Origin of the sequence: Flavobacterium sp. (assembly GCF_030146175.1) — a bacterium.
Classification (GTDB): Bacteria; Bacteroidota; Bacteroidia; order Flavobacteriales; family Flavobacteriaceae; genus Flavobacterium.
The window spans coordinates 1-57,671 of the sequence record NZ_JASLCE010000140.1 but is presented as its reverse complement, the minus strand read 5'-3'; the positions used below and the strand labels follow the sequence as shown (position 1 = coordinate 57,671).

Below are 57,671 nucleotides of genomic sequence, written 5' to 3'. Positions count from 1 at the left end.
GCTCAATACGGCTCCGTTAACGTTGTTTGGTTTTGTATTGGCATTGTTTCTGGGTTTTCGGAATAGTGCCAGTTATGATCGTTTCTGGGAAGGACGAAAACTTTGGGGCGCTTTATTGAATGTGACGCGCGCGCTGACACGTCAGGCGTTAACACTCGGAACGCAAGCCGATAAAAATTCGGTTTATGCGTTTGTACAATTGTTAAGTGCGTTTACACACGCTTTAAAACACCAGTTACGCCATACGGATCCGTATGCGGACCTCGAAAAACGATTAAATACGACACAACTGGAAGTAGTAGGGAAGGCAAATTATAAACCGGCCATCATTTTGAATCTTTTGGGAGAATGGGTACAAACGGCCAAAAATTCCAACCGGATCGATTCCATTCAACAAAGCCGCTTTGATGAAAACCTGGATAAATTGGCCGATATTTTGGGTGGATGCGAACGAATTCAGTCAACGCCGATTCCGTATAGTTATCGGGTACTATTACACCGTACGGTATATTTATATTGTTTTTTACTGCCTTTTGCTTTGGTCGATAGTTTAGGCTGGTTTACACCGTTTATTGTTGTATTTATAGCCTATACTTTTGTCGCTTTTGAAGCTATTGCCGATGAAATCGAAGAACCTTTTGGAATGGAAGCCAACGATTTGGCACTTAGTGCGATGTGTCAGATGATCGATACTACCATTTTCGAGCAGATTGGCGTGACGATCGAGACGCTACCCGAAACAGCAAAAAATATAATTGATTAGCACGGCGCATTCAGATCATTTGTCATCCGTATTCGATGATTGTATAGCATGGGTAATCGGATAAATAAAAAAGGGAGTACTATTGGTACTCCCTTTTGCTTTTACGGTTTTTAATTATTCCGAAAATTCATATTCACCTACACTGGCGATAAAACTTCTTTCAAGCGCATCCGAAAGTTTCGAAATGTCCGACCATTGTTGCAGAAGTGCTTTAACAATGTTTTCCGCTTCTTTAAAATTGGAAGCGCGTAAGGTGTATTTAGCGATATTCAAACTATCGATCTCGTCAATGATTAGTTCGCGTATCTTATTGATTGTGGTTATTATAGCAATAGTGTTTTCGTCGAGTATTGCGGTATCATTTGTAAGAACCTTTAAGACTGCGATATCTGCTTTTAATTTGGAAATGGATTCCAGATTTTTGGCTCTGTCACTAATCGTAACTTCAACCTTGTCGCCTTTGCTCTGGATCTTTTTAATTTCCTGTTGTATTTTTGAAGCTCCGGATTTACTGGCCTGTTTAATGGCAATATTGGCTCCTTTTTTTATCAGGTACATCAGCGTTGGTCCTTGTACCGCGGCAAACTGAATCTGCCCAGCAGCAACGGTAAGCGCCATAATAACACCATAGGCTAAATATTCGGTTACCATTCGGGTTGAGTTGTTCACAATCTCTTCCATTTGCTGATTAATAGCAAGGGTGTAACTCTCTTCGCGAAGTTCCATTTGAAGTAGTTCGCCATCGTCGCCTTTCAGATCATTTTTGATCACACTTTCGACGAATGTAAAGGCAGCCTGATCATTTTTGATATTGTTATGAAACAACTGAAGCGCAATTTTATCTCTAAATAGACGTCCTTCTTTATTAGCACTACCAATATACGGTACAAACGAATCTTTTAGCGCTTCTATTCCTGCTTCTGCGTTTTTAGCATCACCTTTTTGGATAAACGTGAGTACATCATCGCCTAAAATTTCAATGCTGTTCCCAATGGCCCGTAGTGCGGATAACTGACTTAATACGTTGTTCGACACACTCATGGTCCATTCCATTGTATGGCTTCGTAAAATGGCCTGATCCTGTTTTAAAAGGTTTTCTACATAAACCAGTTTTGGTTGTTTGTTGATCAGCTGTGCGGAGTTCTGAATTAAAATCGACTTAGAAAACAGGTTTTGCAAACAAAGGCTAATACTGTGTTCTTCGGTTACGGTTTCATTAATTCGGGCAAAAAGCAATTGCGAGCTTTTTTGCAGACGTACTGTAGATACGCCTTCAAGCTGACTGGCAAGGGCATTGATATGCGCGCGAACAATAAACGGTGTGGTACTGGACGTATTCTGAATGGATTCGATTGTGGACAGGATAACCTGAATGGCTTTTAATCCACCGTCGATACTTTTTCCTAAAGCCGCAGCATTTAAGGTAAGTGCAGTCGTCTTGTTGATGCTATTCATTAACTGTCGGAGTTGAGCATCATCGGCGGCAATCTTATTGGTAAAAGCATCGATTTCCGACTGAGCATTACTTACCCGGATAGCAACTTCGATGGCCACTACGGCACAAACAGCAACGCCCAACAAACAAAACCAAAAGTCATTTTTAATCGCGTCTTTATCGGACTGAGCCTTATTTCGTAATCGGATGGCATCCTGTAATTTCTGACTATCGGCGGTATGCGAGGCCTTCATACTTAGAAGCCATTTGTTCAAGGCTCCGTCTATAGTATCGATCGCTTCATCCAGTTTATAAACGCGTTCTGCTGCTATCTGACCTGTTGTTGTGCCTTTTTGAACAAGTTGCATCAGATCGGGTAACGCCGCATACGTCGCATCAAGAATATGAGCATCATCCAGTCTGGCGATTTCACGAAGGACGCTTGCTTTTTGAGACAGTAATTCATTTACCGCCAAAAAAGATTCGGTGGCTTCAAAAGCCGGATTAGACACCCGAATTAAATTTTCTTTAGCTTCCAGAATTTCTTTTGGAGACGCTTTTCCTCCGGTTAAACCTGACAAGTCACTTTGAAATGCGAGTAAGGTCTGTGCGGTATTCTCTATCCAGGGACGGTAACCGCTGTTGCTGATAACCGTATCTGAGCTAAGAGAATTGGCAGGAGATTTTGCCAACGTAAGGGCCGGCGCTGCCAATGTCATTTTTTGCATGTTTATCCCTCGGCCTGCTGTTTTGGGTAATTCCTTTGGAACATTAGGGAAGGAAGGTGTTTTTCCATCCGAATTGTTTACGGCAGAATTATCAACCTGCATAGGAGCAAGAAGATTTTGTTTGATCGTTTTGGCGTCTTTCTGAAGGGTTTCCCATTGTACTTTCGAAGTTCTAAGGTTTGCCTGAACGACAAAAGCTAAAGGTTCGGTATCTTCGGCATGCCCTTGTGTATTGATCAATGAATCAATGACGTTTTCATAATCCCGATCCAATTGATCCCAGGCACCCGATAATTTATCCAAGGCTGAACTCGCAATGTTTAATTGGTTGATCAAAGTTGTAACGGATCCTTTTAGTGCCGTTACCACTGCGATTTCCGAATTAATAAGAGAAATTTCCTGTAAGGCTGATGCTTTTCTCTCGGATGATTTATTATAATCGACAATACCAATTACCGCGGCGGTTGTTCCGGCGGCAATAATTCCGATACCAATAAGGATGACTGGTGTACTTCCTCCGGCCGATTCGATCCACATGGCGACACCTACCGCAACGGTAAGTACTCCTACGACAACGCCTCCGGCTCCGGCTCCAATAATGGCCAGATCCTTGTTCATGGTGCTTTCGTAGTTGGTTACCAGTTTTTTAAGGTCTTCCAGTTTACCTTTATCACCGGTGTATTTGGCTTCGATAAGGATATAATCTTTTTTCAGATTTGCTTCGTTTTCAAGCATTGAATTCTGTAAATCCTTGATTTGTTTCGAAGCGTCTTCAACTTTTTCTTTTTGTTTTTTGATTACTTTTTGAAGCGCTTTTAAACCCTGAATCAGATTTAATTGTGCCTGTTTACATTTGTCCGGATTGTTTAACTCACCGGCAAAATCGTATAACGGATTGTAAAGGGAATCGAATTCGGTTCCGAAATTAATAATCGCATCATTTACTTTAAATAGCGTAGGTCTAACCGTTGTACGCCATTTTTTAGCATCTTCCTTACTGGATTCCTGATGCTTTTTTAGCTCCGGAACGCCCTTTAAATCGGTAAAGGTAGGTTGAGCCGAAATAGCAGCCGTTGCAATGTCTAAGATTGCGACAGCACTTGTAGCAATAGTTTGCTGGGTTTTAAATTCTTCTTTTGGAGCTAAACTTACCGTGTTGTCGGAGGCATTTTTTAAATCGGCCAAAATTTTGTCGATTTGTTCTTCTTTTAGTTCATACTCGATTGTCTTCATAATGTACTTTGTTTGGGTTCAATTTTGAGGTTCAAAAGTTTAAAAATCAATAGTTTTAAGGTCTTTTTTTAAGATATTTAAGGTTCTATCAGATCATTAAGTCTTTGTTTTTAGTAGGTTTTATTGAAATAATATTTTTTTGCGACAGCAAATTATAGATAAACTTCAGCCCCATAGTAGGTATTTTTACCTGTTATAGGGCTTTTAGAAAAGAGGTGCACGCCTGTAAACAAACGGGCATTTTTACAAGAAGACTTAGCGTTCGTTTGGTATGGAATCTTTTCTGCTACGATAAAATAGGAATTGGTTTTCCTTTTCACCAATAGTGTTTTGTCGTTTCAAAGGCTTTTTTATACGGTTTACCTATAAAGCGTATAATCCGCACAGACCAAGATGTACCTTGCGTTCAAAAAACGAGAGTAATGTATGCACGATAGTTATAATGTATTCATGACGGTGTCGTATTTGTTATCTTTGCAATCGAAGCGTCAAATCAGACAGAACCATGATCACCAGTAAAGGAAAAAGAGCGTTACTAATCCTATTTGCTTTTATAGGATCGTATCTGATTTCCTATATGATGGATCCGTATTCGTCGTATTGGACCGATTTTTTTACAAGGTCGCTTTCAGACATTGTAGAAGAATTTGTAGTTTCCATTATTTTCTGTGCCGTTATTTCGGAGCTTAGTTTGTTTCTCGACCGCTGGTTTAACCGGAAAATGCCCTGGACAGTCGATCCTATAAAAAGACTGGTTGTACAAAGTTTTGTACAGATTATCGGCGTATTGTTAGTGACGTTGATTACCCATTTTATGTTTGTATTCATACTGGAAGAAAACGACGTCGAAGCAACCATAAGTGAAGTCAAAGGATATTGGCAATGGATAATCGCGACGGTGTTGACAGCATTAATGATCAGTGCTATAAACACGGGTAATTTTCTGATTACCAATTGGAAAATAACAGCAATGGATGCGGTGGCACATAAAATTAAAGCCGCCGAACACAAACAAGCTGCTGCCGAAGCCGAACTACAGGCACTTAAATTACAATTGGATCCTCATTTTGTGTTTAATAATCTCAGCGTACTTTCGGAACTTATCCTCGAAAACCAGCAATTGGGATATGAATATGCCGAAAATCTGGCCAAAGTATACCGCTATTTACTGGTAAATTCCCGAAAAAAACTCATCTCACTGGGAGAAGAATTAAAATTTTTGAACGCCTATCTGTTCCTGATCGAAAAGAGAATGGGACAAGGTGTCACTTTTGAAATAATCGTAAGTCAGGAACATCTACGATTGCAAATTCCGCCGCTGACGTTGCAGTTACTGATCGAAAATGCATTAAAACACAATCGGACAACCAAAGACAGACCGCTGGAAATAACGATACAATCCGACGCCGACTATCTGACGGTTACCAATACCTTATTACCGTTGGTTTCCAAAGCCGATTCTGCCGGGATAGGACTTACAAATATCCTGAGTCGTTATTCTTTGTTATCCGCTAAAAAGCCGATTGTGGAAGAAGATACGTTTGTATTTACCGTTAAAGTACCCTTACTCCCATGAAAATTAAAAAAATAGTAATCATCGAAGATGAAAAACCAAATGCGGATCGGTTAAAAAGGTTATTACTGGACATACGACCCGATGCGGAAATTCTGGCGATTCTGGACAGTGTAAAAGAATCGGTAGCCTGGTTGGCATTGCATGAAAAACCGGATATTATCATGATGGATGTACGCCTGGCAGACGGATTAAGTTTCGAAATATTTAATCATATCGAAGTTAAATGTCCGGTAATTTTTACAACGGCCTACGATGAATATGCGGTACGGGTATTTAAGTATAATAGCATCGATTATTTGTTAAAACCGATTGAAAAAGAAGAATTGGAAACCGCCTTAAACAGCTATGAACTACATATTCAAGAAGTACAGACGTTAAATCCAATCATCGAAAATCTGCTCACTCAAATACAACCAAAGGAATTCCGAAACCGTTTCCTGTTGCCTTACCGTGATGGCTATAAAACCGTAATGGTGAGCGAGGTTGCCTTCTTTTTTTCGGAACTGAATACAACACAGGCCCATCTTTTTAACGGTGATTTTGAAATCGTAACACAACCCCTGGAAAAATTGGAACAGCAGTTGGATCCAAAACACTTTTTTAGAGCCAACCGACAGTATATTATCAATATGGATTCGGTGGCACTGGTACAAAACTATTTTAACGGAAAACTAAAAATTGTCCTTAAAAAATACCCCGATCGGGAAGTAATTATCAGTCGCGAAAAAGCACCACAATTTAAAAACTGGATGGATTACTAATGGATCCAAAAATAAAAGAATAACCTCCAAACCATTCGGCTATACAAACTCGAAACGATCCGTATAGTCCGCTGAATTGCCTTTTTCAAAAAACAGGCATTCGATTCAATTCCCTTTAAAAACGGTTCACCGGCAAATTTTACCGCTTCGTTTAAATAAAAAAGAATCTTCTTTAGAACCGGTTTTTCTTTGTATCAAATTCTCAAAATAATTTCGATACAATATGAAAAAACAAATAACAAAATGGCTTCCAACCGGAAAGGTTGTCTCCCTTTTTTCAGTGCTACTATTTATGGCATCCTGTGGTGGAAAAGGAGACGAACAAGACGGTATGGCCGGAATGGCTCCGCTGGAAACCGATTTTATCCGGTTAACGGCCGGAGAAGCAAACGTTACCAATACCTATCCCGGAAGTATAGAAGGAAGTGTAAACGTTGATATAAAAGCACAGGTAACCGGTTATCTTGAAACGGTTTACGTTAAAGAAGGCGATTATGTAGAAAAAGGACAGCGTTTATTCCGAATAAAAGACGAGGTGTTTCAGGAACAGGTTGCCAATAGCGATGCCGGACTTAAAGCGGCAGTGGCAGCTCAGGCATCGGCCAAAATTGAATTGGAAAAACTAAAACCGTTGGTTGACGGAAAAGTGGTTTCGGATATACAGCTTAAAGAAGCACAGGCCCGATATAGTGCCGCGACAGCTCAGGTGGCGCAGGCGAAAGCTACTTTGGGTTCCTCAAAAATTAATGCTGATTTTACGCTGATCAAAGCGCCGGTAAGCGGTTTTATAGGCCGGATTCCAAACCGTATCGGAAACCTGGTTACACCGGCTGATGCGACACCACTAACCACCTTGTCGGAAATCAATACCGTTAGTGTCTACTTTTCGATGAGTGAATCCGATTATATCGCCTATAAAAAAGAGACACATTCAAAGGAAAGCGTTAGTCTGATACTGGCGGATGGATCGACCTACGAACACAAAGGAAAACTGGAAACCGCCAGTGGTAATATCGACCGTACAACCGGTAGTATGCCCATGAAAGCCCTGTTTGTCAATCCGGATAAACTCTTGCGTTCCGGCGGAACAGGACGTGTTATTATTGATCATACAAAAAACAGTGTGATACAGATTCCCCGTACCAGTGTAAAAGATATACAGGATAAGTTTTTTGTATTCAAACTGGCCGACAGTAATAAGGTTGTGATGGTACCCATTCAAATTTCGGGTAATTCCAGTGACTCCTTTTTGGTAAAATCGGGAGTACAAACGGGCGATAAAATTGCCATCAACCGGATTGATGCCTTAACAGAAGGGATGGTGGTTATCCCTAAAATCATAAAAACAAGCAACACGACGCAACAATCGGATAATAAAAAATAGATCATGTTACAAAAAATAATAGACAGACCGGTACTTGCCACGGTAATTTCCATTGTTATCGTCATATTAGGGATCATGGGACTTACGAGACTTTCGGTGACGCGATTCCCGGATATTTCGCCACCAACCGTTTCGGTTTCCGGTTCCTATCCGGGCGGTAACAGTCAAACGGTAATCCGTTCGGTAGTAACGCCGCTGGAAGAACAAATCAATGGAGTGGAAGACATGCAGTATATTAAATCGACTGCCAGTAACGACGGAAGTTTTTCGATTTCGATTGTCTTTAAACAAGGGACAAATCCCGATCAGGCGGCTGTAAATGTTCAAAATCGCGTACAACAGGCGACGCCGATTCTACCTGCTGAAGTAGTGCGAATGGGATTGACCACTTCCAAACAGCAGAATAGTATGATCATGATTTTCAACCTGTATACGGAAGACAATGAAAAATACGACGAAACCTTTTTACAAAACTATGCGAATATCAATCTGATTCCGCAAATGAAAAGGGTTCCGGGAGTGGGACAAACTCAGATATTCGGAAGTAAGGAATATTCCATGCGGGTTTGGCTGGATCCGCGTAAAATGGCCGGATACGGATTGGAACCTGCCGATGTAACGGCTGCAATTGCCGACCAAAGTCTCGAATCGGCTCCCGGAAAACTGGGAGAAGAATCCGATGCCGTGCTGGAATATGTGATGCGTTATAAAGGAAAGAAAAACGTCCCGGACGATTATGACAATATTGTTGTTAAAAATAACGGAACAAACCTGATACGTCTTAAAGATATAGCCCGTGTCGAATTCGGTTCCATATCCTATGGCGGGAATAATACCTCAAACAGCCGAAATGCCGTAACGATTGCGATAATTCAAACCACAGGATCGAACGCAAATGCCATCGAAATCGGTATTGATAAAGAATTGGAAAAACTATCCAAGTCGTTTCCACCGGGTATTAAATACGCCAAACTGGTTAGTACCAAAGAAAAACTGGATGCCGCTACGGGTCAGGTAAAATCGACTTTAATAGAGGCTTTTTTACTGGTTTTTGTGGTTGTATTTCTTTTCCTGCAGGATTTTCGTTTCACATTAATACCGGCCATTGCGGTTCCGGTAGCGATTGTAGGTACTTTTTTCTTCCTGTTGATCTTTGGTTTTACGATTAATGTACTGACCCTTTTTGCGTTGGTATTGGCCATTGGTATTGTGGTCGATGACGCCATTGTTGTTGTAGAAGCGGTTCACAGTAAGATGGAAGGAAGTTCCATGACCGGAAGAGAGGCTACACATAGTGCAATGAGCGAAATCACCGGAGCCGTTATTTCGATTACCCTCGTGATGTCGGCTGTATTTATTCCAATTGGATTTATGCAGGGATCGGCGGGGATTTTTTATAAACAGTTTGCCTATACGCTGGCGATAGCGATCATTATTTCGGCCGTAAATGCCTTAACATTGACTCCGGCACTTTGCGCACTTTTATTAAAAAACACCCATGCGGAACAACACGAAGGAGAAGAGGCTCCTAAAAAAGACGGATTTGGAAAACGGTTCTTTACCGCCTTTAATGCCGGGTTCTCGAATCTTACCGGACGCTATATCAAAACGATTAGCTTTTTGGCCGCAAGAAAATGGTTGGCAGCGGGTTGTATTGTCGCACTGTTTGTTGTCGCAACCTGGTCGATTACGAGTACACCCAAAAGTTTTGTACCGATGGAAGACGATGGAATGTTTATGTACTCGCTTGCTATGCCTCCGGGTACGGCACTCGGACCTACAACCGAAGTGATGAAAAAAATCGATACGTTGCTTTCGCAAGTGGAAGCCGTAGAAGACAATACCGCCATTACAGGATTTAATATATTAAGTAATAGTTCCGGACCGTCTTACGGGGTGGGTTTTGTAAAGTTTAAACCAACCGAACAACGCGGAGCCGTTAAGGATATCGATGCATTAATGGGCATAGTCAATGAAAAGCTGAGTCATATAAAAGAAGGTTCGCTAATGGCCATGCGATTGCCGCCGGTAGATGGTTATGGAATGACAAGTGGAGCCGAAATTGTACTTCAGGATCGAATGGCCAGAGGACCGGAAGCGTTAAAAACCAAAACCGATGAGGTGATCGGGCAGTTGATGCAGGTTCCCGGGGTTCAGTTTGCCTATACTACGTTTCGCGCGGATTATCCGCAGTTGGAATTGAATGTAGACGAAGATAAAGCCAAACAACTGGGCGTTAGTGTAAGCGGTATGCTAAATGTAATCCAGTCGTATTTTTCCGGAGATCAGTCACTGAATTTCTCCCGATTTGGAAAATTTTACCGTGTCAATATTAAAGCCGACGGTATATTCCGAATGGACGAACAGGCTTTTAATGAGATTTTTGTCCGCAACAATCAGGGGCAAATGGTACCGGTAAAAACAATGGTAACCCTGGAAAAAGTCTACGGACCGGAATCGGTGAGTCGCTATAATCTTTACAATGCCGTAACGATTAACGTCAATGCCATGCCCGGTGTGAGTAACGGAGAATTAATGACCCGTATGAAACATGTACTCGATAACTTGCCTTCGGATTACAGTTACGAATGGACCGGTTTAAGTTTGGAAGAAAATGAAGCCGGTAACCAAACCATGATGATTTTAGGACTTTGTTTGTTGTTTGTTTATTTCCTTCTGGCGGCACAATATGAGAGTTACCTGTTACCGTTGGCGGTATTGTTATCGATTCCAACCGGTATTTTGGGAGCCTATTTGGGAATTAAAGCAATCGGACTGGATAATAATATTTATGTACAGGTTGGACTTATTATGCTTATCGGATTATTGGCTAAAAATGCAATTCTTATCGTGGAGTTTGCCGTACAACGCAGAAGAAGCGGACTGTCTATTAAAGAATCGGCTTTTGAAGGCGCACGAGCGCGACTACGCCCTATTATTATGACCTCGTTGGCATTTATTGTGGGGATGATACCGCTAATGTTGGCTACCGGTGGTACGGCTACCGGAAACCGTTCCATCAGTACAAGTGCGGCAATGGGAATGTTAAGCGGAGTGGCTTTGGGTGTTTTTGTGATCCCATTATTATATATGCTGTTTCAATATCTGCAGGAAAAACTCTCCGGACAAAAACAGGGTTTCGATACAATTAAATAAAAAGAAAAATGACACAATCATTGATTATAAAAAAACTGGTTCCGGGATTTCTGATGCTACTACTGGTTTCGTCTTGTGTGGTTGGAAAAAAATACAAACAGCCGGCACTCGACCTGCCAGAAAAATACCGGACGGAATTACAGCTCACCGCCGATACGATTCAGTTGCCGTGGAGAACATTTTTTAAGGATAAACAATTGATCACTCTGATCGAGAATGCCTTACAAAAAAACAATGAAATAGCGGTTGCTTTAAAGAGCGTCGAACAACTGGATCTGGCTTTTAAACAAGCAAAACTGGAATGGTTGCCTACACTTGAGTTAAGCGGAAGTGCCAACCGTACCTGGCAGTCTAAAAACAGTATGAACGGCTCGCTGATGGGACAGTTTGTAAGTACGCCATATATTGACGATTACACGTCCGGCTTACGTCTGAACTGGGAAATGGATATCTGGGGGAAAACTTCGATGATGAAAGCCGCAACCCGGGCCGATTATTTCGCACAGCGGGAAAACGTATCGGCCTTAAAAACCCGAATCATCGTTCAGGTGGCTCAGGCCTATTATAATTTGTTGGCTTTGGACGAACAGATAAAGATCGCAAGATCGAATATAGAATTGAGCGATCGTACGTTACAGATTATGCAATTGCAATATGACGCGGGACAAATTAATTCTCTGGCCGTACAACAAGCCGAAGCACAAAAGAAAACGGCCGAAATGTTACTGCCGTTAGCAATGCAGCAAATTGCCGTACAGGAAAATGCCCTGAGTATCATATGCGGTTCCTATCCGGATAGTATTGCCAGAGCGGAAAGTCTGAAAAAGGCCATTCCGGAAGAGCTTGCAACAACCGGAGTCCCGGCCGCTTTGTTAAGTCGGAGACCGGATGTAAAAGCAGCCGAATATGCCGTGATGGTCAGTAATGCCAAAGCAGGTCTTGCCAATGCAGCGATGTATCCCAGTTTGAGTCTCACACCGCAAATAGGTACCAATGCGATGCAATTTAAAGATTGGTTTGACTTACCGGGATCGTTTACCAAAAATATAGCGGCGAATCTTACACAACCGTTGTTTCAGAAAAAAATGCTGCGAACGGCCTATAAAACCGCACTAATCGAACAGGAAAAAACAGCGATTCAGTTTAAGCAAACGGTGCTTCAGGCCGTAGGTGAAGTTTCCGATGCAATGGCAAGATCGAAGGGAGCGTCGCAACGATTATTATTGGTAGAAGAAAAAGGAATTGCGCTGAATAAAGCAACAAACGATGCGCTGAAGTTGTATGCAAATGGGATGGCCAATTACCTGGAAGTGATTACGGCACAGAATAACAAATTGCAAAATGATCTGGAAACGATTGCGATTCATCTGGAAAAATACAATGCTATAACCGACCTGTATCGCGCTTTGGGCGGTGGTGTCGAATAATCAGTTAAAAAACAATAAAAAATACATGGGGATGGAAAAATAAGTTTGTTTTTTTGATTGATTTTTATTGGGAATTGTTCCCGCCGAAAAGTGGTAAAGGACTCGAAATGTCCTTTGCCACTTTTATTTTTTAGACCTTGAAAAATAGAAACCAACGGAAGGTTTTATCGGTAAAATGATTCCATTCACAATATATTGATTGTGTCGGATTGCGATCGGATAGCACCATCAAAACAGGTGATTTTACGTAACGATACGCGAATGGTTGCTACTACTTTTGAAAACTTTTGACCCCTAAAATTAAAACATAATGTCAACAACTACATTACCTACAAATAATGCCGGAATGGTTTTAATAAATGCCTATTTTCCGATGCTTTTAGATCGATTAGGACTTATCAAAAATAAGGCGTTTACCTCGGAAGAAAATCGCGAAAAAGCGGTACTTTATCTCAACTATCTGGCAACCGGCCGTCAAAATACTGATGATCATCAGTTGTCTTTAAATAAAATACTTTGTGGTATTGCTCCGGATACCGTTATAACACAAACGATTGAAGTAACCGATCAGGAGGAGCAGCTTATGAATGGATTGCTTAAGACTATGATCAATTATTGGCCCGCTATCGGTTCGAGTTCGATTGCCGGTTTCCGCGGAAATTGGCTGATTCGAGATGGAATGCTAACCGATAAAAGCGAACGTTGGGAGTTAAAGGTTGAAAAAAGAGCCTATGACATACTGATTAATAGAGCTTCTTTTTCTTTTTCAATAATTAAATATCCCTGGATGATCAAACCGGTATATGTGGAGTGGAATTATTAATTAGTACTATGTAAATAGTAGTCCAAATACGACGATCTTACATATTATGAATATACCTTGGATCTCAGAAGAAGTGGCGTTATAATTAATGAAATCAATAGAGCAGCTATTGTAGTAACAATTACGTTTCCATATTCTTTTAATTCAAGTCCAACAATAAACCGCATTATAATTATTGTAAAAGATAATATAGTGACTACTATCCAGTATTTGGGATCGATTTGACTTTTTTCGATTTTGGTTAATGGCAATTTGTATAGTATTAATACAATGGTACAAATACCGAATAAGGTGCTTGTATGCTGAGCGATTTTCAATACGGGAATTTGCTTACCTAATATGTCAATAGTATCCCTTAGTATTGGAAGTTTTTGTACAAAATAACCGGAATCATGTGTAAAACTGTCCCAAAAAATATGGGATAGCGCTCCGATTAAGATAGAAATCATAACAATATACCAATTCTTTTTAAAGTATTGATTCCAATCAAATCGTTTGAAGATAGAGAACCTGAATTTTAAAAAATCTGGAAGATTGTTAAACAATTGATTTCGAACAATAGTATGAAAAAGAAATGCAACTAATAATCCCAAGGGTAAATCAAACCAAAAAAGCCCACTAAGCGTATGACTATAATTACTTTGGATGCGCATTCTTAAAAAATATTCAAAATCAGGTGCCATACTGCCAATTATAAGCCCGGTAAGAGAAAACCATTTCCTATGTAAATAGGTTAATGGAAAAACTATAGCTGGGTGCGCAAAAGTAAAAGGCATTTTTTTATGTCGTACGTTTAAATGTTTTGTTCCACGTAAGTAACAACAGTATAAATACAACAAAGCAGATCACAGCGGCCATATTGGTCTGAATAATAAAAGCATGTAGGGTCGCGGCAACCAGTATCGATTGGGTGCGCCTAACGGCAAATGTCAGTATAAAAGCAAAAACAATACAGAAAGCCAGAAAAATCCAAAATCCACCATACTGATCAAAATTATTAAAAATTAACAGATGCCATATTGCCCAAAATATACCAGAAATAAGACTTTTTAAAACATAATGCGTATTTCCCAGACTTTCGATCAGGTAACCACGCCAGGCATATTCTTCCATCAAATTGTAAATAAGCGCAAACGAACAAATTAGTAAGGCCCATATATGATTGTTGATGCCGTTACCATTGCTAATTCCAAATCCGGCATAGCATACTAATAATATTAATGGAAACAGCAGACTTTTGATTTTATGGTTTCCCAATAGGGTGATTTCCTGCTTTACGCCGCTAAATTTATAAAATAACAAAGCCGTTACCAGTGTAACGATGCCATGATTGTAATTAAAAGTAAAAGGAATGTCGGTAATACGGGGTAGAATCAGATTCAATACGTTCGGAAGTTTTCGCGCAAAATAAGTGCCCACCAGTATAATTCCGTAGAATAATAATATTCGTAGCCAGTTTATTTTTTTGAGTTGTTCCAGGACTGTCATAATAATGTCGTTTTTTACAAATATATCCCTTAATAGAGAAAAAACAAGTTTTTATTTGATACGATTATTGTCCGGATTTTATATTGGGAAAATCCGGACGATAGTATCGTGAAAATTGTTATAATTCTGATTTTAAAAATTAAAAACAAAGACTTATTGCGGTATTTTTAGGAGAAGAATTACTTTTAATCCATTCGTTTACAGTAGTTTTTGGAAGTCTGGATAGAGGTTGTGCAACTCGTTGTAAGTTACTGGTTGGCAGATTATAAATAGTATAAGCTAAAGTATAATCCTGATTTCCTTTTATATGAGGTTGACCTGCATTGATTTCCATATCAAAAGAAGTACTGTAAAAACAGATGTCGGCATTCTGGTTGGTTTTATTCCGGATTATTATTAATACGAATTTGTTTTTATACGTATTCGTTTCGGCATTGAACGATTGCGTCTGAATCAGTTCCCGGACAGAATTCCGGATTTTTATTTTATCCTCATTACTATAATCCGAAAAGAGTGTCATAAAATCATCAATAATTTTTGGATAGTTTTTATTGACAAAATCTTTCTGAATGGAGTTACCGTCCATTAGGTTCAAAAAAGGTGCCGTGTATAAGTGGTGCGAGTAAGGTTCTATAGCTTTGAATAAAGCATTGGCATTTTGAGTATCCGGGTAAAAATCGGATCTCGTTTGAATCAGTTTTAGAATCGTTGCAACGGCTACCGGAAGATTTTTAGGATTGCTAAATATTTCTGTTCCGGAAGCGTTCGGATCACTGTCATCCGATCCTAGGAAAAGGGCTTTACAACACGCTCGTTCGGTTCCCGAAGCTTGTGTTTTTAGCATTGAAGGAGCCGAAAGATTCGCTTCGATCCATTCCGCTATGCTTGTCTCTGTTACTGTAAGTTCTGTTTGATCGTTCATATTTGGGTGTATTAAATTTATAAGTTATTGGATTCGGACTACTATTTAAAACAGCATCGTATATGCAAAACAAAGGATCATTTTTTTTCAGAACCAGGTTAGGATGTAATTACCTGTTTTTAAATTGACTTGATACAAAAATGACTATCAGTAGATGATCTTCTTGCTTTTTTTATTGCCGGTTTTGTAGCTATCGCTAAACGCAAACAGAATCAACCGTAAGCCAGAGTGACACCCAATCAAAACGACTGCTCGGTGTTTTTTTAAGTAACGTAATTCATATTTATAATGTTGATACGGTACACAACAGTATTTTATGGACTATCGATAGATAATAGTAGTCTTTTACGGATAATTTTTCCGATAATTCTTTAAATATATTTAAGTTTGCCGGCTAAAATTTTAAGCCAGTAATGAAACGATTGTATTTTGCGATTAGTCTTTTTTTATTTTCCGGAGTGGTATTGCATCCGGTATTTGCACAACCCAATAAAGGGGAATTTATTAATGCTTCTGTAGGACTTGGTATCGTATCGCCATACGATACAGAGACTAGTATGAATGGTACGGGATTTTATGCTCAGGGTGAATATGTTTGGTGTCCGCGGAGCTGGTTTGGAGTGATTCCTTATGCCGGAATGGTAATTGCTTCGGCCGAGTCGGAAGAAAAAGATGCGAATCAGGAAGTATATAGCCTTAAAGCCAATGCTGCTTTATTGGGAACAAAGATTCGGCTTGCAGCACCCATTCCTTATGTAGCACCTTTTATTGAAGTTGGAGTAGGTGTGTCTGTGGGTTCTTTTTATACGTATACCAAAGAGGATTATTACCGTAAAAACGGATTACTAATGCACGTTCCTTTTTCATTAGGATTGGCATTAGGGCGTAAGCATAATGTCGAAGTAAAATTTGCGTATTATTACCATGAATCGGTAAGGCAAACTTCGGGTGCAGCTGCAATTGGAATTTCCTTTCCACTAGAAGATTAATCAATATTTCAGGACTTTTTATAGAAGATTTTCCAAATGGAATTACCATATAAAGTCCTGAATATACAATCAATAATCACATCTTTTTATAAAGACTTCGCGGTAGTATTTTTAACAGCATCACCATTATTGTGCGATCATGGCTGGTAACAGGAATTCCTGCATCATCCGGCGTACCTGTGGGTGAGCGTAAGGTTTGTTGTAGGCTGTGGTTGTGATAACAATCGCAAGAGGGACGTTTTGAAAAATATAGACTTTATTACCGCCGTTTCCACTACAGGCAAAGGCTTCATAATCTTTCCCTTTTATCGTAAAGCTTTCTTTCCAGAACAGATAACCGTATCCCGGTGTGTTGGGATCTTCCGGGAAATAATTGGTAAAACTTTTTTCAACCCATTCTTTTGGAAGCAGTTGTTTTCCGTTCCACAAACCTTTGTTGGCATATAATTGTCCGTAGCGTGCCAAATCCAACGTTCGCAATTGTAAACCGCCAGCCGTATTGGCTACGTTTTGAGGTGTGTATTGCCATTGGTAGCTTTTAATTCCCAGTGGATTGAATAATTTGGTCGCAGCGTAGGATTCCAGTCCTTTAGGTACCCGTTGGTTTAGAATATCGCCCAAAAGGACTACTCCGGCTGTAAAATAATCCCAATTTTTTCCGATTTGTTTTTCGGAGTCCATCGGAAGATCCAATCCGAATTTTACCCAATTGTCTGTCGGATACATATTTTCTTCGTTACCCGGTGAATCAGGATTCTGATCCGATCCGTCAAAACCGGAACTCATCGTAAGTAAACTTTTTAGAGTAACGTTTTCTTTTGAAATAGAATAGTGCGCAAAGTCTTTTAGCTTGTAAAACTGATTGAGGGTTTGCTTCTCGTTTTTAATATAACCGTCCCGTATGGCCATTCCCATAAGGGTGGAAGCAAAAGATTTTCCAACCGATCGGGTGTTGTGAAGGGTGTTGCGATCGCTACCGTTAAAATATTCTTCAAGTACTAATTTTCCGTTTTGGATTACGACAATACTGGTGATGTCTTTAAAACGTTTTTCCTGAATTTTTTGGTTTAAAAGGCGGATCGTAGTAGTGTCGTAGGTAGCGGTTGCCAATGACCAGTCGCTTTTTGGGGCGATTTTCTGAATAGCGATCTGGTTTTCAGATAATGAAACTATCGGAGCCGTTACGATAAGACTTCCCTTTGCGATTAATGTACCGGTTTTGATAGTTGTACTGGATTTCAGATACGGCCGGATCTCGATCGTAAGTTTGTGTTTTCCGGAAAAGAAAGCGTCTTCGCCACCACCGTTAAAAAAGAAGCGTGACCATAAAAATCGTCCCCAGGAATCTTCACCCGATTTGCTGATAAGTGGGATCTGAAATGTGGTTCCTTTGGTTTTACTTTGAAGCGTTCCCGCTCCGGTATTCAGGTTTTCGGTATAAAGCAGTTTGTCGTCGGCATAAAACGAAAACTGGAAATTTCCACTTTGAACTAATTCGTCAACAGTTAGATTTGTGTTTATTGTATGTAGAAAATTAACCAGCGAATTGTCTATAAAAACACGGAGGTATAAATCATTTCCGTCGCTATTCTGAAACGATTCCAGAAAGTCGGATTCCGTTAGTTGTTCCGATGGAATGGATTTGGAGAGGAAAACAATCTTTCCAATGTTCTTTTGGTATAGGGGATTGGTATTTATTTCGGGGGTGGTAATGTTGTGTTGTGCCGTGACGCTAAACGATAATCCTAAAATAGTGATCATACACCAAAAGTATGCTTTCATCCTGAGTTTGTTTTTTGATTTGATGATGTAAAAATAAGGAATCGTTTTTTTTGAAAATAGCATGAAATTAACATCAGAAGTGCATTCGTTTGCGGAAAGCCAACGGAGTTATTCCCATGTTTTCTTTAAAACAGCGGATAAAATGACTTTGATCGGAAAAGCCGGAATCCAAAGCAATATCCGTAAGTGATTTGTATTTGTCCGGTAATAAGGCAAGCGATTTTTCCACTTTTAGTTTGCGGATATACGCCCCAAGGGAACAGCCAAAATACTTAGGGAAATAACGGGAAATATGAACTGGATGTATCCCTAATAGCGCGGATAGATCCGAAAGGGAAAGGTTTTGGAGGGTATCTTCGTAAAGTATTTCCTGTAGTGGTTTTATCCAATCGGGACGCGAAACAGCATTGGTTTTATTTTCGCTTTTTATGTTTTCCAGTACTTCAACGAGAAGTATGTCTGTGGCCAAATGACTGGTTGTGTCGTGTAGCCTACTTTCATTGAAAAGCTTATAAAACAAAAGTTTTATTTCCGGATTTTTTACGGCAAAGCTTCCCTGTAGACAGTCGAGCGACAAATCGAATCGATCCAGCCAGTGCTGTGCTATTTCAATATGAAATCCGCGGGTAAATCCGGGTGGTTTGAGGTTATAATGGGCATCGTCCCAATTATGAAAAAGTAGGGAACCCGCAGTGCATTCATAGATTTCTTTCCGGTTGCCTTCGAGAACTTTTCCCTGAATGATAAATGTAAAATAGGGTTTTTCGTGGTAATGCCAGTCTACTTTTTCGTGTGTATATTCGGTATCGGTAACCACAAGACCTCCCCATTCAAGGCGACTGTTGGTTTCTCCGAAAAACTGTCCTGTTTTGAGTTGTCTCATTTGTTTAAAACGGGCTCTTAATTTGCAGCACGTTATGGGATAGCAATATAAGGAAATTTATAGTTTTTAGTCGGCTGTTTATGTCTGTTTCCCGTTGTTGTTTTGGGTAATTAAAAAGTAAATCGTTGCTTAACTAAATCCGTTTTTTAGGTTTAAAGAGGTTCTTATTTCCATTTCGGTTTGTTTTACAATTTGCGCCACAACTATATCGAGTTCTTCGGCGGAATGGTTGAGGTAGAAGAGGAGTTCTTCCAATTCGGGGCCTTCAACAGGGTCTGATTTGATCAGTTCGGTGATGCCCATAATCCGGGATAGCGGATTGCGGATAACATGGGATTGCAGATGCGCAATTTCCCGGAGTTTTTCATTCTTTTGTTCAATGGCAGTGATGTATTCGGCTTCCGAAGTAATGTCTCTCACAATAGCGAGTCGTACCCAGGTTCCGTTAAGTCGGATGTTACTGGCATTGATGTCAACTTGAATACGCTCCCCATTCTTACAATAATGTTCGTCCCGCTGGTGTACGTAATCCTGGCGTATTTTGTTTCGAAAAGCGGCTTCGTCACAGCGTATAAGATCCGTTATTTTCATATTGAGAAGTTCCTTAATGCTATACCCGTAACAGTCTACCGCACTTTTGTTTACATGTTGCATCCGGAGGCTTTGCGGATCGTAAATCAGCATCGGTAGTGGATTAAAAATAAACAGGCTTTTATAATGGGTCACGGCATCTTCCAATAGATTTTCCCGATTAATCTTTTCCTGAATTTCCTGACGGAGTTTCTGATAGAGGTTTTCCGATTTTAAAATGGTTTTTTCGAAACCGCGGATGATATATAAAATAACAGCTACCATAACCAGATTCGAAAATATAAAATTAAAGGAGTATAAAACCCATCGATCCGGAATGTTGTCGCTCATTAATTCAAGCCGATTTACCGGAAATCCTTCATATAAGGCAATACCAAACGAGAGACAGATTACGGCATTGACCGCAACCGACAAATAGGCCATTTTTTTTGAAAACAAAAGCGTAACAAATACGCTGAGCAATAGAAGAAAGACCGTTCCGAACATTAGCGAATGCAGGGTTACGATTTTTATAATCGAGAAAGTCAGCATTACCATAACACCGAAAAGTTTTTTAACCCGGATGTCTAGTTTTTTATGCAAAACTACAATCACTATGGAGGTAAATGCCGACAGATCAGTTATGGCTGTCAGATAACTGCTGTGGTAGCACTCGATAATCACATTAGGGATCAGTGCAATGATACCGGTTGGAACTGCAAATTTTATGATTTGTGTAAAAAAACGATCTTTCCACATCTCGTTTCGGTTCGGATATTTCTTTCCGGTAAGCGTTCCCCGGTTTATAAAAACGGAGTAACTTCTCCATAATTTTTCGAGGTGCCTGATTATAGGGGAAGCGCTAGTTCTCATGTTGGGTTTGGTAAGGCTCAATTTTACGAATAAATTCTGTATCTCGTTAGGGCAAAAAGAACCATTTATCCTAAAAATATCAAGACCTGAAAAAATAAGAATAGCATGTTGATTAACAGGATTTTATTGTTAAATTGTAGCGTAAGAATGAATCATTGCAGACTTTACTATCGATGGTAATTTAACGGATCGATTAAAAAAAACACATTCGGAATGCCAACTGATACCCAAAATGTTCGAAAGTTTATCGGAAATAGTTGACAGGATCAAATGTCTTAAGCAATTAAAAATGTATCTTTCGCCTATCGGGAGAAGCATCCGGCCTTGATTCAGGAGATTTGAATCTTTTACATTAAATGAACAGGGATACGATAAAAACGATGACAGTACTCGGAATATTTTACCGGGACTGTCTGTAGTTTGTTAATTAAAAAAAGAGATATGCATTCAGCAGAACTTCAGAATATGTGGAACGATGCGATATTAAGCAGTATGCAGAATATCGGAAAGGAAGGTGTATTTATTGTAGATTTTGAAGGAAACATTGTTCGGGCAAATAAAAATGCCATGGTTACTTTTGGTCTTAACGATGAAAAGTATCAGGGGAGAAGTTGTTTTGAATTGTTTCGGTTTTCTTATGCAGAAGACAGAACACCACTAGACCAAAAAGAATTGCCGTTTTCGATTACGTTAAATGGCGGAAAAACCATAGAAGATCAGATACTGGGCGTAACCATAGCGGATAAGCCACTTGCCTGGTTGTCGATTAGTTCACAGCTCATTACGGTTTCGGACATGGAATATGTTATGATCCGTTTTTTTAATGTGACCGGAATTATAACCAAAAGCCAGAAATTAGAGAAACGGAAAAATCAATTGGATGAGATTTTGGCTTCTATAGACGATATGATTTTTGAAGTAAGTGCCGCCGGAGTAATCCTAAATTGCTGGACTAACGATAAAGATCAGCTTTTCTACGAACCGTCACTATTTTTGGGAAAAAATCTGGAAGCACTGTTTCCAGGTGAACTTGGGCGTTCCTTTGTAACACTGATCAAAGATGCTCTAAGCAAAAATAAATCACTCAGTATGGACTACCAGTCCCCCGTTCAGGTCAATAGCGGGTTGTGGTACAGAATGCAGGCACGACCCATTTATTCATCAAAAGACAAAGCGGCGGTAGTTATTACCGATATTACGAACCGAAAGAAAACGGAGGAAGCGGTTCGGATCAACGAACAAAAATTCAATCAGGCATTTCTGCATTCGGGATTAGGAATGGCTTTGGTCGATACCGATGGCCATTGTATCGACGTTAATAAAACCCTGACCAAGATGCTGGGTTACGATCTGTCTGAAATGTCACGGATGAGTTGCTGCGAATATACCCATCCGGATGATCTGTTGCTTATTGAGGAAAACATAAAAAAGCTAAAATCACTCGAAAGCGAAAGTTTTACGATCAAAAAACGCTATATCCATAAAGAAGGGCATTATATCTGGTGCCTTCTCACCATGTCGACTGTTTTTAACCAACAAGGCGAGCCTGTTTTTTTTATTGCCCAGGTTCAGGATATCACCTTGTACAGTAAATATGTACAAACATTGCAACGCAATAACCGACAATTGGAGATTGCCACAATCGATCTGGAAACCAAGCTACGGCAATTGGAAGAATTCAATCAGATTGTAGCGCACAATTTGCGAGGACCAGCTGGAAATATCCAGATGTTGGTTGCCGAAATTGAACATGCCGAAAATGAAAACGACAGAAAAGAATGCCTGCAACTCCTGCAATCGTCCAGTGACGGCCTTATTGCGATTATGGAGGAACTCATTGAAATACTCGAAGTGAGAGGTAGCAAATCGCTTCCTTTTGAGGAATGTAATTTCGAACGCCTCTATAAAAAGACGATTCAGCAGTTTTCAGCAGAAGTCTATGCCAAAGGTGCTGTGATCGAAACCAATTTTGAAGTCAATTCGATTTCCTATTCGAGAATCTATCTGGAAAGTATTATGCATAATTTGATCAGTAATGCATTAAAATACACCATACCGGGTAGGAAACCGCATATTTATATCAAATCCTATGTAGAAGAAGGAAAAAGCTGCTTGAGTGTTAGTGATAATGGGGTAGGAATTGATCTCGAAAGACATGGAGCACATATATTCAAATTCAGAAAAACCTTCCATACCGGATACGACAGTAAAGGTATCGGGCTTTTTATGACAAGACATCAGATTGAGTCATTGGGAGGACGAATATATGTGGAAAGCGAACCGGATAAAGGAAGTACCTTTTATATCCAGTTCAACTGATGCGTAAGCCCTAAATATCCCTTTATATGACAAATTTACGTATTGCTATTATCGACGATGATTCGATATTTCGTTTTATCTTCAGTAAGATGGTAAAGAAGTTTCCCGATGTCCACACGGAGGTCATCGGTTTTGAAGATGGCCTTGAAGCCATCAATTATTTTCAGTCGAATGAAAAAAAGAGTGAAACCTGGCCGGATATGTTGTTTGTAGACATTAATATGCCTCAAATGACCGGTTGGGAATTTATGGATGAAGTATGCCGTTTGGAATTGGATTTTGTAAAAAACATTCCCGTTTTTATTCTAAGCTCTTCGACAAGCCTTGCCGATATCGAAAAAATAAACGAATATCACTTTATCGATGATTATTTGGTGAAACCATTAAAAAAGGCAGCATTTATGGAACTATTACATTTGTATTACCATAAAACTGCCGGAACCATAGGGAAACCCGAATAATCACTTTTACTACTGCAACAACCAAAAAAACACCCGATAGGATTTTAAAACCCGATCGGGTGTTTTTTGTATGCCTAAAAAAGGATCTACCGCAACTACAGAATTGTCCTTCTCAAAAACTATTAATTGCAATAAAAAAAAGTGAATTTTGACTCCGAAATAAAAAAGTACTGAAAAAAAATAAAGAGCCAAAAACAATAATTTACGCATTCAGGACATCATTACCGGGACGATAAAACGATCCGGGTTTGCATAAGAACTCTTATGTCAATTTCAGCAAAATAATAAAGCCAGTCCGGTTTTATTTGATTTTCCAGAATTAAAAATGCCACCAAAAGTGCAACAACCGGAGTTGCATTTTATAGGGCAAAAATAAATATGTCCAATCAAAAATTGACGGTATGAAAGATACAATACCTTTAGATAAAGAAAATAACCCACAGCAGACAGAGCAAAAGAAAAGACAGACGGAGTCGATACCATTGCGTACACCCGAACCTGGAAAAAACAACGCTCCATCCCAAAATACAGGAGCTCCGGGAACGACAAACGAAAGTGGAAGCAAAGGATCGGGAAATAATCCGGCACCTGCGACTCATGGAACGAATTCTGCGTATACGGATGGCTCGACGAAAATGCATACAGAACTTCAGGAAAGTTTGCAGCAAACCGGAAATTTGAATCATCCGGATACGCAAAAAAAAGAAATGGAGTATAAAAAGAGCCTGAAGATTGATGAGTTACGAAAGTATAATGATATAAAATCGGGTGAAGGGAATGCAAAAACGACAACCATGCAGCCTGTCAAAAATGCTACTGAACAACAGCAACAACAAATCCCCGAATTTATACCGCAAGCTCCGGCGATCACTGGGAAATTCCGACCACCGGTAGTGTATCGGAACAAGGGCCAGTATACCGTCGACTTTAATGCAAATCAAACCGATTATGACGGCTCTTTGATCACAAGTAAAGAGCAATTTAATACATTCATCACGCGGGTTCTTAATGAGTCTGATGTCGTATTGCCCGAAGATAAACCGAGAAGCGCATCGCTTACGGGTAATTTTGATCAAAGTATTGAAAAGCTATTGAAAGAAGGGAATACTATTACCTACAGACCGAGTTCTAACGAGAGTAAAATAGAAAAGCAAACCAGTACCGAAAAGGATGGTAAGGGACAAGGAACCGGTACTGGCCACGAAAATGGTACGGGTACGGCAAAACCTAAAAAAACAGCAGAAGAATTACAGGAAGAGTTTAATGCCTTCCCGGAAGCCGTAAGAAATCTTATCCGTACCTCCGAAGAAGGAGGCTGGGTAACTGCGGAAGAAAAACTCGAAGTTGCACAATATATATTCGACAACCTTACCGTTTTGGAAATGCTGGATTATGCCAGTAAAACCAGTAAAAGTACGATGAGCCTTTTTGAGTTTAAGGCGTCGATACAAAATTATAAAGGAGATAAAGCAAACCGGGAATCTAATCAAAAAGTAAAAGCTGATCTGGAAAAAAAACTCGGTACCGCCAGCTTTAAAGAGTTATACAAGCTTTATAAAGATTATGTTTTTTGGGTAGGACAAGCCAGTACAAGTGCGGCTATAAGTGGTATGAATAATCCTCAAGCTGGTCCGGATCTCGGGACTACGATGATCATGACGGATAAGGCTGAGATTCTTCGTAAAGCTTTGGAAAATGCAGGCTATAAAGGAGGTATATCCGAATTTGAAAAACTGATTCATCAATACGAAGCCGCTTTCGAACAGGAAGCACTTTATACCGCTATTGATCAGTTGCAGAAGTATAAACACATCCTGTTTGAAGAAAAAAACAAACTCGAAAGTCAGGCCTATTTGCAACAATTGCTCAATCAGCTAAAAGGTACGGGAGCCAAGCAAATGTATCAGGCGGGTAATTCACAAATAGCAGGTGCAACAACCTACCGAAGAAATGGTGAAGCCTTTGATGTGGAAGTAGATTACGAAGCAAAGGAACAAGGGGAACAAAAATTAAAAACTGCCGACTCGCTGGTAGGAACAGTACAGAATGATCTGATAAAAGAAAAACAGTTTGATAAACCTGCCTTTGCTGAAATTTCGGATACCGCCAGACTTAAAGCGTTTTTATCAGATTATATTCGTGAGAAAGAAGAAAGTATCGATAATATACAGCAAAAAATAATCCAGAATCCGGAGGCAATTTATGGAATGGATTTGCTGTATAACAGCTGTAAACAAGCTCAGGGTATCGCTCCGGGTTCGACACTCGATGAAATTCTGACGGATAAAAAAAGCCAGATAGAACAATTTGAGTTTATAAAAAATCTTGCCATTGCTTTTGGAGCAATCGTGCTTACGATCGCTTCGGCGGGTACCGGTTCGCTGGCATTGGTAGCTTTAGGTGCTAATTTTGCCTTGAGTGCCTATACCGTATATGAAACAATAGAAACCTATAAAACCGAAAAAGACGGTTATAATGCTGGTTTATTGAGTGATGATCCAAGTTTGTTATGGGTGGTTATTGCTATAGTGGGTGCGGCTGTCGATGCAGCAGCTCTTAAAAGTGCCTTTAAAGCGGCAGAACCGTTAGCGGATGCTGCAAAAGAATTTAATAGAATTAAAGATGTTACAAAGCTGGAGAAACGACTTGAAGCGATTACAGAGCTGAAAAAAGAAGTACGCGCCAATATTGTAAAACAAGCGAAGGTAGAAGCGCAATATGAGCGTGTAATGCAAGGCATAGCACAAGCCAAAAAGCTTACCAATGTTACGATACCTGGACTTCTGCAAACCGGAGAGCTTTTGACACATCTTGTATTTGCGATTAGAAAAGGAATACTTACATTTGAAGGAGTACTGTTGGAATTAAAAGCCGCTCGTCTGATCGAGGATTTGGGCGCATTAAGCAAAGCGGATATCACTACTCTGGAACAAGCCTTTGCCAAAGCCAAAACGCTGGCCAAAGACGATAAGCTGGCTATCGAATTGGAGCAGGCATTGGTCGATCAGGATTTTACAAAATTAAAAAGTTTGCTGGATGAATTTAATGTGACTTATGGCAAAAATATGCTTGAGAAATTTAAAAAACATTCCGCTCAAATAAGAAGAGTTGCCAAAAAGTTTGACATAGAAATTCCAACAAGTCCAACGAAAATTGAAACCCAAAAAGCGATGCAGAGTTTTGTAGAAAAGGTAGTGATTGAAGGCGAAAAAAGACAGGGTAAATATATGACTTTAGGAATATGTAAATGGAGTAAGCTTGATGATGGTATCGTCGTACAAAAACTAGATGGAGAGTTTGTTACATTTTTAGATTATTCGCTAGGCGGTGTTTCAAAACAATGGGATAACATAAAATAACAAAATAAGATGGAAAAATTATTAGGTGTAAATATTACGAATCTAAAGAAAATAATAGTTGTTGAGCAGGATGATAAAACAGAATTGATCGATTCTATTTTAGTAAATAATGATTTGGTTTCGTATCAAATATATACGAATCATACTGGAATATATGTGAATACCGTTTACAATACACAAGATATTGTTGTTGATGGAGAATATGATGTTTCTGCTATTTTATATGAAACGATTTTAAATGTTGAGAATTTTAATATTGATAGTATAGAATTGTTTTGGGATGAATATAAAACCTATTTATTAGGATTTATATTAAAATCGAATTCAAAAGGCTTGTATTTTATTAATTTGGGTGATGAACTTATTTTGGAATCCGAAGAAGACTTTTTTACTAAACTAAAGAATGCTACTAATTTTCAGACCGAAAAAATATAATAGCACTCTAAATTTTAGAATAAAGCATTTTGATTCTACTACAAACTAAAAACACCTGACAGGTTTTCAAAACCTGTCAGGTGTTTCTGTTTTTGTATATAAAAGGTTATTATTTACCGTCTACATAATCCTGAAGATAGCTAAAACGTTCGGTTAGCTTTCCACCTTCGGTTATTTTAGCGCGCTGTAAGATACCGTCTTTGTCGTTATTATAAAAAGCCGGAATTACATGTTGCAGGAACATTTCGCCAAAACCTTCACTGGCATCTTTTGGCAATTCGCATGGCAGGTTGTCTACCGCCATTACGACAATCGCACCCGGATGGTTCACATCCACTTCCTTGCCTTCACTTGGATAATAACCGTAAATCGGCTCGGCTATCGTTGAAGCGCGTAGCGTACAGGCAATTGGTCCTTCTACATCACAGGAGATATCGGCTACAACTTTGATTTTGTTATCCGGAGCATTTAACATCTCACGGGTTAAAATCACCGGAGAGCCGTTTCCATAAAAGTGACCCGCCATAAAAATATCGGATACTTTTGTAAAACGTTCGAAATCGGAAACATAATCCTGCGGATTGTGGTAAAAATCCTGATTGTCCAGTTTTTGTCCGTCTTTACGTTTGTTATAATCCAACACGTCGATTTGTGTATAAACCGGAGTGGCAAAATTTTTGGTCAGATAATCTTCAATTGAAACCTGCTTGATTTTCATCGCGTCCAGGATTTCCTTAGCACCCATACCAACTTTTCCATGTCCTGTTAAAACGATTTTAATAGGTGGTAAAAGTGGTCTTCTCAGGCGTTCCACCAAAGCCGCTTTATCGGCTAAAGTTTCGGCTTTAGGAAGGTTAAAAAGATCAAATTTAATTCCGAAAGCTCTAAAACCGTTGTAAGCGCCCACAATTCCGGCATAACGACCAAAACCGATTAATCGGTGGTTCGTTTCGTTTACAATCGTTTCATGATCAATCAGTCGGATGTTTTTCTCCAGACAAGCCACCAACAGTTTTCTGTTATACGGTTGCTTTTTGATGGTATGCGAAAAGAAAAAATATTTTTTATCCGGGATCAGGGCATCAACCGGTACTTCTTTTACACCTAATAACACGTCGCAATCGCTCATGTCTTCGGTTACTTCAAAACCAAGGGCTTTGTATTCTTCGTCTTTAAAAATCCGGATATCGGATGCTTCAACTTTAATTTCCGTCTGCGGGTAGTGTTCCTTTAATGTAACGAGTTCTGTAGGCGAAAAAACCACGCGTCTGTCCGGCGGATTTTTTCGTTCCTTAATAATTCCAATTTTCATTTTACAGTAAGAGCTTTGAGAAATTAGCATCAAAACAGTAAGAAAACTGTTATTAATGTAACTCTCGATGGGTTGTTTAGTTTGTTTTTAATAAATAGTTCCCAAATGTAACATTTAAAGAATAGTGTTGCAATTATTTTTAATTGAAAATTTAATCATTTATATTTGCGGTCTGGTTTTTGCTAAGTATAGTAAAGACAACTGTTCGGGGTCGACTGGTTTTGACAGCGAGTGGAATTGGACAGTAAGCACGCCGAGCGCTGGGACACAGCTCGTAAATATCATGTTTCAAACTTATAAACGGCGAAAATAATTACGCTTTAGCTGCTTAATCCGAATTATAGTACGATTTGCCTAGTTCCGACAAGGTCGGAAAGCTAGATTCTCCTCAAAAGCCTTGGTTTATGGCGTTTGGAATAGGGGAACCGTAAAAGTAAACCTAGGAACGGTAATGCTTTAAATCCGTTCTGACACTGATAAAGCTAAGCAAAAAGTGGCGGTTTCCGGCCTTGCTTTTTGTCGAAAATTTAATCGGAAACTAAGCGTGTAGAAAGCTCTTCGATTGCTTGTTTGGACGAGAGTTCGATTCTCTCCGACTCCACTGAAACCCTTGTAAATCACTGATTTATAAGGGTTTTTTGTTTTGAAAAACACTTTCTGAATATCCTACCTCTGTAATAGCACAGTATTAATCTGTAAAACCATCTCTTTTTTTAATTGAAGATAGGAGTATAGAAATACAATTTACAAATTAACTTTTTGAATTGTATTCCTGAACAAGTCTGCGTATGGTTTCGAACGTAAACGGCCTGTTTCTATAGTTCTCTTCCGGTATTTTATCTGCTAACAGGTTTTGTAATAAGGCTTTGCGTTCTTTTCTTGTTTTACTATTGGAGCCTGCCATAGTGTTGTATTTAATGGATGCAAGTTGCGAATTTTCTTTTTCGATATACCAATTGGTAAATTCGGCATTTGGAATGCCTCCGGTAGCAATAATCGAGCTAAGGGTAGTGGTTATGCCCAATGCATTATCAAGTGTATAACCATAGTGATTACTCTTAAGTTCATATAGTTTTATCGGTCCGTCTTCAACACACTTTAGTCAATCGGCTTTCTCGGTTATAGCCATTTTTTTTGCCAGTTTTTCGGGTATAAGACTAGGGAGAACCTTGCTCCGATAAACCGCTTTTTGTTTCGTATCATAATAAGCTATATAGCTATTAGGATCTATTTTATAGGAACTGTCGGCGGTAATCAGTTTTAAACCTCCTATAAAAAGATTGACTTTTACTTTACCATATATCGTGTCGTTGGTTTTTGTTACAATATAACTGCTCTGATTCGGCGAAGGCTGCGCACTTGTTGAAAAGCCCAATGGCAATAGCCCAAAAAATAAAAATGATTTTAAGTACATAGGAGACGTTTTACCAGATCAAATGAGTACAAACCTATCTATAAAAAAGCTGGAAATCCTTTACATATGTATACGTTTTGAAAAATTATAGCCGTTAATTTTGCTTTAGTAATTAAAATAAATCAATTTTTTGTCAATCATGATTAATGCTACAAACAATGTACACAAAAGCAGCTATATCCTAATTTTATCAATCCTCATTTTATTATTTTTAGGTTGTTCACAAACTGAAAATCGTAAACCGAAAACTCAAGAAAACATGAAACACATTATTCATAAAAACCCGAAAACACTTTTCGATCCTACGCCTTTTGCCTTTTCACACGCTACGAGTGCCTCGGGTAACGGAAAATATGTATTTATCTCCGGACAAAGTGGCGGAGAGGATTTAAAACATACGCTTTCTAAGGATTTTAGAACGCAGGTTAAATTTGCGTTACAAAATTTAGAAACGGTGCTTAAAGAATACGATCTAAAAGCTGATGACGTCCTTAAAATCACCATACTCATTGTGGATCACGATCAGGAGAAACTTACGATATGGACAGAGGAAATGCATAAAGTGTGGACGAATCATGAATTTCCCGCAAGTACCTTGATTCCGGTTCCGCGGCTGGCTCTGGATGGTATGCTGATAGAAGTCGATGCTATTGCTTTTATGCCATCATAGTTGATGTTGAAAGCAGGAAAGTCATAAGATAACGCTGTTTTCGGTTTTAAAAAAAGCCTGTAATTCCATGAATTACAGGCTTTTTTTATTATCGTATCAGAAAAGCTTTATAAGATGTTACTATCAAAAACTTTTTAATAAAGACTTAAGAGCCTATTTAAAATCATTTCGATAGATTTTTACTAAATTGTGGCCAAAGCCCAAAATTATTATTTACTGATGGTTCGTTCTGATAAATCGGATTGGATTAGTGTAAAAAGAAACTAAAAGTGTACGGATGAGGGATGGAAAAGATAAGATAATGTATAGCGCAACGCCAATAATGCCCAATGAACTAACGGGATTATCGGAGGTGCTATGTCTGGCTGCGGAATTAATGGCGTGTGAAGTAGCGCAGCTTAATTTTATTGACGATCTTTTGAAAGGATTGGATTTGAAATGGGGCAAAACAGTACCATTAGACAAATTGAATCATTTCTTTAGCAATCTTATACTAAAAAGTAATGAAATGATCATTATACCGAATACCCTAAAGCACTTTAATTCCATTGCTGTTCTTCCGGAGCTTTCGAGTGCTAAACTGAGGTTTTTTGTTGGTATACCGGTTTTTTTGGGTGACGGAAGACCTATAGGTAGCATCTGTTTATTTGCTAAAAAAGCAAAAACCGTTACCGAATCGGAAAAGAAAATAGTACATCTGCTTTCTCGCCAGATCGGACTGATCATAGAAAATGAAATAAGCCGAAGGAAGCTTGTGGATGAAATAGACGAAAAAGAGGCACGTACCGATTCGCTGTTGAAAATAGCCCAACTCCAATCCCATCAAATAAGACGACCATTGACGACCTTAATGGGACTTGTTAATCTGATTAAGGATGAAATCCATCCGGTTGACAAAGAGTGGATAAATATGTTTGAAACATCAACGAAGGATTTCGACAAAACGATTCATATGATTGTAGAAGGCTCAATGGCTAGTAAAGATCTTAAGGCGATTCGTTTTAATAAGATGGTGGAAGAGATCGATGATTATGCAATTCTTATTCTCGATGGTGACGGATATGTTGAGAATTGGAATAAAGGAGCAGAACGGATAAAAGGGTATCGATACGACGAAATTGTTGGGCAGCACTTTAGTTTATTCTACACGGATGAAGACCGGCAAAACAGACGACCAGAAAAGTTGATCATAGAAGCTGAAAAAAGGGGTGTAGCAAGGGATTTAGGATGGCGACTTCGAAAAGATGGAACCTTGTTTTGGGGAAGTATTGTCATTACTTCCATACATGATAATAATGGAGCGGTAATCGGATTTACGAAAGTGACCCGGGATCTTACTGAAATCACGGAAGTGCGGGATTCATTAATCGCTTCAGAAGAATTGTATAAAATGATGGTAGAGAAAACAGGAGCATTGGCACGTATTGGTGGCTGGGAGCTCGATGTAGTCCATAATTTTCTATCCTGGACATCTGTTACAAAGGAAATACATGGTGTAGATAGGGATTATATTCCCGAATTAAAGAGTGCGCTTAATTTCTATAAGGAAGGTATGAGTAGAGATACGATCAAAGAGGCGGTAAAATTGGCAATCGAAGAGGGTAGGCCATGGGATATGGAACTACAAATCGTAACCGCGCAGGAAAAGGAGATCTGGGTAAGAGCAACGGGAAAATCCAATTATAAAGATGGGATATGTACCAAGGTCTACGGTACTTTTCAGGACATAAATGCTTTACGGATATAATGTAAAAAACAACATGTTATAACGCTAACGATGCTCATATCAGCTTTTCTAGCTTGAAAAAGATCGTTGTACCACAATTTTTTTGAAAAGTGAGACAACGATTTCCAATTAATCTTTATAAATATTCAGACTTTCGTCATAAACCGGACTCTGTATTCCCAGAAAATGTAAAACACTGTGAAAAACATGGTTTTGGGATACCGTTTTATTAGGTTTGAGCTGTTTGGAACCATCCGATACCCAAACGATAAAAGGAATATCATATTGTTCCTTTGGAGCGAGGCTTAACGGTAATCCGTGCATGTATAAATTCTTTTCGCCCAACGATTCGCCATGATCCGAAACAAATAGCATCGTACTGTTATAATCTTTTAACTGTTTTAGATTTTCAATTACTTTATAAAGAATATAATCGGTATAAACAATTGTATTATCATAGGCATTGATCAGTTCCTCTTTCGAACAATTTCCTAATTCAACGCTGTTGCAAACCGGTTTAAACTTTTCGAATTGAGCCGGGTATTTTTGACTATAAGTCGGCCCGTGACTCGTACTGGTGTGTAACACAATAAATACTTTATTACTCGTACTGGCTTCGATTCGTTCTTTTAGGCCAGTTAGAAGCATTTCATCGTAATTGCATGGATCACCTTGGCAATCCGGGGCGAGTTGTTCTCTTTTTTGATACTCTTTAATATGAACGGGTGGCTCTCCCCAGTTGGAAGTTCTCCAAACAACATCGACATGATTTCGGAATAAATAATTGGGTAAAATCTCATACAAATCGTCCGTATTGGTATGTTCCAGAATACATTTTACGCCAGCAGTGGTGTAGGTTGCACAGGAAGTAGCGTCAAAATGAAAAACATTTGGCGTTTGCGACAGGAGCGGATTGGTGTTTTTACCATAGCCATATAAAGAAAAATTCTGACTTCTTGCCGATTCGCCTATTACTAAAACGACAACCGATTTTTTAGTGTCTTTTATTGTGGCATCGGGTAACAGAATTTCTTTTTCGTTTTGTTTCTGTTTATGAATATAAAAAAGAGACATATTTACGCTATACGACCAGGGCATCGCAAGGCCGCCCAATGTTTTTGAATTTTTATCAATCCACAACCAATTGCTCGCATTTGCAAATGCTAACGCCAGAATAAATACCAGACTAAGTGACGCAGTGATTAAAAATTTCTTTACCGGAACGCTGGTTAGCTTTACTTTTATGATATAAATACTTGGAAGTATCGCCAGAAAAAGCAAATAGAATACCAATTTGATCGAAAAATAACTGCTCGATTCCGTATAATTGGTATTGAGTACGTTACCAATCATACTTTCGTCTATTATAACATTGTAGGTATTGATAAAATAAACCGCAATAGCATTACAAATAAAGGTTACGACCAATAAAAATTTTCCGACATAACGGGAAAGGGAAAAGATCAGGTAATACACAAAAGCATTGGCGACCAGCATTATAATTATCAAGCTGACAATTAATAGTATGCCGTTCAGACTTTTATACTCGACATTATTACAAACAAAGGCGAAAAAAGGGTAATGAAAAAATAAAAAAGTTATAAAACTCATTAGTAAAACAAAACGAGTCAGGGTCACATTATTTCTGAACATAAACTTTAATGATTTTGTATGTGGAAAAAAGTAAGCAAATCAAAGACAAATAGAATATTATCAAATTCTCATGAATGATTCGGTTGATCAGTACAACTGCACAAATCAGGAACAATACAATAAAAATAGGATAATATTTTTTATCATTAACCCATGCCCAAATTTTATATTTCCGACTTATAAAAATACCTAAAAGCCCCGAAATATAACCAATAATACTCCCCACAATGACATCTATCGGATAATGTGCGCCCACGCCAACACGGGTAAAAACAAGAATCAATCCGATAAAAATGGCTAGGAAAAACCATATGATTTTATGACTTAGCTTTTTGGGCATAAAGGCAAACATCAAAATGGTATGCGCGGTAAAAATAGTGATGGAATGTCCCGAAGGTAGACTGTTGTTACCCGATAGTATTTCTCCGGTGATAATAAATTTAGAATGATCAATCATTGCGGCCGGTCTCGGTACAGCAAATAAACTTTTTAAGACGCGGGTGATTAGGCAAGAAATAAGCGACGCCGATAAAAAAGCTTCCCATATTTTGGGAGCATACACAATAAAAATACTTAAAAGCGACAATGAAATCAGACAATCTCCAAATTGAGTCAGATTAAATTGAAGATTGGGGTAGATCCCCAAATGATGATTAATAAAAAAGAAGCTATCCTGTTGGATTTTTGTATAGCTACTGATCGATAAAGCATGCTGTTGATATAGAAATAAAACAATTGTAATTAAAAGAAATAGCGGTAAAAGAAACAGAAATACCCGAAGCTTTGAATAATTAGTACTAATTTTTGTGTTCATTCTATATTTTTATTTAAACGATTTGTTGTTCAGTTAGATACAGATGTATTTATACTTTGGGATACTCGACATATCAAAATTTATCGGAATCTGAGGTTAGAATGTAAAAAATAGCGCTGGGGATTTTCATGGCGTAAAAGTAGAAATACAATGCTGAATAAATTTGGAAGACATAATTGTTTACTATTTCTTGATGTAAAATGATATAGTCTTTAAAAACAATTGGATAGAAAGCCCTGATATGCCATGAATATCAATAAATTCATAAGATGCTGTGTTAACAATTTGTTTACTTTAGACTTGAGGTACCAATAACTTTACATTGCGTAGCTCCGAATTTTGTTGAAATTGAAAGAACCCGGATGGCAAACAAAAGTATTGATCAATAAAATTGAGCTGTTTTGAAGCGGATGGTCAGTCACAAAGGCAAAAACAGCCCAATTATAAAAAGTGTTTAGTGGTTAACCGCTTTTAGGAATGTACCGGAACTATCAAATAGCAAATCTTTTCCATCGACTTCTGCTTCATATGTAAGTGCACCTTTGGCATCGGTAATTTTTGCCGCTTCCTTAATCTTTTTCCCGGGGAAGTTTTTCGCAATATAGGTTTTGATATTTGCGGGTAGGGTAGTTACATTTATTTCAATTTCTGTTTCAACGATTTTCCCGGAGGCGTCAAGCAGTACGGAATAGTCCTCTTGTGCCATCTTAAATTCCGCCTCATAATTGGCTTTTTCTTTTTCCCATTTCAAATGGGGCGCATTGGGGTAATTTTTTTGTAAGGCCGATTTAACTGCTGACGGAACTTCTTTGTCCGATATTTTCTGTGCATTGGCCAGGGAAATACTTGCCGCTGTAGCCAATATAAAAAACAACATCTTTTTCATGTCTTTAAATTTTTAAAAGTTGAAGAACAAACTTGCAACTCAATTTAGAAGAAATTCTGAACGACAATTCCTTTTTTAAAACACAGCAATAAAAAGCAGGTTTTAGTACGTAAGAAATTATCCAATTGTATTTGTAAAAGTGTGTTATTTAATTGTAAAATATTTAAAATCAGGTATTTATACCCTGTTTAACTACTGTGTGTTATTGTAATTTTGATTGGAAATACAATACCAGCGGAAGTCGAAAAACTGGAAAAATGAGTAGACAAAACTTTAAATTTTATCAAAATGGATGCAGAATTAAAAAACGCACAGGAGTTAGAAGCGGCATTAAGTAATGTCGCCTTGATTACCAACATTCAGGTAATCATCGACACGGATAAGATTATAAATGATTATCCGAAAGGTGGAAGTACTGACTCGACAAAACCAACCGGTATTGGTCACCAATATCAGTATATGGTAGCTTCAAATTTAACGGGAAGCAAAGGAAGTGGAACAGCAGATTTAGAGATCAATGCCGTTTCCGGCGACGTTGTCCGATTTAATGCCGTATCGGAATATGATAACTTTAACAATGCGGTTATCATCTATAACATTCAGAAATTTGGAGGTACGGATGTATTTGGCCCTTTCACCTCGAAAGTATTTACTGCAACCGGAGTGCAACCTTCTGTTGGTGCATCGCCGCTTCCGATTCAACAGGTTAGCGGAATGAGTTATTGGTTTTATCAGGCTGATGTGATCAAGCCTGGAACCGAAGACTACAATGTTAGTTTTGCCCTTTATACGCTGGACAGAGCATCGGGCAACATGAAATTATTCGGTTACTTCGTTTGGGATCCAAGAATTATTGTTAAATAATACATGATTACAAAATTCAGCCCCAAACTGAAGAAATTAAAATGGCTATCCGAAACCTAGTTTTTGATAGCCATTTCTATTTTGATGCAACAGGTGCGTATTTGTTTAATACTTTAATTACTTGCCGCGGTTAATTTTTGTTTCACATCTTCGGGCATTCTCCAACTGAAATCGGTTAGAATTTTACGGTAGGTTTCTTTCCAGAATTCGGAATTAGCATCCGACAGTTTGCTTTTATTTTTGTTAAGATACACCGCAATTTCATATACCTGATGGAATCCGTTATAGGCATTTTCACTTTTTCGGAAAGCACTAATGGCATTGTTGACATCTTTATCAAGTAAATAACGGAACCCGTCGGCTTCGAATTTTTGAGCCTGTTCGCTATTTGCCTCTTTTTTATCAACTTTAATAAAGTGGGTTTCGATCGTTTCTTTTAAAAGCTTTTCTTTTTTGGCTATCGTGCTATCAGAAGATTGGGCAATAATTTTGTCCTGAATCGTAATAATAGTGTCTTTTATTTTTAATGAGTTGGTTAACCGGCTTTTAATGGTTTCCAGTTCTGCAATGTCATTTAGAAGGTTTTTTTTCCTTTCGTTTAGTGAATAGGTCTGAAAGGAAATAAACAAATAGCCGATAAGAGTCAGGGCAATACCAATTATAGGTAGGTACCGTGTTTTTTTAGTTAGGTTGTTCATCGTTTTCAGGTTTTACATTAGAAATATATTTTAAGGCATCATCCCACATTTTTAACACCCGGAATATACATAGTGTTAAAGTACCCGTTGGTACCAGAAGGGCAACAAAACTGGCATAGTTTTTTTCGACCAATGCGACATAAATTCCAATTCCAACCAAGGAAACGGCCGATAAGGTTGTTAGTATTACGTAGATCATCCGTTCCATTTTAAAGGTGTCTACAAGTTTCTGAACTTCTTCTATTTTTCCCATTTGTATTATGATTTTAAAAAGCCGTAACGAGGGATTAAAGGAGCGGGTTATTATGTAATATGACCTCGTTATTTGCTTATGGTTATTGATATGACTGTAAAAATTGACAAACCGAATAGCTTTAATTATTTTGCGACGGAAGCGGATGTATTGCCTAGGTTGAGTCCCCAATTGATTCCAAATAAAGCCAAAAGGTTATCCGTTACCTGAAAATCTTTTCCGAAACCTCCGGTCAGACTAATGTTTTTATCCAACGCAAAACTGATATTACCAACGGATCGTTCACTGCTAATACTTCCATTACGTTTCACATATTCGTATCCGAACGTAAATTTTCCAAACTCAAAATTGACTTTACCGCCAAAATCCCGATAATAACTGGTTGTATAGGTATCGGCTACTTCCATATTAAAACCGTCTTCAATATAACGGGCGATTGCCAAAACACTCATATAGTTGTTGGTAGTGCTTTTCTCGTCGTCTTCGTTTAAAATCAGATTGAATTCTCCGGTTAACCAGGAACCAAAACGACTCACCGTGCCGCTATCGGTGGAGTTTTCTTTAAAAAGATTGCTGTAGGCCAATGCTGCATCCAGTTTAAAAATTGGCTTGATTGTTTTTTGAAAGGGTTTAAAGCGCTCTTCAATTTTTTGTTGCTCCAGGTAGAATTTTTTAAAAGCCTCCTCTTTTTTCGGTCCTTCCTCCATGGTCAAAATCTGCATAGGTGGTGAAGGGAGTTTTAACAATTCGTCGGCAATTTTTTCGGCATTGTTGTAAATCTGTTCTTTATCAAAAAAGCGCAATAGCGTCGTTCGTATACCAATAGAAAAAGTTTTACGATCATTATCTCCGACAATATTCTTAAAATCTTTTTTTAAATAAGCAAAAGAGAGCGTTGTTGTATTGAGTCCGCTAAATGGATTTTGTTTTAAAACATCGTTTTCTTTGGTAACGCCAATGTATTTATAATAGGTTCGGCTTTTACTTTTGGTGTTGATAAAAAAATAAGGAGCGACTTCAATGGCCAGACTTTCACCAAAATTGTTTTGGACATGTAACGCCAAAGCTTTTACATTTTCCGGTGTATAAACATCGGTAACGGTTTCTTCCAATAATTGGAATGCCGGACTCGTGATATTGGACATCTGAAACTGACTTAGTTCTACATCGGTTTGGGCATTAGCATACCAGTAATTACCGATAAGCAATAGGAGGATTACGTAATTTTTTTTCATCTGCTTATGATTTTACAATTTTGATATAGGCATAGGCAATAAAAAAACTAGGGGTAATTTTCTGTTTTTCAACGGTCATTTCAAAACGTTGATCATTGTAAATTAAAGTGTATGCTACCTGTGTAGTATTAAAAATAGGAGTGATATTACTACCAGCGGGAACAAAAAAAGAAGAAACGATAGACATTTCTTTATTGTCCAATGCACTAATGTCACCAAGATCGATGCTGAATTTATACAGTTTACTTTGTCTGACAATAACGTCATTGAAACTAATGTTGGTTGCCACAATGGCATCGGAACTGATGACGGCCTGTAGTTTTACCTGAGCGCCTTCGGGAATACTGATTGTTTTCATAATTATTTGATTTGTAGTTGATTGATAAAGGTAAAGTATTTGTATTAGGCAGGTATTAGTGTTTTTACGTAATCTTTGATGTTTTTTTACAGTACGTTGACCGAATTATTCCGGTAGGAGATTAAAAATCAACGATCAGGATATCCGAAAAGGGTTTGTTCCCCATTGGCATTCACCGTATCTTTGCCGCATGGATTCAGTAACACAGATTGTACTCGGAGCGGCCGTTGGCGAAAAGATTCTCGGTCGGAAAATTGGGAATCGCGCGATGTTGTATGGTGCTATTGCCGGTACAATTCCGGATTTGGATGTCGTGATCGGACTATTTTTAGATCCGTTATCTGCTGTCGAAATTCATAGAGGATTTAGTCATTCCGTACTGTTTTTTATCCTTTTGTCACCGTTTCTCGGTTGGCTTATTGCCCGAAGGGAAAAGGAAAGCAAAGTTTCCGTGATGAATGGAGCCAGTCTGGTTTTCTGGGCTTTGTTTACCCATGCTTTATTGGATGCCTTTACAACCTGGGGAACACAGTTATTATGGCCAATGGCTAATAAATTGGCTTTCCGCTCCATTTTTGTAGTGGATCCATTATATACACTTCCGTTCCTGTTTTGTTTGATCATGGCTATGCGGAAAGCCCGTACCGATTACAGTCGGACGCTATGGAACAACCGCGGACTTAAAATTAGCTCGGCTTATCTTATGCTGACATTGGTGTTAAAAGGCGTTACGTATTATAAATTTCAACAGGCACTCACCCTTTCGGGAATGGAAGTGCTGCAACTCGAAACCAAACCGACACCCTTAAACACCATTCTCTGGACGGCTACGGCAGAAACCAAAACAGATTATTGGATCGGAGACTATTCCTTTTTGGATACTAAACCAATCACTTTTAAGCGTTATCCTAAAAATCAGGAGTTGTTAGACGGTTTTATAAAAGATAAAACAATCCAGCGCCTGATCGCTTTGTCGGAAGGAAAATATACCGTTACGGAAAAAGATGGAAAGCTGTATTTTAACGATTTGCGTTTCGGATTACTCAACCGAAATGAAACCAATCCGCAGTTTGCATTTAGTTATGAACTGCTACCTTCCAAAAACGGATTTCAAACTCAGGAAGTACCAAAAACCAGACAGGAAGGAATGTTGTTACTACGACAACTCTGGAAAAGAATTCAGGGAAATTAAACACTGCATTTCTCTTTTTTAACGATAGACTTAACGACTATTTTGCTATACAAATAAGTCAGTAAAGACATTATATAACATTTTTAGTACATCTTTATAGTACCCTGTTTATCATTTGTTTAAATGCTTAAAAGAAAGGAATGTAAACGATGTGGAATACTATGTTAAAAATAGTAAACATACTATTGGTTGTAGCGATAGTGGTTAAAAATTTATGGGATGCCTATTGGTTGTTAGGAGAACCGGAGCAATTGGTAGCTATCATTATTTCGGACGATTATTGTGTGATTTTAGGATGGTTGTCACTGATTGCAACAGTGTTTATTCTGTTGCCATACACTTATGTTACCGGGTATTGGCTCACTATTTATAAAATAATAAATCTGATCGTTTTTTATATAATAGAAGGAAAACCGATGGCAATACTTTTGGAAATACTACTATTGGTGGTTACCATTTTACTGATTCGATATGGACATTGTTTTTCAAAACGGTATTTATGGAACGATATGACACTGGAAGATGGCTTTAATAAATAAATCCGATATTGGTATCGAAACTATCCATTTTGGCGTAGGGCATTTTAAAAGCGGAATTCGTATTTTTGAGTTCCTTAAATAAATTGCCATGAAAATTGTAATATCTCCAGCCAAATCACTGGATTTTGAATCGACACTACCAACAAGTCATTATACGGAAGCATCCTTTTTAAAAGAAGCCAATACGGTACATCGCGTATTGAAAAAAAAGAAACCGAAACAACTTTCGGAATTGATGGATATTTCCGAAAAACTGGCCGATCTTAACTGGCAACGCAACCAGAAGTGGGCCACGCCATTTACACCTGAAAACGCCCGACCTGCGGTATATGCTTTTAATGGTGATGTATATGTTGGATTGGATGCCTATTCGTTACCGGCGGAAAAATTACCCGTTTTGGAAGAAAAGTTGCGAATTCTTTCCGGTTTATACGGATTATTAAAACCATTGGATCTGATACAACCGTACCGACTGGAGATGGGAACCAAACTTCCGGTGGGAAAAAGCAACGATTTATATGAATTCTGGAAGCCAAAAATTACAAAAGCACTAAACAGCGAACTTAAAAAAGACGAGCTGTTTATTAATTTGGCCAGCAACGAATATTTTTCGGCTGTAGATAAAAAAGCGCTGAAAGTACCCGTTATCACTCCTGAATTTAAAGATTATAAAGATGGAAAACTAAAAATGATCAGCTTCTTTGCCAAAAAGGCGAGAGGTATGATGGTGCGCTATATTATCGATACCGATGCACAGACAATCGACGATCTGAAAGGGTTTAATTACGAAGGGTATCAATATGATGCGAATCTGAGTAAAGGCAATACCCTGGTGTTTACGCGCTAATTCAAATCAGTATAAATAAAGCGATTACAATTGTTTTTAACAGAATTTTCGTAATTTTAAGGAACCAAAACGTTGTATTTATGAAAAAAGTATCCTTTATTTTAGGGCTAACACTGCTTCTGGTAGTAGCCGGCTGTAAATGCACAAAAAATGCTGCAGCCTATGATAAACTAACGGCCAATGGCTGGGAACTGGAATACATCACCGGTGTGCGTATTGCTTTCGAAGGATTATATCCGGACACGAAACCGCAATTGTCGTTTACCAAAACCGGAGAGGCAAATGGAAATAGCAGTTGTAATCCGTTTTCAACCCGTTATACCACAAAAGAACCGAACAGTATTGCGATTGAAGCTCCAAAAGCCATGACCATGCGCTTTTGTGAAGGAGAAGGAGAGCGTCGTTTTCTGGATATGATGCAGAAAGTTACTAAATATGATGTGACTCCCGACGGAAAACTCGTGTTGCTAATGGATGATATCGTAGCCATGCGTTTTAAAAAGAAATCGTAAACGACTTTAAAAAGAAAGAGATGAGGAAAATAGCATTTGTTTTTGCGCTTCTGGCTTTGACTGTGGCGTGTAAGAAAAATTCGGATAAAGAAAAAACGACGGATAGCGACATCGACATGGTACCTACGGTGCAGGAAGAATGCTATGAATACCGCAAAGACGGGAATACCATCTATATGCACCTCAAAAAAGAAGCCAATGCCGTTACCGGTAATCTGGAATATGCCTATAGCGAAAAAGATTCCAATACCGGAACCTTTAGCGGTACGATTAAAGACGATGTGTTGATTGCAACCTATACCTTTACTTCGGAAGGAATGGAAAGCAAACGGGAAATCGCTTTTCAGGTTAAGGATAAGACTTTAATAGAAGGTTATGGCGAAGTGGAAGAAAAAAACGGAGCCGTAACATTTAAAAACCCGGACAAACTCGTGTTTAATTCCGGTATGCCACTCGCTAAAGTGGACTGTAAGAAATAAAAAAATCCCGACGATCTGTCGGGATTTTTTATTTTAATGCATATAGAAATATTCTTCGTAATCGCGTAGGGTTTCGCGGGTCATTTTTTTCTGATCGCGGGAGATTTCGCGTAAGGCTTCAACTCCTTTTTTAGCACATCGTTTTATGCGGCTCAGACGCAATGAAAAATCCATTAACCGGTTGATGTCTTCCGGACTTAATTTATTACTGAGTTCTGTAACGTAATCTTTGAATTCGTATACGACACCTCGGTTTTCTTCGTATTCGGATTTTAAATCCTCCAACAGTTCGTTTATTTCTTTTTCGATATCATTGCAGCGGTCTTCACTTTTCCGGCTGAATTCTTCAATGATTTTCTTCTCGGAGTTGCTGAATAATCCCATGGTAAGTTTTTTTAGGGTTAATAACTATTTTAAAATCAAATAGTTGCTATACTGTAAAAATACGGATTTTTTAATACAATTAAAAGGAGAAAACGTTTTTATAACGCAAGCATAATACCATAAAAAAACTCCGGAAGTATTTCCGGAGTTTTATAACAAATTAAATAACCTTATTTAAAATTAATGAACATTCGACATGTCTACTTTACCGCCGGAGCCTTTCTTGATCAATAGTACAAACGGTACACAGATCAGGAAGAGGATTCCCAGGTACATAAAAACGTCCATATACGATAATACCGTACTCTGTTTCATAACCGACAGTTCGATGGCTTTATGGGCTTTGTCCAGTGCTTCGCTACTGCTAAATCCTTTCGACATAAATCCCATTTGCAATTGCTGAATACGTTGTTGCACTTCGAATTTGGAACCGTCTAAATTGGCGATCAGATCCACGCGGTGCGACTGCGTAAAACGGGCTATAAAAGTCGTAATGATCGCAATACCGAACGAACCACCCAACTGACGCATCATTCCGGTAAAAGCGGCTCCTTCTCCAATATTTTTCCCTTTTAAAGTCGACAGTGCCAACGTGGTAATTGGTACGAATAATAATCCCAAACCAACACCTCTAAGGATTAACGGCCAGAACATATGTTCGGTTCCGGTATCCGGAGTGATCACATTGTGCATCCAGAAGGTAAAAATAAAGAACAACAGGAATCCGGTGGCAACCATATACGATTGCGGTACGCCTTTCTGGATTAATCGGCCAATGATTGGCATCATAAATCCGGTCATAATCGAACTCGGAATCAATAATAAACCGGCATCTGTAGCCGTCCATCCTAAAATAGACTGCGTATAGATCGGGATAATAAACGTGGAACCGTATAATCCGAATCCAAGAATAAAACACATAATGGTTCCTACCCGAAGGTTTCGATCCTGTAATACGCGTAAGTTTACAATCGGATATTTATAGGTTAGCTGTCGCCAGATAAACAGTAATAATCCGAAGAATGAAACAACACTAAGGGTTACAATGATCGGATCGGCGAACCAGTCGTCTTGTTGCCCGTGTTCCAAAACAAACTGTAGGGAACCGATAAAGGACGACAGGAACACAATGCCCCACCAATCGACCTGATTGGCTTTTAATTTTTCACCATATTTCGGACTCTTTACAAACGAAAGGGTCAATAGGGTTGCGATGATTCCCAATGGAATATTGATATAGAAAATATACGGCCATGAAAAATTATCAACCAGATAACCTCCTAATGGCGGACCTAAAGTAGGTCCCACAATCACACCCATACCATAAATTGCCTGTGCCATTCCTCGTTTGGCTGCGGGATAACTTTCCGTAATAATGGTCTGAGCGGTTACCAATAAGGCACCACCACCCATACCCTGGATAAAACGGAAGGCTACCAACTCCCATATATTGGAGGCATTACCACAAAGAAAAGAGGAAATGGTAAAGATAATAATGGAGGCTGCAAAATAGTTTCTTCGACCGAATTGTTGCGACAACCAGCTGGTCATCGGGATTACGATTACGTTTGCAATCGCATAGGCCGTGATCACCCAGGCAACATCGGTAAGTGTAGCCCCTAAACTACCTCTCATGTCGTTTAAGGCTACGTTTACGATAGTAGTATCGACAATCTCCAATAGGGCACAAAGTACCGCGGTGATTGTGATGATGACTCTTCGAAAGCCATATTCTACTAAATTATCTTCTCCGGCTGCTTCCATATTATTTTACGTGTACGTCAACTTCTACGTTCATTCCCGGACGTAATAATTTTACTTTTTCAGGATCGTTGCTTGGCGTTAATTTGATTTTTACCGGTAGACGTTGGATCGTTTTTACGAAGTTACCCGTTGCATTGTCCGGAGGAAGGATTGAAAAACGCGCTCCGGTTGCCGGTGAAAATGAATTTACTTCTCCTTCGAATTTGGTATCCGGATAGGCATCAACTACGATGATTACTTTCTGACCTTCACGCATTTTGTTTAACTGCGTTTCTTTAAAGTTTGCCACAACCCATGTTTCCTGATTGTTGATGATATAGAATAACGATTGTCCCGGTTGTACCATTTGTCCCGGTTGAATGTCAATATTCGAAACCTGACCGTCAATAGCAGCAGTAACTACGGTATAGCCTAAATTCAATTCGGCTGCTTCCAAGGATGCCTGTGCTTTTTTGATATTAGCAGCAGCAACCGATGTTTGTTTGTTGGCTACATTCGTTTTAGAAACCACAGCATCACGTTGGTGTGCACTGGCATTGCGTTGTTGTTGTAATACTTCAACCTGTTTTTCAGCTTCTTGTTTGGCTGCTAAAGCCTGTTCGTATTGCTGTTTGGTGATCGAGTGGTTTTTATACAGGTTTTCATAACGCTCGAAATCATTTTTAGCACGACCCAAACGGATTTTTGCCGCATCGATATTCCCTACATTGGACTGAATTGTCGCATCGGAAATTGAAATATTGGCTGCAGAAGCACTTACATCAGCTTTGCTCACTTCAAAAGAGCTTTCGGCACTGGCTAAAGCCGCTTTAGCTTCTTCTACACGTACCAGATAATCTTTGTTGTCGATTACAAAAAGCGTGTCGCCTTTTTTAACGAAATCATTGTCTTTTACATATACTTTCGCTACATACCCCGATACACGTGGTATAATAGGGTTCATGTTTTTTTCGATCTGCGCATCGTCGGTCTCCTCGTGAGACTGAGCGTGCATATATTTGAATATTCCGTATACCGAACCCAGAATAACTAGTGTTCCCAGAACAATGATGAATTTTTTATTTGATGGTTTCTTTTCCATGATCTTTACAGAAATTAATATTAGTTTTTGGTAAGGGTTAGGGATGAGGTTAATTTACCTCCGGCCGCCAATGCGGTATAGTATTTTTCGATACTATTGGCTTTGGAGTAGGCCAGGTTGATTTTAGACTGAAGTTGCTCTACGTCGGCTTCCAGTAAATCGTTGGTATCCGACAAGCCGTTGTCGTATTTATCTTTTACGATACGGTAGTTTTCGGTAGCCTGCTCAACCGCTTCCTGGTATACTTTGTTTTGTTTTAAAGCCAGTTGGTAGTTTTCGTTTGCCTGCTGGTTTTCCACTTTTACGCGGTCGGTCATCATTTCTACAACCTGTTCTGCTTCGTGTGCTTTACTTTTCGCTGCTTTTACTTCTTTCCCGTTTTTGAAAATAGAAGTCAGATCATACGAAAGACCAACACCAAAGTTCATCGCGTTGGTAACGGTCATCACATTCTGAAGATCCAGAGCGATATAACCTCCCATCAGAGAGATCGACGGATAGTAATTGGCCTGAGCGATTTTTACATTGGCATCGGCAGCTTTTTGTTGGGAACGAATGGCTTCCAAATCATTTCGTCCGCTTAATGCGTCTTCTGCGGTAGCATTCAAAATGTTGTTTTTATCAAAAACAGCAGCATTCGGAACGATTTGAGTGCTTTCCGGTAATTTTAATAAAGTAGCCAATTGGAAGTTAATCGTGCTTACATTTTTCTTCGCATCTTCCAAAGCAATTTTATAATTGGATACCTGTAATTGCGCTTTTAATAAATCGTTTCGGGCAATCAGACCATTGGCTTCCATCGCTTTAAAATCCTTTACGCGTTGTTCGGCACTCTTAATGTTTTCGGTTATTAATTGTGTGCTTTCCTGTGCTTTGTATAGGTTTACATAAAGTTTTACTACATCAAGAGCTAATTGTTCTTTGGTGTTTTTGGCCGTGTATTGTTCTGCCTGATACAGGTTTTCGGCTACCTTGATGTTGTTTTGGATTTTAAATCCGGCAAACAAGGGTACCGACGCGCTTGCTTGTCCGAGCATTAACTGGTTTACCTTTGGTGCCGCACTGGATCCTTCTTCACCACCACCGCCAATTTTCAGGTTCACATCGGCGTTGGTCAGACGCTGATATTGTCCGCTGACTTTTAAGTCGGGGTATTGACGGTTTTTTACCGATTGCATTTCGAATGCTTTGGTGGCCACTTTGGTATCGGCCATTTTTGCCTCGGTACTTTGTGTCATAGCCAGTTGGATTGCTTCTTCCAATGCCATTTTCTTCTCCTGAGCTTCAGTAGAGAAAACACCAAATAGAAAGAAGGCGCCCAACCAGAGGGAACTATTCTTCATAGGTTAAAAGTGCTTTAATGGTTTTTTGTATGTGTTTTGTTAAATCGTTTTTGATATAATGATCATATTTTTCCTCGGTGTCGAGTTCTAATAATTCCGTATAAAACGTACGGTTCATCTGGAAATGGAAAAAAGTACCCATTACGGTCGGTGGAATCATCGTGATGTTAATATTGGGTTTAAAAACACCTTTTTCCTGTCCTTCCTCAATAATGTCTCGTAAGGCTTCCAGATTATAGCGCTTCACTTCGTTAAAGGACTCACAGTTGATCTCTCTTTTTTTGGAACTGATTTCAAAATGAATGATCTGATACATCCCTTTATTTTTGTTGATACGGGTGATGTACAGTTCAATTAGTTTATCGATCTTTTCAAAAGGGGAAAGGGCTTCTTTGTGTAAGTTTTCAATCTGAAGGCGTAAACCGGCTATACGTGCAATTATAAGGGCTTCCAGTAGTTTTTCTTTTGAGCCAAAATAGTAGGAGATCATCGCTACATTTATATTGGCCGCTTTGGCTATGTCTCTGACAGAAGTTCCATCAAAACCATGTTCGGAAAACAACCGTTCTGCAACCAGCAGAATCTCGTGTTGTTTATCATTAAATTCAGACATCACATAATTGGTTTGAAATGCGAGTACAAAATTAAACACTTGTTTAAATTAAACGTTTGTTTAGTTTTATTTTAACGTTATTTTAACTTAAATAAATGAGAAGAAAGAGGCTGGAAAAAAGAGGGAAGATAGCGATTATTTTAAATGATGAATTTTAAATTTTGAATTTTGAATGGGAATATAAAGAACCTTGAAAATGCTGTAGATTTGATTTATTTTTCTATTTTTACAAACTTCCAATGCAATAAAAAAGGCAACACTAAAGTTGCCAATTGTATACGTTAAAACCCGAAATTTATTGTAATAGATAAAATCTATGTTTTTAGTTTAACTGTTTTTAAATGAGTGGTTTGGTATTCTTTATTTAAACTATAGTTTTGATAAAATTAGGAATGCTTTCAATCGGATTATTTTTTAGAAAATTTACAAAAGCACTACCAATTATCGCGCCTTTTTGATGTTGTGTCGCCTGTAAAAACGTCTCCCGATTACCAATGCCAAATCCGACAATCTGCGGATTTTTTAAATTCATTCCGGCAATCTTTTTAAAATAATTTTCCTGATCTTTTCCAAAGGAATTTTGACTTCCGGTGACACTTGCGCTACTCACCATATAGATAAATCCGCTGGAGATTTTGTCGATATGTCGGATACGTCCTTCGGATGTTTGTGGGGTGATTAGAAAAATATTCAGTAAGCCATTTTGCTCAAAAATAGCCTGATAGTCGGTTTCATAAACGGCAATGGGAAGATCAGGAATGATCAATCCGTCGATGCCTATTTCGGCACATTTCCGACAAAAATTAGCAATGCCATATTGCAATATTGGGTTAAAATAGCCCATGATCAATAACGGAATCTGAACCGTTTTCCGAATGTCTTTGAGTTGTTCGAATAAACGTTCGGTAGTCATTCCGTTTTCTAACGCCTCGGTCGAACTGGCCTGAATAGTTGGTCCGTCTGCCAATGGGTCGCTAAACGGTAAACCGATTTCAATCATATCCACACCGCTTTTTTCAAGGGATTGGATAATCGGAACCGTGTCGTTTAAATCTGGATAACCGGCGGTAAAATATAGGGAAAGGATTTTTTTGTCTTCCTGTAGTTTTTGAGTGATGCGATTCATAATCTGTTTTTTTACTAATACAATTTATAATCCGAAATAAGAGATATAGGTATTTAAGTCTTTATCGCCACGACCAGAAAGATTGATCACAACAATATCGTTGACTCCGAATGGTCGCTGTTCCAATACGGCTAAGGCATGAGCACTTTCGATGGCCGGAATGATCCCTTCGGTTTTACAAAGTTCCAGTCCGGCTTGCATGGCTTCGTTATCGGTAGCGGCAGCAAATTCGGCGCGACCACTTGTAAATAAATGCGCGTGTAACGGACCTACACCGGGATAGTCCAATCCTGCCGAAATAGAATAGGGTTCGGTAATCTGACCGTCATCGGATTGCATTAATAAGGTTTTGCTTCCGTGAATGATACCGGTTTTACCTAAAGCCGAAGTCGCGGCACTTTCTCCGGAATCAATTCCCTTTCCGGCGGCTTCCACAGCGATAAGTCGTACGTTGGCATCATCCAGAAAATGATAAAAAGCACCGGCTGCATTACTACCACCGCCTACGCAGGCAATTACATAATCCGGATTTTTACGCCCTTCTTTTTCGAACAACTGGGTTTGAATTTCGGCTGAAATAACACTTTGAAAACGAGCAACCATATCCGGATACGGATGCGGCCCAACCACCGAACCGATAATATAATAGGTGTCTACGGGATTGTTGATCCAGTCGCGGATGGCTTCATTTGTAGCATCTTTTAAGGTTTTCGAACCGGAAGTGGCCGGGCGTACTTCGGCACCGAGCATTTTCATCCGGGCGACATTTGGCGCCTGACGCTGGATGTCGATTTCGCCCATATAAACAATACATTCCAAGCCCATTAAAGCACAAACAGTAGCCGTAGCAACGCCATGCTGACCTGCGCCGGTTTCGGCTATAATCCGTTTTTTACCCAGTCGCTTGGCTAATAAAACCTGTCCAATAGTGTTGTTGATCTTATGTGCTCCGGTATGACATAGGTCTTCGCGCTTCAGATAGATTCGGGTGTTGTACTTTTTCGAAAGGCGTTCGGCAAAATAGAGTGGTGTGGGACGACCTACATAATCGGTTAATAATGCCAGGAATTCCGACTGAAATGCAGGTTCTTCCATGATAGCTAAATAGCGTTGACGCAGTTCTTCTACATTCGGATAGAGCATTTCCGGGATAAACGCTCCGCCAAATTCGCCGTAATAGCCTTGTTCGTTTGCGTGGTAGGTTGTATTCATTTTAATTGTTTTTTAGGGTTACAATAGCCTGTTTACATAGGGGTATGTCTTTTAGGCCGGGTGCTGTTTCAAATTTGCTGTTAATATCTATAGCATAGGGTTTTAGTCCTGTTTTTGGTATTGTCTTGATGTGATCAATAGCAATTCCACCACTTAAAAAATAAGGTTTTAAGGAAGGGTAGTTCTTCAAAAGTGTCCAGTCAAAAGGGAAACCGTTTCCGCCGGGTAATTTTCCTTTGGTGTCGAACAGGTAGTAATCGCAAACGGATTCATAATCTTCTAGTTTCCGGAAATCGAAAGTAGTGTCGATCGAAAAAGTCTTGATGATTTCCACATCTGACGCATTTCGAATGGCGGTACATAATTCGGGTGTTTCCGATCCGTGTAATTGTACGGCTTGTAATTGGTAGCGTTCGATGGTTTCCAGAATGGTTGCGCTATCGGCATCAACAAAAACACCGGTTTTTTTAATTGTCTTCGGAATTTCCGGAAGGGTGTCGTTATAAAATCGGGCGGATTTTTTATAGAAAATAAAGCCCATATAGTCCGGTTGTAAGGCCGCTATCGCAGTAATATTCTCCGCATATTTCATCCCACATATTTTGATTCGAAATGATTTTTTCATGACTATTCAGCTAACTGATTTATAAAAATTTTAATGCTATTACCTAAATCATTACTTTTCATAAAATTTTCCCCAATCAGGAAACCTTGATAGCCATAATTCCGAAGGTCTTTTACGGCTGTTGTCGTACTGATTCCACTTTCTGAAATTTTTACAAAATCATCCGGAATCCGACTGGCCAGTGTCTTACTATATTCGAGGTTTACTTCAAAAGTTTTTAAGTTTCGATTGTTAACACCAATCATATTCAGACTTGGCATCAGACTTTTTTCAAGTTCCGCTTCGTTGTGAATTTCCAACAGTACTTCCAAACCAATCTGTTGCGCAAATTCGGATAGTGTTTTGATTTCCGCACGCGACAAAACGGCTGCTATCAATAGGATAACATCGGCTCCGTAGGCTTTGGCTTCCAGAATCTGATAGGGGTCGATAATAAACTCTTTTCGCAATAACGGAAGGCCAACCGAGGCTCTTGCGAGTACCAAATCGTCCAGAGAACCGCCAAAATATTTCCCATCGGTTAATACCGAAATACCACTGGCTCCGGCTATTTCGTAACTTTTTACAACATCGTCCACCGTATAACTAGTATTGATCACTGCTTTTGACGGAGAACGACGTTTGTGTTCTGCGATAATTCCCGTCGGACTGTTTTTCAAATTTTGACTTAAAGAATAAACGGTACGCTCGAACAAAACCGAAGCTTCGAGTTGGGTTTCAGGAATAAGGCTCTTTTTTAAAGCAACTTCTTTGTGCTTGTCGGCTATAATTTGATCTAAAATGTGCATCTTAACGGGAACTTAATTGTTGTAATTTGTTTAATTTTTCAAGGGCTTTACCGGATTGCAAACTTTCCATAGCCATAGCAAATCCGTCCGCTATACTCATTTGATTTACCGTAACAAGAGCAATCGCGGCATTGGCACAAACCACATTGTTTTGCGCTTCGGTTCCTTTTCCGGAAATAATGTCCAGAAAAAGTTGTGCCGATTCGGTTACGGTCGTTCCGCCTTTTATAGCATCCGGATCCAGGCGACTTACGTTAAAATCGTCGGGTTTTAGTATTTGTTCACTGCGATTGGAAATCAGTTTGGTATTCCCGGTTAGGGATACTTCATCATAACCGTCGAGGCTGTTTAAAATGGTAAAATTGATCGGCGTATTCTGGTATAAATAGGCATACATTCGGGCGAGTTCCAGATTAAAAACGCCCACCATCTGGTTTTTAGGAAACGATGGATTTACCATGGGACCCAACATATTAAAAAAGGTTTTTACAGCCAGTTCCTTTCGGATGCCGCCAACATTTTTCATCGCCGGATGAAATAGCGGCGCATGTAAAATACAAATATTGGCTTCTTCGATACATTGTTGTAAAAAACCGGCGTCGCTACTAAAACGGATCCCCAGATTTTCCATGACATTACTGGAACCGGATATGGAGGAAACACCATAATTTCCGTGTTTGGCCACTTTTGTTCCGGAACCGGCCACAATAAAAGATGCCAGGGTCGATATATTAAAAGTGTCTTTTCCGTCGCCACCTGTTCCACACAGATCAATGGTGTTGTAAGCCGATAAATCAACCGGGATGCAAAGGCTTAATAAAGCATCCCGAAATCCGGCCAGTTCATCGATGGTAATATTTCGCATCATATAGACGGTTAAAAAGCTGGCGATCTGACTCGGATTGTATGCGCCGTTGGAAATATTGACCAGAATATCCCGGGCTTCTTCGCGGCTCAGGATTTCCTGATTGATCAGTCTGTTTAATATTGTTTTCATGATTTTTAGAGATAATAAGGGCTGTATCTTAAAGCGAATTGGCTCCAGAAAGGGTTAGTAATAAAATGATATGTTAGTGTAAACTAGCTGTTTAACCAGTTTTGGAGGATGCTTTTTCCATCTGGTGTAAGTACGCTTTCCGGATGGTATTGCACGCCTTTTACATCAAATGTTTTATGGCGGAGTGACATGATCTGACCGTTATCGTCTACCGAAGTGATTTCTAGGTCGATCGGAAAATCCTCAGGGTTGATCACCCACGAATGATAACGTCCCACCTGTATGTTTTTGTTTAATCCGTTAAACAGTGGTTCATCGTCAACCGTGATGGTAACCGGAGTTGCGACTCCGTGGTATACTTTTTCAAGGTTGATCAAGCTTCCACCAAATACCTCGCCAATAGCCTGTTGACCAAGGCATACGCCCAAAATACTTTTAGTAGCCGCATACGTTCGGATGACTTCTTTTAGTAAGCCGGCTTCTTCCGGAATCCCGGGACCGGGCGACAATACGATTTTGTCGAAGTCTTTCAGTTCGTCGATCAGGAATTCATCATTGCGGAAAACCGTTACGGAACAGTCGAGATCTTCCAGGTAATGAACCAGATTATAGGTAAAACTGTCGTAATTGTCTATGATTACTATCTTTTTCATCGGATGCTTTATTTTGGGTTCTGTTTTTATTTTATTTCGGGTTAAATAGTGGTGGCCAATTCCAAAGCTTTGGTAAGAGCGCCAAGCTTGTTGTAAACCTCCTGCATTTCGTTTTCTTCAGACGAATCGGATACAATTCCGGCTCCGGCCTGATAATGTAATTGATGATTTTTACTTAAAAAGGTACGGATCATAATTGCGTGATTAAAGTTACCGTCAAAATCCATAAATCCAATAGCACCGCCGTAAAAATTCCGTGACGTGTTTTCAATGCTTTCTATGAGCTGCATGGCTTTATGCTTGGGCGCACCGCTCAAAGTACCGGCTGGAAACGTCGCGGCAACGGTCTGCATTGTCGTAGTTTTGTCGTGTAATTTCCCAGTAACTTTGGAAACCAGATGGATAACATGGGAGAAAAATTGCACTTCACGGTATTTTTCGACCTGTACATCACGACCGTTTCGGCTTAAATCGTTGCGCGCCAGATCGACCAGCATCACATGTTCGCTGTTTTCTTTTGGATCTTCCGATAATTGTCGGGCCAGCATACTATCCGTTTCGTCGTTTCCGGTTCGCTTAAATGTTCCAGCTATCGGATGGATTTCGGCTTTCCGGTTGTGTACGACTAATTGTGCTTCCGGCGATGATCCCATGATTTTAAAATCGCCATAATCGAAAAAGAACAGGTAAGGCGATGGGTTGATACTGCGTAAAGCGCGATAAACGTTGAATTCATCCCCTTTAAAAGCCTGAGAAAAACGACGGGATAATACGAGTTGAAAAACATCCCCGCGGAAACAGTGTTGTTTGGCGCGTGCAACCTGTTGTTTAAACTCGGAATCGGTCAGGTTGGAAAGCACATCGCCTTCGGTATCAAAGGCATAACTGGCAAAATTTTTCGAAAAAAGCAATTGTTCAATTTCCGGAATATTGTTCTGATTGTCGACACTATGACTAAAAATATACGCTTCGTTTTTAAAATGATTGATCGCGATAATGTTTTGATATACGGCATAATACAAATCCGGAATTTGTAGATCGCCCTGTTTTTTTGTTAGTGTCAGTTTTTCAAAATAACGTACGGCATCATAGGAAATATACCCGAACAAACCGTTGTTGATAAACTTAAATCCGTGGTTTTCCGATTCAAAGCGGGCTGCAAAATCCTGTACCGCGGTGATGACATCCGTTGGATGGATAATGGCATTTTGATTTACGGTACCGTCGGGAAAGCTTTGTACGATCGTTTCATTTTCCACTTTAATACTGGCAATCGGATTGCAACAGATATACGAAAAACTGTTATTATTGGCTTGATAATCACTGCTTTCCAGTAAGAGGCTGTTCGGGAATTTATCGCGGATTTTCAGATAAATGCTTACCGGTGTAATTGTGTCGGCAAGGATTTGTTTGTATTGGGTATGTAGGTGAAATTTTTTCATGGTAACGAAATTTTAATGCAACAAAAAAGGCCTGTCGTGATGACAGGCCTTTATCTATTTTTGATTTTAAAAATACAGATAGGAGGTATCGCTCACGATGTTCGACGTAAGGAATTCCACCACCAAGTATTGTTATAAAATGTGTTCATTGTTGTGAATTATGTTACAAAGGTATAAAAATCATTTTCAATTAAACAAGTCTTTTATTGAAAAAAAATAAAAAATATTTTTTAAGGTATTGTTTTATAGGTGTTTAGTGATGTTTTTTGCTTCGGATAAAGGCTTGCCTTTTAAACGGAGATAAAATTGATGTTTCGGACTGCCTATGATTTGTGCCGAATAAATACCGGTATGTCCGGAAAACAGATAGGCCGTTACACAGGCAATCGCAATATAAATCCCGCTTTCGACTCCAAATAGTTCAAGACCCATTAACGTACAGGCAATAGGCGTATTCGTGGCACCCGAAAAAACCGCAACAAATCCCATTCCGGCCAGTAAAGCCATAGGCAACGGAACAAACCAGAATAGCGCATTTCCTAAGGTGGCTCCGATAAAAAATAGCGGCGTTACTTCGCCGCCTTTAAAACCGGCACCAAGGGTAAATGCGGTAAACAGCAGTTTTGCGATAAAGTCATAGGAGGCTAAATTGGAATCAAAAGCAGCCTGGATAGTTGGTATTCCCAACCCGATATACTGCGTTGTGCCAATGGCATATACCGCCAATGCTATCACAATACCGCCAACAAAAGGGCGTAAAGGCGGAAATTGGATTCGGACTTTAAACTGATGGCTCCAAAAATGCGTGGTTTTAGAAAAGAGTAAGGCCGTAAGACCAAAGACAATTCCGGTAAATACAGTCCAGGCTATGGCTTGCGGACTCAGTTCCGGAACATAAGGAATAGAATAGTGCGTATGGTTTACATGCCAGGCCAGACAGGTATAATGTGCAATTGCAGCGACTAAAAAACCGGGTAAAATGGCTTCATATCGGATACGGCCTAAAATCATAACCTCCAACGCAAAAACCGCACCGGCCAATGGCGTTCCGAATACCGAGGCAAAACCGGCACTGATTCCCATGATCAATATAATTTTACGGTCTTCTTTTTTAAGTCCGAACCAATGGGAAATACGATCGGCTATGGCACCGCCCATTTGCACCGCTGTTCCTTCGCGTCCGGCCGATCCACCAAATAAATGGGTGAGTAATGTTCCGGCTAAGACCAATGGTACCATACGAAACGGAATCACTTTTTTGGGAGAATGGAATTCTTCGAGCAGTAAATTATTGCCTTTTACAACGTTTTCGCCCCAATAATGATAGCTTAATCCGATAAGTAGTCCGGCTAGTGGTAACAACGCTATAATCCAAAAATGCTGTTCTCTGTAAACCGTGACCCAATCGAGTGCCGTCAGGAAAAAAGCCGATAATGAACCGATAAGCACACCAATAATGATGGCCAATACCGACCAACGAATTAGAAATAAAAGCAAGGGAAGTTGCGGAAAGGCTGCAATGTGTCGTCTGAAAAAAGTGTTGTCCATAATTGTCTTGATTACATACATCTATACCGGCATAAGCCGTGTTACAGACGTCATCAGCTTTTTAAAGCGGTTCAAGGCAGACATCATTGCCATAATTAATCGGAACAAAGATAAGGATAAATTTTTATCGGATAGTAAACCGGAATGATTTTGAAATAAACAACAATCAATTTTGTGTTTTATTTCTGATAAAAACAGGGCGAATAACCGTATTTATTGTGTTTTTATCAGTTGTGGTTCGTTTTTTTAGGTTTCGGCTGCGAAAAATTAATTTCAAAAAATATTTTTTTATTTGGTGAATATTTAAAAAATGTTATAAGTTTGCAACATCAAAACAAATGATTTCGATGACAAATTCGGTTTTATCTATGGCGATGTGTATGTGCTGCTCAGTTAATGAGAGGAGCCTTGCTATTCGTTAATGTCGGTAAAACATTTTCAAATATCAGTAAACTCCTCAAGCAATTGGGGAGTTTTTTTTGATCCCAATCCAAACAAAAAATAAAACTTACAAAAATAATTTCAGATAAAAATGACCAAAACAACAACTTATATCACTAAAAAAACAACAGCTGCAGTTTGTATGATGATGATGTGTTGTTGTATGCGAAACTTCGCAAGAGGCCGTCTGTCGTATTAGTTGCTGTAAGATAATAGTACCTGTTGATAAGCCTCTTGTTCCCAAGAGGCTTTTTTTATACCCGATTTTTAAAAAACAAACAAAATAAACATGGAAGAAACAACAATCAGTTCACTAAAACAAGGAAAAAACCTAAGGGAAAGCCTGGCATTTTTGTCTGAAAATACTACTGGTAAAATAGTGTTTTCAACCAGTTTTGGTATGGAAGACCAATTGATTACCGATGCCATTTTTGCTCAGAACCTGGACAATGTGGAAGTCTTTACCCTCGATACCGGTCGTTTATTTCCGGAAACCTATGCGACTTGGGATAAGACCTTGTTGCAGTATGGTAAAAAGATAAAAACCTATTATCCGGAGCAAAATCACCTGGAAAAATTTGTGGAAGAACAAGGAATCAACGCTTTTTACGGAAGCACGGAATTACGCAAACAATGTTGCCATATCCGTAAAGTAGAACCATTGCAACGTGCTTTAAGCGGAGCAACGGTTTGGATAACCGGGCTTCGCGCCGATCACTCGGCGAACCGTAACAATCTGGAAATCGTACAATGGGACGCGCATTACCAGTTGTACAAATACATTCCGCTTTTGCACTGGACGTCTCAGGAAGTGAAAAACTACGCCGAATAAAAC

At 39.1% G+C, this 57,671-nt stretch carries 51 protein-coding genes, 1 other RNA gene and 1 riboswitch (1 of these 53 running past the window's edge); of the genes, 22 read left to right on the top strand and 30 right to left on the bottom strand.

Translation table 11 applies throughout. The features are described from left to right. A protein-coding gene (locus Q1R07_RS15710) for a bestrophin family ion channel (protein WP_300492100.1) crosses the window boundary here: on the top strand, window positions 1–763 show its 3' portion. Its footprint begins 152 nt before the window's first position; only the last 763 of its 915 coding nucleotides appear in the window; the start codon falls outside the window, past its left edge; it ends in the stop codon at window positions 761–763. Window positions 764–877: 114 nt separating this feature from the next. Here the strand turns inward: Q1R07_RS15710 and Q1R07_RS15705 are convergent, their stop codons facing one another. After that, the gene (locus tag Q1R07_RS15705; protein ID WP_300492099.1) at window positions 878–4,159 is read right to left on the bottom strand and encodes an HBL/NHE enterotoxin family protein; all 3,282 of its coding nucleotides are present in this window, start codon (window positions 4,157–4,159) and stop codon (window positions 878–880) included. A gap of 505 nt (window positions 4,160–4,664) precedes the next feature. Here Q1R07_RS15705 and Q1R07_RS15700 point away from each other — a divergent pair. From Q1R07_RS15700 to Q1R07_RS15675, 6 genes are all read left to right on the top strand, one after another. Beyond that, entirely contained in the window at window positions 4,665–5,735 is a 1,071-nt protein-coding gene (locus Q1R07_RS15700; protein ID WP_300492098.1) for a histidine kinase, read from the top strand. Then, window positions 5,732–6,496 carry a LytTR family DNA-binding domain-containing protein gene (locus tag Q1R07_RS15695; RefSeq protein ID WP_300492097.1) on the top strand — a complete coding sequence of 255 codons (765 nt, stop codon included), beginning with the start codon at window positions 5,732–5,734 and terminating at the stop codon, window positions 6,494–6,496. Before Q1R07_RS15700 ends, Q1R07_RS15695 begins: the two co-directional genes overlap by 4 nt. Window positions 6,497–6,719: 223 nt before the next feature. Then, complete coding sequence (locus Q1R07_RS15690; protein ID WP_300492095.1) at window positions 6,720–7,880, top strand: efflux RND transporter periplasmic adaptor subunit; 1,161 nt, start codon at window positions 6,720–6,722, stop codon at window positions 7,878–7,880. 3 nt (window positions 7,881–7,883) lie between these two features. Then, entirely contained in the window at window positions 7,884–11,036 is a 3,153-nt protein-coding gene (locus Q1R07_RS15685) for an efflux RND transporter permease subunit (protein WP_300492094.1), read from the top strand. An 8-nt stretch (window positions 11,037–11,044) separates the two neighbouring features. Then, complete coding sequence (locus Q1R07_RS15680; protein WP_300492092.1) at window positions 11,045–12,463, top strand: TolC family protein; 1,419 nt, start codon at window positions 11,045–11,047, stop codon at window positions 12,461–12,463. 310 nt (window positions 12,464–12,773) lie between these two features. Then, window positions 12,774–13,286, top strand: a complete 513-nt coding sequence (locus tag Q1R07_RS15675; protein WP_300492091.1) for a contractile injection system tape measure protein — start codon at window positions 12,774–12,776, stop codon at window positions 13,284–13,286. 44 nt (window positions 13,287–13,330) lie between these two features. On the opposite strand, the gene Q1R07_RS15670 is transcribed toward Q1R07_RS15675, so the two are convergent. The 3 genes from Q1R07_RS15670 to Q1R07_RS15660 form a co-directional block, all read right to left on the bottom strand. Beyond that, window positions 13,331–14,062, bottom strand: a complete 732-nt coding sequence (locus tag Q1R07_RS15670) for a DUF4184 family protein (protein WP_300492090.1) — start codon at window positions 14,060–14,062, stop codon at window positions 13,331–13,333. 4 nt (window positions 14,063–14,066) lie between these two features. Further along, on the bottom strand, window positions 14,067–14,774 hold the full coding sequence (locus Q1R07_RS15665; RefSeq protein ID WP_300492088.1) for a CPBP family intramembrane glutamic endopeptidase: 708 nt from the start codon (window positions 14,772–14,774) through the stop codon (window positions 14,067–14,069). A 139-nt stretch (window positions 14,775–14,913) separates the two neighbouring features. Further along, window positions 14,914–15,696 (bottom strand): hypothetical protein, encoded by a 783-nt coding sequence (locus tag Q1R07_RS15660; RefSeq protein ID WP_300492086.1) that lies wholly within the window; start codon window positions 15,694–15,696, stop codon window positions 14,914–14,916. Between the two features lie 413 nt (window positions 15,697–16,109). Between Q1R07_RS15660 and Q1R07_RS15655 the strand changes: the two genes are divergently transcribed. Further along, window positions 16,110–16,685 (top strand): hypothetical protein, encoded by a 576-nt coding sequence (locus Q1R07_RS15655; RefSeq protein ID WP_300492085.1) that lies wholly within the window; start codon window positions 16,110–16,112, stop codon window positions 16,683–16,685. 126 nt (window positions 16,686–16,811) lie between these two features. Here the strand turns inward: Q1R07_RS15655 and Q1R07_RS15650 are convergent, their stop codons facing one another. The 3 genes from Q1R07_RS15650 to Q1R07_RS15640 all read right to left on the bottom strand — a co-directional run bounded on the left by Q1R07_RS15650 (window position 16,812) and on the right by Q1R07_RS15640 (window position 20,793). Next, complete coding sequence (locus tag Q1R07_RS15650; RefSeq protein ID WP_300492084.1) at window positions 16,812–18,467, bottom strand: serine hydrolase; 1,656 nt, start codon at window positions 18,465–18,467, stop codon at window positions 16,812–16,814. A gap of 73 nt (window positions 18,468–18,540) precedes the next feature. After that, complete coding sequence (locus Q1R07_RS15645) at window positions 18,541–19,350, bottom strand: helix-turn-helix transcriptional regulator (protein WP_300492081.1); 810 nt, start codon at window positions 19,348–19,350, stop codon at window positions 18,541–18,543. 129 nt (window positions 19,351–19,479) lie between these two features. Beyond that, window positions 19,480–20,793 carry a PAS domain S-box protein gene (locus Q1R07_RS15640; RefSeq protein ID WP_300492080.1) on the bottom strand — a complete coding sequence of 438 codons (1,314 nt, stop codon included), beginning with the start codon at window positions 20,791–20,793 and terminating at the stop codon, window positions 19,480–19,482. A gap of 441 nt (window positions 20,794–21,234) precedes the next feature. Here Q1R07_RS15640 and Q1R07_RS15635 point away from each other — a divergent pair, with 441 nt between their 5' ends. From Q1R07_RS15635 to Q1R07_RS15620, 4 genes are all read left to right on the top strand, one after another. Continuing rightward, window positions 21,235–23,112 (top strand): PAS domain S-box protein, encoded by a 1,878-nt coding sequence (locus Q1R07_RS15635; RefSeq protein ID WP_300492078.1) that lies wholly within the window; start codon window positions 21,235–21,237, stop codon window positions 23,110–23,112. A gap of 26 nt (window positions 23,113–23,138) precedes the next feature. Then, entirely contained in the window at window positions 23,139–23,573 is a 435-nt protein-coding gene (locus Q1R07_RS15630) for a response regulator (protein WP_300492075.1), read from the top strand. A 401-nt stretch (window positions 23,574–23,974) separates the two neighbouring features. After that, window positions 23,975–26,932 (top strand): hypothetical protein, encoded by a 2,958-nt coding sequence (locus Q1R07_RS15625; protein WP_300492073.1) that lies wholly within the window; start codon window positions 23,975–23,977, stop codon window positions 26,930–26,932. Window positions 26,933–26,941: 9 nt separating this feature from the next. Beyond that, window positions 26,942–27,367, top strand: coding sequence for a hypothetical protein (locus tag Q1R07_RS15620; RefSeq protein WP_300492071.1), 426 nt, complete (start codon window positions 26,942–26,944; stop codon window positions 27,365–27,367). A gap of 109 nt (window positions 27,368–27,476) precedes the next feature. On the opposite strand, the gene Q1R07_RS15615 is transcribed toward Q1R07_RS15620, so the two are convergent. After that, window positions 27,477–28,679 carry an NAD(P)-dependent oxidoreductase gene (locus tag Q1R07_RS15615; RefSeq protein ID WP_300492069.1) on the bottom strand — a complete coding sequence of 401 codons (1,203 nt, stop codon included), beginning with the start codon at window positions 28,677–28,679 and terminating at the stop codon, window positions 27,477–27,479. Between the two features lie 207 nt (window positions 28,680–28,886). Between Q1R07_RS15615 and ssrA the strand changes: the two genes are divergently transcribed. Beyond that, window positions 28,887–29,283, top strand: a transfer-messenger RNA (tmRNA) gene (gene ssrA, locus Q1R07_RS15610). A 147-nt stretch (window positions 29,284–29,430) separates the two neighbouring features. Here ssrA and Q1R07_RS15605 read toward each other — a convergent pair. Both Q1R07_RS15605 and Q1R07_RS15600 read right to left on the bottom strand, forming a co-directional pair. Beyond that, window positions 29,431–29,703, bottom strand: a complete 273-nt coding sequence (locus tag Q1R07_RS15605; protein WP_300492067.1) for a hypothetical protein — start codon at window positions 29,701–29,703, stop codon at window positions 29,431–29,433. A 78-nt stretch (window positions 29,704–29,781) separates the two neighbouring features. Next, on the bottom strand, window positions 29,782–30,093 hold the full coding sequence (locus Q1R07_RS15600) for a hypothetical protein (RefSeq protein WP_300492065.1): 312 nt from the start codon (window positions 30,091–30,093) through the stop codon (window positions 29,782–29,784). Window positions 30,094–30,352: 259 nt separating this feature from the next. On the opposite strand from Q1R07_RS15600, the gene Q1R07_RS15595 reads away from it, so the two are divergent. Next, window positions 30,353–30,763, top strand: coding sequence for a RidA family protein (locus tag Q1R07_RS15595; protein ID WP_300492062.1), 411 nt, complete (start codon window positions 30,353–30,355; stop codon window positions 30,761–30,763). 277 nt (window positions 30,764–31,040) lie between these two features. Next, a complete protein-coding gene (locus Q1R07_RS15590) occupies window positions 31,041–32,510 on the top strand; it encodes a PAS domain S-box protein (RefSeq protein ID WP_300492060.1) in 1,470 nt (489 codons plus the stop codon). Between the two features lie 108 nt (window positions 32,511–32,618). Here the strand turns inward: Q1R07_RS15590 and eptA are convergent, their stop codons facing one another. From eptA to Q1R07_RS15575, 3 genes are all read right to left on the bottom strand, one after another. Beyond that, window positions 32,619–34,142 (bottom strand): phosphoethanolamine--lipid A transferase EptA, encoded by a 1,524-nt coding sequence (eptA, locus tag Q1R07_RS15585; RefSeq protein ID WP_300492058.1) that lies wholly within the window; start codon window positions 34,140–34,142, stop codon window positions 32,619–32,621. Beyond that, window positions 34,129–34,956 (bottom strand): phosphatase PAP2 family protein, encoded by an 828-nt coding sequence (locus tag Q1R07_RS15580; RefSeq protein ID WP_300492056.1) that lies wholly within the window; start codon window positions 34,954–34,956, stop codon window positions 34,129–34,131. The genes eptA and Q1R07_RS15580 overlap by 14 nt, the downstream gene beginning before the upstream one ends. 454 nt (window positions 34,957–35,410) lie before the next feature. Further along, complete coding sequence (locus Q1R07_RS15575) at window positions 35,411–35,842, bottom strand: PepSY-like domain-containing protein (RefSeq protein ID WP_300492054.1); 432 nt, start codon at window positions 35,840–35,842, stop codon at window positions 35,411–35,413. 288 nt (window positions 35,843–36,130) lie between these two features. On the opposite strand from Q1R07_RS15575, the gene Q1R07_RS15570 reads away from it, so the two are divergent. Next, window positions 36,131–36,706, top strand: a complete 576-nt coding sequence (locus tag Q1R07_RS15570; protein WP_300492051.1) for an inclusion body family protein — start codon at window positions 36,131–36,133, stop codon at window positions 36,704–36,706. A 113-nt stretch (window positions 36,707–36,819) separates the two neighbouring features. Here the strand turns inward: Q1R07_RS15570 and Q1R07_RS15565 are convergent, their stop codons facing one another. The 4 genes from Q1R07_RS15565 to Q1R07_RS15550 all read right to left on the bottom strand — a co-directional run bounded on the left by Q1R07_RS15565 (window position 36,820) and on the right by Q1R07_RS15550 (window position 39,250). Next, window positions 36,820–37,404 carry a hypothetical protein gene (locus Q1R07_RS15565; protein ID WP_300492048.1) on the bottom strand — a complete coding sequence of 195 codons (585 nt, stop codon included), beginning with the start codon at window positions 37,402–37,404 and terminating at the stop codon, window positions 36,820–36,822. Next, complete coding sequence (locus Q1R07_RS15560) at window positions 37,388–37,657, bottom strand: hypothetical protein (protein ID WP_300492046.1); 270 nt, start codon at window positions 37,655–37,657, stop codon at window positions 37,388–37,390. The genes Q1R07_RS15565 and Q1R07_RS15560 overlap by 17 nt, the downstream gene beginning before the upstream one ends. Window positions 37,658–37,782: 125 nt before the next feature. Beyond that, window positions 37,783–38,892 carry a hypothetical protein gene (locus Q1R07_RS15555; protein ID WP_300492044.1) on the bottom strand — a complete coding sequence of 370 codons (1,110 nt, stop codon included), beginning with the start codon at window positions 38,890–38,892 and terminating at the stop codon, window positions 37,783–37,785. Between the two features lie 4 nt (window positions 38,893–38,896). Continuing rightward, the gene (locus tag Q1R07_RS15550) at window positions 38,897–39,250 is read right to left on the bottom strand and encodes a hypothetical protein (protein ID WP_300492042.1); all 354 of its coding nucleotides are present in this window, start codon (window positions 39,248–39,250) and stop codon (window positions 38,897–38,899) included. 190 nt (window positions 39,251–39,440) lie between these two features. On the opposite strand from Q1R07_RS15550, the gene Q1R07_RS15545 reads away from it, so the two are divergent. The 5 genes from Q1R07_RS15545 (at window position 39,441) to Q1R07_RS15525 (ending at window position 42,819) form a co-directional block, all read left to right on the top strand. Further along, a complete protein-coding gene (locus tag Q1R07_RS15545; protein WP_300492039.1) occupies window positions 39,441–40,442 on the top strand; it encodes a metal-dependent hydrolase in 1,002 nt (333 codons plus the stop codon). 161 nt (window positions 40,443–40,603) lie between these two features. Further along, window positions 40,604–40,981 carry a hypothetical protein gene (locus Q1R07_RS15540; protein WP_300492037.1) on the top strand — a complete coding sequence of 126 codons (378 nt, stop codon included), beginning with the start codon at window positions 40,604–40,606 and terminating at the stop codon, window positions 40,979–40,981. A gap of 88 nt (window positions 40,982–41,069) precedes the next feature. Further along, a complete protein-coding gene (gene yaaA / locus Q1R07_RS15535) occupies window positions 41,070–41,828 on the top strand; it encodes a peroxide stress protein YaaA (RefSeq protein ID WP_300492035.1) in 759 nt (252 codons plus the stop codon). Window positions 41,829–41,908: 80 nt separating this feature from the next. After that, the gene (locus tag Q1R07_RS15530; protein ID WP_300492032.1) at window positions 41,909–42,340 is read left to right on the top strand and encodes an META domain-containing protein; all 432 of its coding nucleotides are present in this window, start codon (window positions 41,909–41,911) and stop codon (window positions 42,338–42,340) included. Window positions 42,341–42,360: 20 nt separating this feature from the next. After that, complete coding sequence (locus Q1R07_RS15525) at window positions 42,361–42,819, top strand: hypothetical protein (protein ID WP_300492030.1); 459 nt, start codon at window positions 42,361–42,363, stop codon at window positions 42,817–42,819. Between the two features lie 33 nt (window positions 42,820–42,852). Here Q1R07_RS15525 and Q1R07_RS15520 read toward each other — a convergent pair whose 3' ends face one another. From Q1R07_RS15520 to Q1R07_RS15460, 13 genes are all read right to left on the bottom strand, one after another. Then, on the bottom strand, window positions 42,853–43,203 hold the full coding sequence (locus tag Q1R07_RS15520; RefSeq protein ID WP_136401809.1) for a hypothetical protein: 351 nt from the start codon (window positions 43,201–43,203) through the stop codon (window positions 42,853–42,855). 180 nt (window positions 43,204–43,383) lie between these two features. Next, a complete protein-coding gene (locus Q1R07_RS15515) occupies window positions 43,384–44,967 on the bottom strand; it encodes an MDR family MFS transporter (RefSeq protein ID WP_300492027.1) in 1,584 nt (527 codons plus the stop codon). A gap of 1 nt (window position 44,968) precedes the next feature. Beyond that, entirely contained in the window at window positions 44,969–46,048 is a 1,080-nt protein-coding gene (locus tag Q1R07_RS15510) for an HlyD family secretion protein (RefSeq protein WP_300492025.1), read from the bottom strand. Between the two features lie 20 nt (window positions 46,049–46,068). Continuing rightward, a complete protein-coding gene (locus Q1R07_RS15505; protein WP_300492022.1) occupies window positions 46,069–47,391 on the bottom strand; it encodes a TolC family protein in 1,323 nt (440 codons plus the stop codon). Continuing rightward, complete coding sequence (locus Q1R07_RS15500; RefSeq protein ID WP_300492021.1) at window positions 47,381–48,004, bottom strand: TetR family transcriptional regulator; 624 nt, start codon at window positions 48,002–48,004, stop codon at window positions 47,381–47,383. The genes Q1R07_RS15505 and Q1R07_RS15500 overlap by 11 nt, the downstream gene beginning before the upstream one ends. A gap of 364 nt (window positions 48,005–48,368) precedes the next feature. Then, window positions 48,369–49,130, bottom strand: a complete 762-nt coding sequence (gene trpA / locus Q1R07_RS15495) for a tryptophan synthase subunit alpha (RefSeq protein ID WP_300492019.1) — start codon at window positions 49,128–49,130, stop codon at window positions 48,369–48,371. Between the two features lie 24 nt (window positions 49,131–49,154). Continuing rightward, window positions 49,155–50,342 (bottom strand): tryptophan synthase subunit beta, encoded by a 1,188-nt coding sequence (trpB, locus tag Q1R07_RS15490; protein WP_300492017.1) that lies wholly within the window; start codon window positions 50,340–50,342, stop codon window positions 49,155–49,157. 1 nt (window position 50,343) lies between these two features. Beyond that, window positions 50,344–50,967: a phosphoribosylanthranilate isomerase gene (locus Q1R07_RS15485; protein ID WP_300492015.1), complete on the bottom strand. Its 624-nt coding sequence runs from the start codon at window positions 50,965–50,967 to the stop codon at window positions 50,344–50,346. 2 nt (window positions 50,968–50,969) lie between these two features. Further along, a complete protein-coding gene (gene trpC, locus Q1R07_RS15480) occupies window positions 50,970–51,755 on the bottom strand; it encodes an indole-3-glycerol phosphate synthase TrpC (protein ID WP_300492012.1) in 786 nt (261 codons plus the stop codon). 1 nt (window position 51,756) lies between these two features. Further along, window positions 51,757–52,752, bottom strand: a complete 996-nt coding sequence (gene trpD, locus Q1R07_RS15475; RefSeq protein WP_300492010.1) for an anthranilate phosphoribosyltransferase — start codon at window positions 52,750–52,752, stop codon at window positions 51,757–51,759. A gap of 83 nt (window positions 52,753–52,835) precedes the next feature. Next, on the bottom strand, window positions 52,836–53,405 hold the full coding sequence (locus tag Q1R07_RS15470) for an aminodeoxychorismate/anthranilate synthase component II (protein ID WP_300492009.1): 570 nt from the start codon (window positions 53,403–53,405) through the stop codon (window positions 52,836–52,838). Between the two features lie 41 nt (window positions 53,406–53,446). Further along, complete coding sequence (locus Q1R07_RS15465) at window positions 53,447–54,847, bottom strand: anthranilate synthase component I family protein (protein ID WP_300492007.1); 1,401 nt, start codon at window positions 54,845–54,847, stop codon at window positions 53,447–53,449. A gap of 243 nt (window positions 54,848–55,090) precedes the next feature. Continuing rightward, the gene (locus Q1R07_RS15460; protein WP_300492005.1) at window positions 55,091–56,395 is read right to left on the bottom strand and encodes a voltage-gated chloride channel family protein; all 1,305 of its coding nucleotides are present in this window, start codon (window positions 56,393–56,395) and stop codon (window positions 55,091–55,093) included. A gap of 37 nt (window positions 56,396–56,432) precedes the next feature. Next, window positions 56,433–56,495: riboswitch (Fluoride riboswitch) on the bottom strand. Between the two features lie 630 nt (window positions 56,496–57,125). Here Q1R07_RS15460 and Q1R07_RS15455 point away from each other — a divergent pair. After that, window positions 57,126–57,668, top strand: a complete 543-nt coding sequence (locus tag Q1R07_RS15455) for a phosphoadenylyl-sulfate reductase (protein WP_300492003.1) — start codon at window positions 57,126–57,128, stop codon at window positions 57,666–57,668. Window positions 57,669–57,671: the final 3 nt, after the last annotated feature.

What these genes read in the sequence shown, in the direction of transcription:
- Q1R07_RS15705 (WP_300492099.1), bottom strand. Translation starts at nt 4,159, where the DNA reads ATGAAGACAATCGAGTATGAACTAAAAGAAGAACAAATCGACAAAATT.
- Q1R07_RS15700 (WP_300492098.1), top strand. Translation starts at nt 4,665, where the DNA reads ATGATCACCAGTAAAGGAAAAAGAGCGTTACTAATCCTATTTGCTTTT.
- Q1R07_RS15695 (WP_300492097.1), top strand. Translation starts at nt 5,732, where the DNA reads ATGAAAATTAAAAAAATAGTAATCATCGAAGATGAAAAACCAAATGCG.
- Q1R07_RS15690 (WP_300492095.1), top strand. Translation starts at nt 6,720, where the DNA reads ATGAAAAAACAAATAACAAAATGGCTTCCAACCGGAAAGGTTGTCTCC.
- Q1R07_RS15685 (WP_300492094.1), top strand. Translation starts at nt 7,884, where the DNA reads ATGTTACAAAAAATAATAGACAGACCGGTACTTGCCACGGTAATTTCC.
- Q1R07_RS15680 (WP_300492092.1), top strand. Translation starts at nt 11,045, where the DNA reads ATGACACAATCATTGATTATAAAAAAACTGGTTCCGGGATTTCTGATG.
- Q1R07_RS15675 (WP_300492091.1), top strand. Translation starts at nt 12,774, where the DNA reads ATGTCAACAACTACATTACCTACAAATAATGCCGGAATGGTTTTAATA.
- Q1R07_RS15670 (WP_300492090.1), bottom strand. Translation starts at nt 14,062, where the DNA reads ATGCCTTTTACTTTTGCGCACCCAGCTATAGTTTTTCCATTAACCTAT.
- Q1R07_RS15665 (WP_300492088.1), bottom strand. Translation starts at nt 14,774, where the DNA reads ATGACAGTCCTGGAACAACTCAAAAAAATAAACTGGCTACGAATATTA.
- Q1R07_RS15660 (WP_300492086.1), bottom strand. Translation starts at nt 15,696, where the DNA reads ATGAACGATCAAACAGAACTTACAGTAACAGAGACAAGCATAGCGGAA.
- Q1R07_RS15655 (WP_300492085.1), top strand. Translation starts at nt 16,110, where the DNA reads ATGAAACGATTGTATTTTGCGATTAGTCTTTTTTTATTTTCCGGAGTG.
- Q1R07_RS15650 (WP_300492084.1), bottom strand. Translation starts at nt 18,467, where the DNA reads ATGAAAGCATACTTTTGGTGTATGATCACTATTTTAGGATTATCGTTT.
- Q1R07_RS15645 (WP_300492081.1), bottom strand. Translation starts at nt 19,350, where the DNA reads ATGAGACAACTCAAAACAGGACAGTTTTTCGGAGAAACCAACAGTCGC.
- Q1R07_RS15640 (WP_300492080.1), bottom strand. Translation starts at nt 20,793, where the DNA reads ATGAGAACTAGCGCTTCCCCTATAATCAGGCACCTCGAAAAATTATGG.
- Q1R07_RS15635 (WP_300492078.1), top strand. Translation starts at nt 21,235, where the DNA reads ATGCATTCAGCAGAACTTCAGAATATGTGGAACGATGCGATATTAAGC.
- Q1R07_RS15630 (WP_300492075.1), top strand. Translation starts at nt 23,139, where the DNA reads ATGACAAATTTACGTATTGCTATTATCGACGATGATTCGATATTTCGT.
- Q1R07_RS15625 (WP_300492073.1), top strand. Translation starts at nt 23,975, where the DNA reads ATGAAAGATACAATACCTTTAGATAAAGAAAATAACCCACAGCAGACA.
- Q1R07_RS15620 (WP_300492071.1), top strand. Translation starts at nt 26,942, where the DNA reads ATGGAAAAATTATTAGGTGTAAATATTACGAATCTAAAGAAAATAATA.
- Q1R07_RS15615 (WP_300492069.1), bottom strand. Translation starts at nt 28,679, where the DNA reads ATGAAAATTGGAATTATTAAGGAACGAAAAAATCCGCCGGACAGACGC.
- Q1R07_RS15600 (WP_300492065.1), bottom strand. Translation starts at nt 30,093, where the DNA reads ATGTACTTAAAATCATTTTTATTTTTTGGGCTATTGCCATTGGGCTTT.
- Q1R07_RS15595 (WP_300492062.1), top strand. Translation starts at nt 30,353, where the DNA reads ATGAAACACATTATTCATAAAAACCCGAAAACACTTTTCGATCCTACG.
- Q1R07_RS15590 (WP_300492060.1), top strand. Translation starts at nt 31,041, where the DNA reads ATGAGGGATGGAAAAGATAAGATAATGTATAGCGCAACGCCAATAATG.
- eptA (WP_300492058.1), bottom strand. Translation starts at nt 34,142, where the DNA reads ATGTTCAGAAATAATGTGACCCTGACTCGTTTTGTTTTACTAATGAGT.
- Q1R07_RS15580 (WP_300492056.1), bottom strand. Translation starts at nt 34,956, where the DNA reads ATGAACACAAAAATTAGTACTAATTATTCAAAGCTTCGGGTATTTCTG.
- Q1R07_RS15575 (WP_300492054.1), bottom strand. Translation starts at nt 35,842, where the DNA reads ATGAAAAAGATGTTGTTTTTTATATTGGCTACAGCGGCAAGTATTTCC.
- Q1R07_RS15570 (WP_300492051.1), top strand. Translation starts at nt 36,131, where the DNA reads ATGGATGCAGAATTAAAAAACGCACAGGAGTTAGAAGCGGCATTAAGT.
- Q1R07_RS15565 (WP_300492048.1), bottom strand. Translation starts at nt 37,404, where the DNA reads ATGAACAACCTAACTAAAAAAACACGGTACCTACCTATAATTGGTATT.
- Q1R07_RS15560 (WP_300492046.1), bottom strand. Translation starts at nt 37,657, where the DNA reads ATGGGAAAAATAGAAGAAGTTCAGAAACTTGTAGACACCTTTAAAATG.
- Q1R07_RS15555 (WP_300492044.1), bottom strand. Translation starts at nt 38,892, where the DNA reads ATGAAAAAAAATTACGTAATCCTCCTATTGCTTATCGGTAATTACTGG.
- Q1R07_RS15550 (WP_300492042.1), bottom strand. Translation starts at nt 39,250, where the DNA reads ATGAAAACAATCAGTATTCCCGAAGGCGCTCAGGTAAAACTACAGGCC.
- Q1R07_RS15545 (WP_300492039.1), top strand. Translation starts at nt 39,441, where the DNA reads ATGGATTCAGTAACACAGATTGTACTCGGAGCGGCCGTTGGCGAAAAG.
- Q1R07_RS15540 (WP_300492037.1), top strand. Translation starts at nt 40,604, where the DNA reads ATGTTAAAAATAGTAAACATACTATTGGTTGTAGCGATAGTGGTTAAA.
- yaaA (WP_300492035.1), top strand. Translation starts at nt 41,070, where the DNA reads ATGAAAATTGTAATATCTCCAGCCAAATCACTGGATTTTGAATCGACA.
- Q1R07_RS15530 (WP_300492032.1), top strand. Translation starts at nt 41,909, where the DNA reads ATGAAAAAAGTATCCTTTATTTTAGGGCTAACACTGCTTCTGGTAGTA.
- Q1R07_RS15525 (WP_300492030.1), top strand. Translation starts at nt 42,361, where the DNA reads ATGAGGAAAATAGCATTTGTTTTTGCGCTTCTGGCTTTGACTGTGGCG.
- Q1R07_RS15520 (WP_136401809.1), bottom strand. Translation starts at nt 43,203, where the DNA reads ATGGGATTATTCAGCAACTCCGAGAAGAAAATCATTGAAGAATTCAGC.
- Q1R07_RS15515 (WP_300492027.1), bottom strand. Translation starts at nt 44,967, where the DNA reads ATGGAAGCAGCCGGAGAAGATAATTTAGTAGAATATGGCTTTCGAAGA.
- Q1R07_RS15510 (WP_300492025.1), bottom strand. Translation starts at nt 46,048, where the DNA reads ATGGAAAAGAAACCATCAAATAAAAAATTCATCATTGTTCTGGGAACA.
- Q1R07_RS15505 (WP_300492022.1), bottom strand. Translation starts at nt 47,391, where the DNA reads ATGAAGAATAGTTCCCTCTGGTTGGGCGCCTTCTTTCTATTTGGTGTT.
- Q1R07_RS15500 (WP_300492021.1), bottom strand. Translation starts at nt 48,004, where the DNA reads ATGTCTGAATTTAATGATAAACAACACGAGATTCTGCTGGTTGCAGAA.
- trpA (WP_300492019.1), bottom strand. Translation starts at nt 49,130, where the DNA reads ATGAATCGCATCACTCAAAAACTACAGGAAGACAAAAAAATCCTTTCC.
- trpB (WP_300492017.1), bottom strand. Translation starts at nt 50,342, where the DNA reads ATGAATACAACCTACCACGCAAACGAACAAGGCTATTACGGCGAATTT.
- Q1R07_RS15485 (WP_300492015.1), bottom strand. Translation starts at nt 50,967, where the DNA reads ATGAAAAAATCATTTCGAATCAAAATATGTGGGATGAAATATGCGGAG.
- trpC (WP_300492012.1), bottom strand. Translation starts at nt 51,755, where the DNA reads ATGCACATTTTAGATCAAATTATAGCCGACAAGCACAAAGAAGTTGCT.
- trpD (WP_300492010.1), bottom strand. Translation starts at nt 52,752, where the DNA reads ATGAAAACAATATTAAACAGACTGATCAATCAGGAAATCCTGAGCCGC.
- Q1R07_RS15470 (WP_300492009.1), bottom strand. Translation starts at nt 53,405, where the DNA reads ATGAAAAAGATAGTAATCATAGACAATTACGACAGTTTTACCTATAAT.
- Q1R07_RS15465 (WP_300492007.1), bottom strand. Translation starts at nt 54,847, where the DNA reads ATGAAAAAATTTCACCTACATACCCAATACAAACAAATCCTTGCCGAC.
- Q1R07_RS15460 (WP_300492005.1), bottom strand. Translation starts at nt 56,395, where the DNA reads ATGGACAACACTTTTTTCAGACGACACATTGCAGCCTTTCCGCAACTT.
- Q1R07_RS15455 (WP_300492003.1), top strand. Translation starts at nt 57,126, where the DNA reads ATGGAAGAAACAACAATCAGTTCACTAAAACAAGGAAAAAACCTAAGG.